This is a genomic window from Frigoribacterium sp. CFBP9029 (assembly GCF_034045305.1).
Classification (GTDB): Bacteria; Actinomycetota; Actinomycetes; order Actinomycetales; family Microbacteriaceae; genus Frigoribacterium.
The window spans coordinates 55,715-112,155 of sequence record NZ_JAXCWB010000003.1; the positions used below are offsets into that span (position 1 = coordinate 55,715).

The window sequence follows — 56,441 nt, forward strand, 5'->3', positions numbered from 1 at the left end:
GGGGTGCGCCAGGTACGCGCGGGCCTCTCCGATCGACCCGATCGCGTAGTGCTGCGCCGTCGCACTGCGACCCAGCCCCGCGATCTGCGGGAACACGAACCACATCCAGTGGCTCGCCTTGCGACCGCCGCGCAGCTCGGAGAGGGCGCGGTCGTAGGTGCCGTGCGCCTCCTGGGCGGTGACGAAGCGGGCGAGGTCGAACGGGTCGGTGGCGACGTCGGCGTCGCCTTCGCGGCTGTGCGGGTCGGAGTCGTGGGTGTCGCTCATCGCTCTGTTCTACGCGTCACCGGACCCGCTAGTCTGGTCGGCTGCCCACGGGGCGGCGCGCATCGACCGCACGCACCTGCGGCCGGAAGGCCCGACATGACCCCGACCGACCCGACCCCAGCCGCCGACCCGACCGACCCGACCGACCCGACCCCCGCCGCCGACCCGACCGACCCGATGCCCGCCGCCGACGCGACCCTCGTCGCACCGGTCGTCATCGAGCGCATCACCATCCCGCAGACGATCGACGCGCCCGACGCCGCCGACTTCGTCGAGACGGTCGCCGTCGAGAACGCGATCCGGGCCGACGCGATCGGCTCCGACGACCTGGCCTGGCTGCCCGACGAGCAGTTGCCGAACTGGCTCGACGCCTACAAGGACATGCGCTGGTACGTCGTCCGCGACGCCGGGCGCATCGTCGCGACCGGGTCGTACGAGAGCCGACTCGACGGCGACGGCGCCAGCACCGCCTACGTCGACGTGATGGTGCTCCCCTCGCACCGGCGCCGGGGGATCGGCTCGGCGCTGCTCGCCCACGTCGAGGAGGTCGCGCGCCGCGAGGGCCGGACCCAGGCGATCGCCTACGTGCGGTCGACCGGCGAGGCCGAGCCGCGCCTCCTGCCCCCCACCGGTGCCGGGTCGGTCGGCGCGGACGATGCGGCCGTGCAGCTGCTGCAGGGCGCCGGCTGGGTGCTCGGGCAGGTGGTGCGCTGCAGCCGCCTGGCGTTGCCGGTGGACGAGGAGGCGCTGGCCGGCATCCGAGACCGCGCCCGCGCCGCCGCCGGAGACGACTACCGACTGCACACCTGGGTCGGACGCTCACCCGAGCGGTGGCTCGACGACCTCGCCGCGCTCGAGACGCGGATGAGCACCGACGCCCCCTCGGGCGGGGTCGACGAGCCGGAGGACGTCTGGACTCCCGAGCGGTTCCGCGACGCGGAGGAGAAGGCGCTCGCCGGGCCGCGGACGCGTTTCACCGCCGTCGTCGAGCACGTGCCGACCGGGCGGCTGGCGGGGTTCAGTCAGCTCGAGGCGCCGGCCGAGCGGTCGCGACCGGCGTTCCAGCAGGACACCCTCGTGCTGCGCGAGCACCGCGGCCACCGACTCGGCTGGCTGCTGAAGATCGCGACGACCGACCTGCTCACCGCCGAACGACCTGGTCACCCCGGCGTCTTCACCTTCAACGCCGAGGAGAACCGCCCCATGCTCGACGTCAACGAGGCCGTCGGCTTCGTCCCCTTCGAGTACGAGGGGGTGTGGAGCAGGAGGCTCAGACCGTGAAGTCGGCGCTGATCGTCGCGGTGACTTCGATGTCGGCGGGGTGCAGGTCGTAGACCATCGAACCGCCGTCGTCGAGCATCGAGGCGGCCATCAGCGAACGGGACGAGCCGAAGCCGAGGTGACCCGCGCCTCCTGAGCCTCCTTCGCCCGGTCGCAGCCCCGGCTCGTAGACGGCCTGCAGCACGGGGCTGCCGAGGCCCAGCGCGTCGGCGTAGTCGGAGGCGCGCGCGACGGCGTCGGCGACCGCCGCGAGCCGGGCGTCCTGTTCGACCTCGGCGCGACGCGCGTGACCGAGCGACCACTCGATGCCGTCGATCGACACGCCCTCGACGTGCGCGAGCTCGCCGACCCAGTCGGCCAGCGCGGCGAAGTCCTGGAACCGCACCTCGATCGTCGACCGCGTGCGGTACCGGACCGAGGAGGCGCGGCTCCCGTCGGGCGACCCCGGCTCGGTCACGAGACCGACCGACACCGAGCGCGCCGTCCACCAGGTGGCCGCGCCCTGCCGGCGTAGCACCGTCGCCTGCTCGGTGACCCGGTTGTGCACCGCGATGCCCTCGTCGACGACGGCCGCGCGGTCGTCGCCCTCGATCTCGACCGCCAGCCGGAGCAGCCCCCGCTCGGCGTGATGACGGTGCGTGACGGTGCCCGAGACGACGATGTCGGCCATGTCTCCGCCGCCCTCTAGACGACCAGGTCGGTGCTGTCGGGCGCGTGCGTGCCCTCGGCGGTGACCGGGTTCGTCACCCTCGAGATGAACGCGTTCAGGTCGTCGAGCTCGTCTTGCGAGACGCCGTGGGCGAGCTCGGCGTAGACCTCGACGTCGGCGTCGGCGTGCTCGCCGAGCCACTCGACGGTGCGGGTCACGGCGTCGATCGGAATGACCTGGTCGGCGTCGCCGCGACCGTAGAAGACGGCGGGGCGCACCCGCGCGAGGGCGGCGTCGGCGTCGGCCGAGGCGGGGTCGGCGACCACGAAGCCGGCCAGCACGGCCGCGAATGTGAAGCGCTCGGGCGCGCGACGCAGCAGCTGCAGCGAGAGCGATCCGCCCTGTGAGAAGCCGAGCAGGCTGACGCTCGTGTACGACCCGGTCAGCGAGTCGAGCCAGTCGAGGACGGCGGTCGCCGCCTCGTCGACCGGCGCGGGGTCGGGCGAGCCCGGCAGAGCGAGCGGGTACCACGAGAAGCCGTCGCCGTGAGGCAGGGGCGCTCGCAGCGAGGCGATCGCGAAGGCCTGCGGCAGATAGGGGGCCAGCCCGATCAGATCGCCCTCGTGCGAACCGACCCCGTGCAGCAGCACCAGCAGCGGCCGGCCGTCGCGCTCGGACTCGTCGACGGACCACGTGACCACGGAGGGATCGATCTGCACCATGGCCAGAGCCTATCCAGCGCCACCGTCGTCGTGTTCGCCCGTAGCGTTTTCGTCACCCGACCGTCACACGGGGTTGGTAGACATGCCCCATGAGCTCCGTGCAGACCCCTGACCCCAATCCCGGCTGGCTCTCGGAGGAGGAGCTCTTCCAGATACGTCAGCGGCTGCCGATCCTGTACGTCGAGGCGGTGCCGGTGCGGGTCGACGGCATGGGCGTCGTCACCGAGGTGGGCGTGCTGCTGCGCGCCTCGTCGGAGGGCTCGATGTCGCGCATGCTCGTCTCGGGCCGCGTGATGTACGGCGAGAGCCTGCGCACGGCGCTCTTCCGCCACCTCGAGAAGGACCTCGGGCCGATGGCGTTCCCGCAGCTGCCGCTGTCGCCGGTGCCGTTCCAGGTGGCCGAGTACTTCCCGCTGCCGGGGTCGTCGGTCTACACCGACGCGCGTCAGCACGCCGTGTCGCTCGCCTACGTCGTGCCGGTCACGGGCACCTGCGACCCGCGCCAGGACGCCCTCGAGCTCACCTGGCTGACGCCGCACCAGGCGGCGAGCGACGATGTGGCCGCCGAGATGGAGGGCGGGCGCGGCGCTCTGCTGCGCAGCGCCCTCGCCTCCGTCGGCGCCCTGCAGTAGCCCGCCGCCGCGCCGCCGCGCCCCGCCGCTGCGCCGGCGCTCGTTCGCTGCGACACCTCGAAAGCCGCGCTACACCCGCATTGATCGGGGTGCAGCGCGGCTTTCGGGGTGCTGGGCCGGTCATCCACAGCCGAGGAGGCGCGGGTGGCGCGGTGCGGATCACATGCGTCATGCTCGACCCGTGCTCGAAACGCTGATCCGCCGTGACTCCGTCATCCGATCGGGCGGCGACAGCTCCACGATCGAGCGCGACGCCCGGCGAGGGCTTCTGCGGCGGGTCGCACCCGGCGCCTACGTGCCCACTCCGGTCTGGCAGGCGCTCACGGCCGCCGAGCGCCATGTCATCCGGGTGCACGCCGTCGTGCCGCGGTTCGGCGACGAGGTCGTCGTCTCGCACGAGTCGGCGCTGGCGCTCCGCGGTTTCCCGCTGCTGGGGGACTGGCCCGAGCGCGTGCACGTCATCGACCCCCGGCGTCATCGCGACAAGGTCGGCCCCTGGGCGCATCAGCACGCTGGGCCGGTCGGCGACGAGGTCGATGTCGTCGACGGTCTGCGCGTCGCGGTGCCTCGTCAGGCCGCCGTCGACGCGGTGAGGCGACACGATCTCGCGGGCGGCGCCGTGATCCTCGACCACGGTCTGCGCACCGGCGCCTTCTCGCGAGCGGAGCTCGAGGCGGTGGCGGCCCGGCGTCCCGGCGTTCCGGGCAGTCGACGCGCCGCGGCCGCGATCGCCTTCGCCGACGCTCGCGCCGACTCGCCGGGCGAGTCCCTGAGTCGCGCTGTCATCCACCTCGCGGGCCTCTCGAAGCCCGAGCTGCAGGTCCGATTCCCGCGGGGAGGATCGCTCGTGGGGATCGTCGACTTCTGGTGGCCCGAATGCGGAGTCATCGGCGAGTTCGACGGTGAGGTGAAGTACCGCGATGCGCGTCCGAGGCGCGGACGCACGCCCGAGCAGGTCGTCATCGACGAGAAGCGCCGAGAGGACGCCCTGCGCTCGTTGCCCGGCGTGAGGGCCGTCGTGAGGTGGAGCTGGGCCGACGCCCTCCGGAAGGACCCGCTCGTCGCTGCGCTCCGCCGCGCCGGCGTGCGCTGACGCGCTGCGCCGCGCGCGCCGCGCGCGCCGCGGCGCTGCAACGCGCAACACCCCGTTCTCGGCGCTACACCCCGATGAATGCGGGTGTTGCGCTGAAAACGGGGTGTCAGGCGGGTGGCGCCGTCAGGCGCGGGTCAGCGACCGCCGCGCTGGCCGCCGCCGGTGCGGGCCTTGCCGCCGACGAGGCCGCCGACCTTCAGCGAGCCGGGGCGTCCGCCCTCCGAGGAGGCGCGGCGTCCGCCGGAGCGCTGCCCGCCTTCGCGGGGGCCGCCCTGCGACGCCGCGAAGTCGGCCTGGTCGTTGCGGACGGCGTTGGTGCGGCTCTGGCCGCCGTCGCTCTGGGCGCGGCGTCCGGTCTGGCGGGTGCCACGGGTCTCGTCGCGGCCGGCGTCACGGCCGCCGTCGCGCACCGGGGTCACGGCGCCACGGCCGGACTCGGTCGAGTAGAAGGTCGAGGCGCCACCGCGGGGAGCGGCGTCGCGGCGCGCGCCGCCGTCGCGGCCGGCACCCTGGCGTCCGCCGTCACGCGAGCCACCCGAGCGGGCTGCGCCGTCGCGACCGCGACCGGTCTCGGAGCCGCGACCCGCGCCTCCTTGGCGTCCGTCGCGCGAGCCGCCGGCCGATGCCGCCGCGGGGCGACCCGAGCGGTCCTGGCGGGCGATGGGGTTGCCCTGCGAGTCCTGACGAGCGGCGCGCTTGCGCTGCGCGTTGGCGCCCTGCGAGCGACCGCCGCCACCCTGCTGCTGCTGCACGGCGACACGAGGGGCGGGCTTGACGTACGCGGCGACCTCGCCGACCAGCGCGGCGACCTCGGGCGAGGACGGCACGACGGCGGTGATGGTCGGGCGGATGTCGGCCTTCTTCATCAGCTGGGCGACGTCGCGCTTCTGGCTGGGGATGACGAGGGTGACGACGTCGCCCTCGGCGCCGGCGCGGGCGGTGCGGCCCGAGCGGTGCAGGTACGCCTTGTGCTCGGTGGGCGGGTCGACGTGGATGACGAGCTCGATGTCGTCGACGTGCACACCGCGGGCGGCGACGTCGGTGGCGACGAGCACGCGGGCGCTGCCGTCTTGGAAGGCGGCGAGGTTGCGGTCGCGCTGCGGCTGCGACAGGTTGCCGTGCAGGTCGACGGCGGGGATGCCGGCGTCGGTCAGCTTCTTGGCGAGCTTCTTGGCGTGGTGCTTGGTGCGCATGAAGAGGATGCGACGGCCCTTGCCGCCGGCCAGCGTCTGCACGAGGGCGTTCTTGCTGTCGAGGTCGGGGGTCTCGAACACGTGGTGGGTCATCTTGGCGACGGGCGAGTTGGCCTCGTCGACGGAGTGCAGCACCTCGTTGTGGAGGAACTGCTTGACCAGCTTGTCCACGCCGTTGTCGAGGGTCGCGCTGAAGAGCAGGCGCTGACCGTCGGTCGGGGTGGCCTTCAGGATGCGCGTGACACCGGGCAGGAACCCCAGGTCGGCCATGTGGTCGGCCTCGTCGAGCACGGTGATCTCGATGGCGTCGAGCTTGACGAAGCCCTGCTTCATGAGGTCTTCGAGGCGGCCGGGGCAGGCGATGATGATGTCGACGCCGGCCTTGAGGGCCTGCACCTGACGGTTCTGCGAGACGCCGCCGAAGATGGTGGTGGTGCGCATGCCGTAGGCCGCTGCGAGCGGGGCCAGGACGGCGTCGATCTGCGTGGCGAGCTCGCGGGTGGGGGCGAGCACCAGGCCGAGGGGGCGGCCGGCGCGACGCTGACCGCCGGCCAGCTTGCCGCCGAGGCGCGCGGCCATCGGGATGGAGAACGCGAGGGTCTTGCCCGAGCCGGTCTTGCCGCGGCCGAGCACGTCGCGCCCGGCGAGGGTGTCGGGCAGGGTGTCGACCTGGATCGGGAAGGCGGTGGTCTTGCCCTCTGCCGTGAGCGACTTGACGATCGGGGCGGGGACGCCGAGCGAGCTGAAGGTGACGGTGTCGGCCGTCTCGTCGACGGTCGAGCCGTCGGGGGTGGTGTTCTCGGTGTCGAGGGTGTTCGTTGACATGTGGTGCACCTTTCGGGGCATCGGTGTCGAGCCGGGCCAGGCTGCGTGACCACCGTGTCGGGCGACGACGTCGTGCTGACGTGTTCGCGCGAGGGCGGGGCAGTGCCGGGAGAACGGCTGTCGTAGCCGGGCTCGAGATGTGGCGACGGTGCAGGTGTGCACGATCGTTTCGCCGCAGAGTGAGCTTCGCGCGCCTGCTGGTCTGCCTGGGTGTGTGCCAGGACGGGAGAGGCGGGGAGGGGCGTGCTACGACGCAGGGAGCCGGTCAGGCCGACTCGCAAGTGACCCCAGCCTAGCGGAGGTGCACGGAAAGCGCGACGGGGGTGCCGAGGAGGCGCGGGTCCTCTACGGACGGCAGCGCGCCCCGAAGGTGGCTTCGGCGAGCATCGATGCTGCGAGCAGGCAGACGGGCATCAGGGCGAACATGGTCCATTGGGTGTGACCGAAGCGATGCGGTGCCGCAGACCTTCGACGCGACCCTGTTCGGGGCCCGAGTTGAGCCCATACGGGGGCGATGGTGAGAAGTGCTGTCGATGTCACGGCCAGGGTGATCGTCGTCTGCAGGATCATGGTCGCCATCTGCTGGGAGCCCCAGAGTCCTAGTATCCAGATGGCCGAGACGAGAAACCAGGCAGGCAGTGCGGTGAATACGAATCCCAGCATTGCACCGGCGCGGACGCCTCTTGTGACGGAGGCTGCCTTCTGGCTCTGATCACGTCGGGATACGAAACGTCCGCTCCCTATCAGAATGAAACCTGTCAGGGTCGTCGCCAGACCGATCCTGATCAATTGCACAGGCCGGACGCCTCCACATACTGTCTCAAGAGCCCAGATCGACAGTACGAGGCTCTGCGCCCCGATGAGTGCGAATGTGATGAGTGCAGAGCAGAGGGTGAGCAGCCTGGTGATCAGAATCGGACTCATGAGCTGCCTAGAAATAGATCGACGAGCCTTGTCGAAGCGGCATCGACGAACTCGTCGATCTCGCCAAGGAGTTCGGCGTCGCCGGGATCTCGAGGATCGGGGATCAGGGCTTGCTGCCCGGGGAATCTCTTGTCGCGTAGGAATACAAAAGCGGGTACCTGGGCATCCGGTCCCCACGTAGAGCGATCTAGAACCCGTCGAATTGCCCGCTTTAAGAAATCTTTAGAAGCCCCGAATCGTTGCTCGTAGAAAAGCTGCAAGTCGTGGTCTAAATGCCGAAGTTCATCGCGGCGCAACTCGCGCATGACGTCTGAAAGAGGGCGATTTGGATCCCTGCCTATGCGTTTCGCGACAAGAAAAGCATCGGTATCGGCCAGGAGGTCGCTTCGTGTGAAGTATCCGTCGGGCCCGCCGATCTTCCTGCGTGGGAATGCCGTCAGCCCGCCAGTGACTGGGCCTTTGCGTCGCTGTTCGACATACTCGCCCCAGCAGGTTGCGAGGTCGAGAGCCCATCCACCCAGATCGCCTATTTCTGTTGTGACGCCTGATTCAGGTACGCCCCAGGTCATGTATGAGCGTACAGAAGCCGCGAAGTGAGCAAGGTCGACGCCAGGCTTGGTGGGAGTGCCAACACTGTTAGCGTCACGCTCGTAGTCGCCGCGGGCTAGCCGCAGAGCATCACGGTATGGATTCGACACGCCGCCAAGTAGATTCTCCGGTAATGGGGTGTAAATCTTCCAAATTGCAGAATCTTGCCAATATTGTGGCCGTTGAAAACGATGTAAAATGAAATCAGAATATGTCTTGCCCGACCAGTCTTCGTGGCCATGGCTTTCAGCAAGGTGACTGTGCTCTGTGAAATTCCAAGCGAATTGTTCGTCATAAAGAGTCGACGACCCATTCATGGTGTATGGGACAGGCAGAACCTGCTCGCGACCCACAGGGTCGGCTCGACTGGATGCGATGTCCTTGTCCAACTCGAGGCTCGTCGCGCCGGAGGTGAGCTTGTACTCGAGCACCTGGTCATATGCCCAGTTCTTGGGCAGGGGGAACCCGAGGTTTCCGCTGTATCCGGTCGACATCCCACTGACGAAGGAGCTCGCGGCGAGACCGGCCTCGGAGACCTGTGAGCAGACGTTTCGTGTGCCGTAGATGCCGACTTTGTATTGGACGAGGCGAGACGAGGCGACTCCGCGGGCGATGCCACGGAAATAGGGGATTATCAGGGCCGGGATCTCAGTGGCCGTGGCGTCGTAGTCGACGGCGAAGAAGATGGTCGTGCCGGCCGTGAATCCGAGGTTGCGGGCCCGTTTGACGGCAGCAACCGCTTGCCCGTAACCGGCTGCCTCAGTGAAGTATCCGGGCGCATTGTTCCATTCTTGGAAGATGGGGAAGACCTTCAGCCCCGCATCGAAGATGACGTCCAGTTCCCCGGGTGCGATCCGCTTCGCGGCCACCGACAGGTACCGCCCGACAGTGTTGTAGCCATGTGCCTTGAGAAGAGCGGCCGTGGCAGGCGTCAGAACCGTCGATGCATCGGCGGCCGTGCCAGGCCTGCTCGTGTCACCGGTGCTCACGAGAAGCGAGGCCCAAGTCCGGAAATCGCCGGCGCCGGTCGTGCTCAACTCGGCGAACGACTGGAACGACCGCACGACTGCAGCCGTGGAGTCGCCGAACGCGCCATCGAAAGGAGCTTCGTAGCCGTTGAGCGTCAGCGCTGACTGGAAGAGACGCACGAAGGATCGCGTCGTGTCTCGAGAGCCCGACGAGACGAGCCCCTTGCTTTTGATCCCGGCTTGGGTTCCCGGTCCGAAGTTCCCGTTCGCCACGCCGTCCTCCATGTCGACTTCGTACTGAAGAGCAAGCATCAGTCCACGCTGCACGTCTCGAGAGAAGATGCCATCACAGGGAACGATGAAGAAGTCCCGACGTGAGTGATAACGCGAATTCATCCACTTCTGGATGTCGCGGATGGCCGCGGTTCCTCTCCCGACGCGCTTGTACGCATCCATCGTGAGGAGACTCTTGAAGGCTTTGGGAGGCAGGGATGCCGTGGGCGGCAGTCCCATGTCCGCCTTCATCTCGATGATCCCCGTAGCGACGTCCGACGAGAACGATCCGAAAGTCGCACCCCCTTTGTAGCCCTTGCACCAGAGGCCGCATTGCGCAAGTGCCGTGATCGCCCGGTGTGACGCGGCGTTCGTCGTCGTCAGAGAGCCGACCTTGGAGGTCAAGGTCGACATCGTCGTCGGACCGAACGAGTCCGATTTCGCCGAGATGCCCAACTCGTGCTGGAGAGCGCGGGTCAGCGCGAACATCGTCGACCAGCCGGTCTGGCCGTCGAGGGTGAGCCGCGTAAACCACGAATGGTGTCCGTAGGTATCGTTCAGGTGCTTTTGGGCTCGTTCGACTTCGAGGTCTCTGAACATGGATGGTTCGCTTTCAGATCGTGCCGGTGGCGGCGTCGGGGGCGAGTGGATTTCCCGATGAGGAGATGTCGACGGCCGAGTCGCTCGTCGTGGTGCGGCGCCGCTCGGCTGCATTCTCCGGAGATCGGAGGGTGACGGTCGCCATGTGCAGTGAGTCGACACGGGGTTCGGTTCGCCCGCGACGTACGGGGTCGACGAAGACCAGCATCAGCGTCGACTGAGCGGCTACTTCGTCGGGCGTCGTGACGTCGAACAGGTACGCGCCGCCGTCGCGGCGGAGAGAGGTTCCGAATCGGGCGAGCTCGGCGGGCTCGTCGTCGATCATCACCGACGTGAGCACGGGCGGAGAAGTGATCGCACCGTCGAGCGTCACAGTGACGACGGCCCGCTCGGGAATCGCCTGCGGGCCTATGCTCCGACATCGGATCACCGTCGGTACGCGGTACTGGCGTGTCGCTCCTGCTTGGCTGACGGCCACGTCGGCCCACCCGGCGGAGACCTCAGCGCCCCAGGCGCGCGAGAGAGGTGTCGAGGAGATCGTGCCCCAGGTCTCTCGGACCACGGCGTCGCCCGCGGAGGAGACGGTCACGGTCGTGTCCGTGACGGGTGCCAAGTCCTCCGCCGGATATCTGTCGGCAGGTGCGAGAGGGATGGAGACCTCAGCGTCATCCTGCCCCATTGCCGCTGCGTCGATCTGGAACGTCAGAACGGATCTCGACGGAGAGATGACGGTCGGTGCGGGGGTCTCGATGTAGAGCGTTCCGTCGTCGTTGATCAGTGTGACGCCGTCCGAGACGTCATAGAGGCGCGGGTCGAACTCGAGACTCAGAGACAGTGACTCCGCGTCGATGTTCGAGAGCACGATGCTGCGAGCGCACCGGATCGTGTCTTCGGAGGTGAAGCCGGCCGCGAAGACGCCGATCGTCCGGAAGTCTTCCGATGTGATTCTGAGGCCCGGTGGTGTGCTTTCGTCGTCCTTCGAGGATGCTCGGGCGGGTGCTCCAGTGGACGCGTCACCTGCTGCGCCCACGACGAACGGCATCGCCGCACCCAGTGTGGCCACGCCGAGCAGTTGGCGTCGCGAGACATGTGCAATGAACATGCTGGACAGTATGACTAACGTGCGATAGGAATACCACCATGATTATCTCTCGATCCCAGGACCTTCCCCAGAACGCGCAGAGCGACGACGACGCGACCCTCCAGCGCGCCGAGTCCAGTCGATCCAGGCACCGCTCCCGCCGAGGTGCTGCCGTCCTCTCCTTGACGGCCCTGGTGGGCGCCCTGGGCATCGCGCCCGTCGCGGAGGCGCACGGCGCCCCACCCCAGGCGAGGCATTACTCGTCGGTCGTGTACGAGAAGACCTGCGGCCCGAATCGGACCGTCAAGGCCCACGTCGAGTCCTATGCGCACTACACCGAGATCACGTATTGGCGACTGCCCGGCGTAACGGGAAAACGAACCGTCGCGGGCACGATCGGGGGCCACACGAACAAGAACGTGAACACGGGGTACCAGTCGGCTCGGGTGCTCGTCGTCGCGACCTCCGGCACGGTCTACGCCGCTACGGCCCTGTCGTGCGTCGCGACGGGGGGCGCTCGAACGGCCCCCGCGTCGTGATGAGCCGCACACGTGCCCGACGACTGCTGACGGTTCTCATAGCTCTCGCTTCCGTTGCGACGGTCAGCGCCTGCGGCATGGACGTCGTCACGGAAGACGCCGCGGACCCTGCTCCGGCGACGTGGATCACCGATTCACCCGAAGCCGAGTCGGTCTCCGCCGCCTGGGTGGCTGGAGGGGGCCGCGACGATGATCCACTCGATCTCATCTCGCTCCATGTGCGGCGAGAGACCGTCGTGTTGATCGTCGCCGCCGACAGCCTCGAGGACTCGCGTCAGGCCGATGCTCTGTGCAACGACCTCTACGCGGCGGCCCTCGACTCCGGCGCCACCGTGCACGGAGCCGTCATCGCGGATGAGGCCAACATCCGGCTGTCCTACCGCGATGACGCGGCAGGCGACGACGAGTGCCTCGGCGCTCGACCACGATGAGAGGACCCAGAGGTCGCCGGTCCTCCGTGATGACGATCGATGGCCCTGAGTCGGCCTCGGAAGTGCCTGGGAAGCGGCGCGACTCCGCCTGGCACGCGACGCGTCAGCGCACCGTCCCGTAGCGCTCGCCGACGGGGATCTCCACGGCGACCGTGTTGCCCGGCTGGGCGAGGGGGCAGGCCCAGGCGGGGTCGTAGGCGCAGCTCGGGTTGTAGGCGAAGTTGAAGTCGAGCACGATCGTGCCGGGCTCGGTGCCCGCGCCTAGGTCGGCGCCCTTGACCGAGTCGATCAGGTACCGACCGCCTCCGTACGTCCCTCCCGGCTTGCCGGCCAGCGCATCCTTCACCGGCACGAACAGTCCGCCGCCGTACTGCACGAGCTTCCACACGTCGAGCCGCCCGACGCCGGGCACATCCGCCACGCCCACCAGGTCGAACTGCACATCGCCGTCGGTGCCCGTCTCGACGACCATGCGTCGCGTCTCGACCGGCTCGACCGCCACCTCGAACCGCCAGGCCGGGTCGTACGGAGTGGTCGGCAGCCCCGTGAAACCGGGACGGTCCTCGGGCAGGAGCGGCGTCGACGGGTGCGTCGTGAACAGCTCGTCGCGGGTGCGTCGCCAGAGGTCGTGCGCCTCCGTCAGATCCGCCGATTCGCGCACATCGCGGTAGAGGCGGTGGATCGTCCGACGCCACGACGCGATGTCGAGCGCCGACCGGGCCGCGCTAGGGGCCGAGGCCCCGGGCCCTTCACTCCCTGCCGCGGCCACAGGGGTCGCGGAGTCGGATGCTTCAGAAGACGAGGAGGCGCGGGTCGGGTCGGTCACGTCATCCACCGTACGCAGCGCCTCCGACACTGCTCGCGCCTCCTTCTCAGGTCCGCGATGCTCCGGCGCCCGCCCGTCGAGCGCCTTCTAGGCGTGCTTCGGGTGCGTCGGCGCCCCGCGCCAGGTCGGTGCGAGCGCCTTCATGCGCAGTGCCCGCCACTGCCAGGTCGCCCAGAGCCCGGGCCAGAGCAGCAGGCCGAGGGCGCCGGCGTGGAATTCCATGCGGTCGCGCAGCAGCGTCCCGTCCGGGCCGTCGGGCGAGACCGCCATCCGGTGGTTGATGCGCATCCGGGCGAACTGGCCGCTCGTGCCCGTACCGGTGTCGCGCTGGATCCACGCCCCGTCGCGCTCGTGCCAGTCGAGGTCGACGTGCGTGCTGCCGAGGGGCAGGACGCCGAGGATGCTCGCCGAGACGGGATGCGCCTCCTCGGTCCAGCGCTCGGGGAAGCCCTCGGGCGCATCCGAGCGGTACTTCACCAGGGGCGTCGTCACGGCGACCATCACGCGGGGGTCGCGGAGGGCGTCGGTCGCGACGTCGACGGGGCAGGCGAGGCGGATCTTGAGCTGCACGTGCATGCGTCGATCCAACTCCTGCGGGCTGTGGAGGGGGCCGTCTGTGGAGGGGGCCGCCTGCGGAGGGGGTGTCGCGGGCGTGGGGGCCGTGGGTGGGCTCGCCTGTGGAGGGGACTCGCCGGTGGAGGGGCCGAGGAGGCGCGGGTCGCGGCGGTCCGTCATCGCGCGTCATGCTCGGCCACCGCCCCGCTCGTCCGACCTACTGTGGAGGGATGAACGCGCACGGCCAGCAGAAGTACCAGGTCAGGCTCGACCACGGCATCGCCGGAGCCGGCCGCATCGCACCCGGCGCCCACCTCGTCGTGGTCGTCGACGCCCTCGACGGGCACGGGCTGCTCTCGACCGACGAGACGGTCGCCGCCGTGCTCGATGCCGTCGCCGAGGGGTCCGAAGGGGCTGACCGGAGCGAGGGCGCCGATGACACCGAGCGCGGCGACGGGCCCGTGCACGCCGAGACCGTCGAGGTGCTGCTCGTGACGACCCCCGCCGACGCCGACGGCGTCGCCCGCCGCGTGCTCGAGCGGCAGGCCGACCGGGGCGACCGCGCCGTCGTCGCGATCGTCGCCGCCGGCGCCGTCGAGCCCGACGGCTTCCGCCCCGCGGTCGAGGACCAGCTCGCCGCCGGAGCCGTCGTCGACGCGCTCGCCGCGGTCGGCATCGACTCGTCGTCGCCCGAGGCGGCGGTCGCCTGCGCCGCCGCGGTGTCGCTCCGGCGGGCGACGTCGCACCTGCTCACGTCTTCGGCCTCGGCGGGAGAGCTCGTCGCGACCGGCCGGGCCGACCTCGTGTCGGCGACCCGCGCCTTCTGAGCGGACCCGCGCCTCCTGCACTCCGCCTCCTGCCCCGGTGCCGACTGTCGGGGGCGCGGCGTAGCCTGTGCCGCATCGCGACCACCCGTCGCCCGAATCGCTGGAGGAACCATGAAGGCAGTGCTCACCGACGGAACCGTCGTCGCCGAGGCCCCGAAAGACGAGCTCGTCTCGATCGAGGGCAACTGGTACTTCCCGCCGTCGAGCGTCGACGAGAGCCTGCTCGAGAGGAGCCCCACCCAGTACCACTGCCCGTGGAAGGGCGACACCCAGTACTTCAGCGTCCGATCGGGCGACACCCTGCTGAAGGACCGCGCCTGGAGCTACCCCACCCCCATCCCGTCGTCGTTCGACCGCGTCGGCTCGGACTACTCGGGCTACGTCGCCTTCTACAACGACGTGCAGATCGTCGACTGACCCGAGGAGGCGCGGGTCGGGCCCGTCAGGCCGCACTCGTCGCCACGACGCCAGGTCGCCACGCGCCACGACGCCACGACGCCAGGAGATGGACACGACGCCAGCTTTATACGCGGCGTCGTGTTCACTTTCTGGCGTATTAGGGGGAGCGGCGCGGGGGTGCTGGCGTCTTAGGGGGAGCGGCGCGGGGGTGCTGGCGTCTTAGGGGGAGCGGCGCGGCGGTGCTGGCGACTTAGGGGGAGCGGTGCGGGGGTGCTGGCGGCGCGCGGTGCAGGCGGCGCAGCGGGTGCAGCGCGAGGCGGCCGAGCGGGCGGGCGCTGCGGCGGGGGTCAGTGGGCGGCGGTGCGCTGGCGGTGCGCTCGCACCTTCGCGCGGTTGCCGCAGCGCTGCATCGAGCACCAGCGGCGGCTGCCGGCACGCGACTCGTCGTAGAAGACCAGCCCGCACGCCTCGTTCGAGCAGCGCCGCATCCGCGAGTCCGGCCCGCCGCCGAACCCGACCGTCGTGAACAGCGCGACCGCATCGCGGGCGACCGACGCCATGGCCTGCCCCAGCCGGAGCCGCCCCGCACCGGCCTGACGCCGACCACCCTCGAGCGACGGCGGCACATCGGGCAGCGCGGCGAAGAGGTTGAGCGTGTCGACGTCCTGCGGATCGGTCGAGGTGCCGTCCGCTGCGGCCACGGCGAGCCGGGCGATCGCGTCGCGCAGACCCCGGGCGTCGGCGAGCTCGCGATCGCCCGCGGCACCGGCGACACCGTCGAAGCGCTCGCCGATCCAGTCGTCGAGGTCGGGCGGCAGCAGCAGGCCGTCCCACGGGGTCGACCCGTCGGCGGGCAGCGCGAGCCCGGACTCGGGGCCGAAGCGCGAGCCGGCGCGGAACCCTCCGAGGTAGGCGAAGTCGAGCCCGAGCGAGCCCGAGTCGAAGAACCAGCGGGTGTCGGTGTCTGATCTGAGCCACTGTCCGGTCTGCACCGAACCACTCTAACCGGTTACGCGCCTCCTCGGCTCCCGCGCTGCCGCTCTGCCCTCGCCCCCCGCCCCCTCGCCCCCCGCCCCCGCCGTCGATGAGTCACAACACGCCGCGGTGCGACGGCGGCCCGCGGCGTGTCGTGACTCATGGGTTGAGCGGGTTCTGCCTGCCCCACCCCGAGGAGTCGCAACACGCCGCGCTACCCGCCCGGCCCGCGGCGTGTTGTGACTCATCGACGGGCAGGGGCAGGGGCAGGGGCAGGGGCAGGAGGCGCGGGTCAGGGCTCGCGCTTCGTCCAGGTGATGAGGTGGTCGGGGTCGTACCTGCGCGAGCAGCGCCCGCACGACAGCGGGCGCTTCGGCTCGCGGTACCGGAAGTGCTCGTGCCCCTCCGAGCAGAGGCCCACCCACGGAGCGAGATCCGACGCGATCGCCCCGTCGTGCAGACGGCTGCCGATGTAGCCGAGATCGGTCGCGACGGACTTCCAGCGCGGTCCGTGCCCCGCCTTCGACCCGGCGAGGGCGTGCGCCACCTCGTGCAGCAGCACCTGGTGGATCTCGTCGTCGTCGTACCGACCGGCCAGGTGCTTCGACACCGTGATGCGCTTCTGCGTGTAGTTGCACAGCCCGGCGCGGGTCTTGGCGTTGTCGAAGCCGAAGCTCCAGACGGCGGGGTCGAGATGCAGGGCGATCAGCGCGTCGGCCCAGCGCCTCACCCGATCGAGATCGGCCATGAGCGGATCAGGAGGCGCGGGTCACCGGGGCGGGAACGGCCAGGTCGACGGCTGGTCGTCCTTGGGCAGGGCGTCGACGACTCCGGTGACACCGGTCGCGCCCGGTCGGGTCGTCTCGGCGTCCTCGTCGTCGGGTCGGCCAAAGGTCGCACCACGGTCCGACCGAGGGGACGAGTCGCGGAACCGGTCGCCCTCGCGGTGACCGGCGGCGTTCGCGGCGAGGCTCGAGATCTTGCCCCACAGGCTCGTGTCGGCTCGCACCGGGCGGTCGCTCTCGGGGGCGGGCGGCACCTCGTCGCGCCGGGCGTGGCGGGCCGCACGTTCGTCGGAGTCGTCGGTGCGCGTCGCGGCGGCCCGCGCGGCGGCCGCGGGGTCGACGAGCGACTCGGACGGCAGACCGCCGGTGGGGTTCGTGTCGCCGGGGCGGGGAGCGTCGTGACCGGCGTCGAAGACCTCGGCCGCGCCTCCGGAAGCGGGGTCGTCGAGCTCTTCGGCCGACTGGCCGTCGGTCTGCGCGAGGTAAGCCCGGAGGATGTCGTCGATGGCGTTCTGGAGATCCACCGCGCGATCGCGCGGGGCGCCGCTCGCCGCGTAGGCGGTCAGCGCGTGGGCGAGACTCGCCCGCGCCTCATCGTGGCGGGCGAGCTCGAGCAGCGTGTAGCCCTCGAGCTCGGCGGCCGCGGCCTCGAGCTCGCGCCACTCTTCGGTCGACGCCGTGATGAGACTCGTGTGCAGGTCGTTGAGCGCACGCTCGAGCTTGCCCTGCTCACGGAAGATGTGCGCCCGACGGATCCGCGCAGCCGTCGAGTCTGCCCGATCGCCGGTGAAGTGCGCGAGACGGAAGGCCTCTTCGGCGATCGCCAGGGCCTCGTCGAGACGACCGAGCAGCCTCAGCAGATCGGCGCGCTCGCCGAGGGCCGAGGTGCTGCGGCTCTGCCCGAGCGCACCGAGGCGGGCCTCGGCGGCGGGCACGTCGACCGCCGTGCGGAGGCTGATCGGCTCGAAACCGCCGGCCCCGCCCAGCCTCGAGCCGGCAGGCGCGGCGAGGCCCGGGGGCACGCTCTGGGGGCGGGCGCTGCCGGGTGCGGATCCGAGGTGTGGGTCGTGCTCGCTCATCGTGTACGAGGGTAACCGCCCGCCCCGCGAACGGACCGCACGGCGCGCAGGCTCACCCGCTTGCCGCCCCGATTCGCGAGGCGCCCGCCGTCGCAGTGGTGGACGAGGTGCCTCGAAGCGGTGGCGCGGGGCGGCGCTGCGCGGCGCCGGGCTGGTGGACGAGGTGCCTCGAAGCGGTGGCGCGGGGTGGGCGGGGCGGCGCGGCGCCGGGCTGGCGAACGAGGTGCCTCGAAGCGGGGCATCGGGGCCGCGGGGGCAACCTTTCGGGGCACTTCGACGCGCGGGGAGCGCGGGAGGCGCGGGTGCGGGTGCGGGCGCGGCGGCGGCGAACGAGGTGCCGCAAAGCGGTGGGTCGGGGGCGCAGGAGCGACGTTTTGGGGCACTTCGACGCGCGGCGGGCGCGGGCGCGGGGGCGGTGGCGAACGAGGTGCCCCGAAGCGGGGGGTCGGGGGCGGGGGAGCAACGTTTTGGGGCACTTCGACGGGGTGGCGCACGCGGAGCGGGCGCGGGGCGCGGGGCGCGCGGGGCGCGCGCGGGGCGAGGCGCGGGTCAGGGCGCGCGGGTCAGCGGCACCGAGACGATGCGGTCGTCGTCCGCGCCGGGCGAGCCTCGGCCGTCGGTGTTGCTCGTCACGAGCCAGAGGGTGCCGTCGGGCCCGGGCAGCACGTCGCGGATGCGGCCGAGCGACCGGTCGCCGGTGAACCGCTCGGTGGGCGTCGCCGCCGAGGTCGCCGGCACCTGGATCTCGAACAGCCGCTCGCCGCCGAGCCCCGCCAGGAACAGCGTCGAGCCCACGGCCGTGAGACCGCTCGGGCTCGCGTCGTCGGTCGACCACTGCAGCACCGGGTTGAGGAAGTCGCCGTCATCGCCCCGGCCCTCCACCTCGGGCCAACCGTAGTTCGAGCCCGGCGACAGCGAGTTCAGCTCGTCGTAGGTGTTCTGACCGAATTCGGCGGCCCACGGCGACCCGAAGGCGTCCCACGCGATGCCCTGCGGGTTGCGGTGCCCCAGCGTGTAGACGGGCGAGCCCGGCATCGGGTTGTCGGACGGCACGGCGCCGGTCGGCGAGAGGCGCAGCACCTTGCCGCCGAGCGAGTCGGGGTCTTGCGCGGCGGTCGGGTCGGAGGCGTCGCCGGTCGTGGCGTAGAGCATGCCGTCGGGGCCGAAGGCCAGGCGCCCGCCGTCGTGGTTCGACGCCTTGGGGATGCCGGTCAGCACCTCCTCGACGCCGCCCAGCCCGTACGAGCCGGCCGTGCCCGTGATGGGCGCGCGCACGATGCGGTTGTCGTCGGCGGTGGTCAGGTAGGCGTAGAGGTACGACGGGGCCCCGCCGAGCACCGCGAGACCGAGCAGCCCGCCCTCGCCCTCGTGCACGACGCCCTCGATCCGCGCCACGTCGCGCAGCTCGCCCGAGGCGGTGAGCTCGACCACGCGGCCGCTGTCGCGGAGGCTGACGAGCGCCGAGCCGCTGTCGAGTCGGACGACCGACCAGGGCGCCTCGAGTCCGGTGGCGACGTCGGTCGTCTCGGCGTCGTCGGCGATCGTGACCCCGTCGGTGCTCGTCGTGGCGGCCACCGGCGAGGGCCCGACGTCGGCCGGTCCGCTCGAACGCGCCGACGACGACGAGGCGTCGGAGAGCGCGGGCCCGGCGGTGGGCACCTCGCTCGTGCAGCCGGCGACGAGCAGGAGACCCGCGGTGAGCGCGAGACCCGTGGCGAGCAGCCGCGGGCGGACGGCGCGGTGCCCCCGGGGGGTGGTCTTCCGCGCCTCGTGCATCACCCCATGAGACAGCATGGCGAGCACCCCGGAGGGCCCGAGCGCTCCATCGTTAACGGACCGTGACGCGGGTGTCCGCACTCTGGAGGACACCGATGGGCGGCCTCGTCAGCGGGGGCCGAGCTCCGCCCGGAGCGGCCAGTCCTGACCCTCGAGGATCAGCTGAGCACCCGCCCCGGTCACCCGGTTGACGACGACGGGCGCCAGCAGGTTCACCGTCATCCCCGAGGAGGCGGGGGTCGCCACGACGAGGAGCATCGCGTCGTCCGCGTCGGTCAGCTCGAGCAGCGCCGTCTGCTCGTCGGTGATGACCGGCGAGTAGTCGGTCAGGTGCACCGACGCGTCGAGCACGAACAGCCGCACGTCGGCGGCGTCGACGGCGTCGTCGACGGCGGCGTCGACGGCGCGCAGGGCGAAGAGTCCGACGGCGCCCTCGATCTCGTCGAGCACGAAGTCGACCTTCGGCTCGAGGCCGAACGGCGGGGCGACGAAGCGCACCGGGGTCCGCGTGATGCCGCTCATCGGAGGAAGTCCATCAGCGAGGTCTGGACGACCCGGGCGGTGACGGCGAGCGCCGCCTGGTAGCTGTTCTCCTGGAGCTTGAGTTCGAGCACGGCCTGCCCGAGGTCGAGGTCCTCGATGCCGGATCGCTGGGCCTCGAGTCCGACCTTGGTGTCCATCAGGGTGTCCTTGGCTCTCAATAGCTGAGCGTGGCTCGCTCCGACCGACGACTGTACGCCGCGGAGGTCGCCGACGCGAGTGTCGATGTCGGCGAGGTGGGCGCTGACGTTGACCCCGCCGCGGAGGTCGGTCACGATGTCGTCGATCAGGCGGAACACCGAGTCGTCGCCGGTGCCGAAGGCCGTCCGGCCGTCGGCGTCGACGCGGACGGTGGTCTCGGGGCCGACGCGACGCACGACGGTGCCGCTCTCGGACCCGGTGTGGGTGTAGTCGTCCGTCCAGGCGACGCCGGCGTCGGAGGTCCCGGCGAAGACGCTGCGGCCGTTGTAGCTGGTGTTGGCCGTGCCGAGCAGGTCCTTCTTCAGGCCCTCGAGCTCGATCGCGATCGCCTCGAGCGCGGCGGGCCCCGTGGCGCCCGTGTTGGCGCCCTGGATGGTGAGCTGCCGGACCTTCGCCATGATCGAGTCGGCCGCCGAGAGGGCGCCGTCGGCGGTCGACAGCCAGCCGTCGCCGTCGTCGGCGTTGCGCGACTGCTGGGCGGCGGCCGCCTGCAGGTTCTTCACGCGCATGGCCTCGGCGGCGCCGGTCGGGTCGTCGGAGGGCCTGCCGATCCTCTGCAGGCTCGACGCGCGATCCTGGCTCTCGGCGACGCGGGTCTTGCTCGACATCAGGTGCTGCTGCGCTCGCAGGCTGTTCATCTGGTCGGTGACGCGGCTGATCATCGTCCGTTACCTCCCGACCCGGCCCATGCCGTTGATGAGGGTGTCGAGCATCTCGTCGATGGCGGTCATGACGCGGGCGGCCCCCTGGTAGGCGTGCTGGTACGAGAGCAGGTTGACGTTCTCCTCGTCGAGGCTGACGCCTGCGCCCGAGAGCTGACGGTTCTTGGCCGAGCTCGCCGCGAGGTCGGTGAGCGCGGCCTGCTGCGACTCGCTCTTCGCGGTCGCGCCGATCGTCGCGACGACGGCCGACCAGGTGCGGTCGGGCGAGCCGGCTCCGACGCCGATCTGGGCGATGGCGAGGGCGACCGTGTTGTCGTGCGCGCCTCCTTCGCCGTCGCCCGAGGCGATCGTGCCGGGCCCCGTCGGCAGCACCGTGAGGCTGCGGGCGGGCGAGCCGCCGGGCGTGAGAGCGAAGAAGTCGTGACCGTCCGTGCCGTCGGCGGTGAAGCCCGCCCGGTGCACGGCGTTGACCTGCGTCGCGAGCTGGGTGGCGAGGGCGTCGTACGAGGCGGCGGCCTCCGCCAGCGTGCCGCCGACGCCGCCCGCGGCGGGCTGCAGCAGCGAGACCGTGCCGGCGAGGCTTCCGCCGGTGAGCGGGATCGACCGGCCGGGGCGGTCGGCCCACTCGACGGCCACACCGGCCGTCGCCGTCGCCATGCTGTAGCCGCCGGTGACGGTGACCGTGCGGGCCGAGGTGCCGCTGACCAGGGCGTCGCCGCCGATCAGCACCTCGACCGTGCCGTCGCCGACGTCGCGGACGGTCCCGCCGGCGATCGTCGCGATGCGCTCCGTGAGCAGCGATCGGGCGTCGATCAGCTCGTTCGAGCCGACCCCGAGCTGCGTGTTCGTGCGGATGCGGGCGTTGAGGCCGGCGACCTGCGAGGCGGCGGAGTTGAGCTCGGCGGCGAGTCCGTCGCTCTGCGTGCGCAACCCGCCCCACTGCTCGTCGACGGCGCGGTGCCCGGCCGAGAGCGCGGCGGCCAGCGAGGTGGCCTGACCGATCAGCACGGCGGCGGGCCCGGCGTCGCCGGGGTTGTTGGCGACGTCGCCCCAGGCCGACCAGAACGCGTTGAGCTGACTCGAGATGCCGTTCGTCGAGGGCTCGCCGAGCGACGCCTCGAGGGTGGCGATCGCGGAGGCGCGGGTCGACTGGTACCCGGCGGTCGCGGCCGCGCTCCGCACCTGCCCGTCGACGACCTGGTTGCCGAGTCGGGCGATGGCGTCGATCGAGACGCCCTGGCCGGCGACGACGCCGGCGCTGAAGATGCCGGCGCGGGCCGGCGACTCGATCGACGAGGTCGTGATGCGCTGACGGGTGTAGCCGTCGGTGTTGACGTTGGCGATGTTCTGACCGGTCACGTCGAGACCCGTGCGGGCCGCGACGAGACCGGTGTAGGCCGTGTTCAGACCGCCGAAGGTGCTGCCCATGCTCAGAGGCTCCCGTCGAAGAGGTGCCCACCGGAAGCGGTGGTGCCGCCCGGGGTGCCGACCCGGCGTCCGGCGGCGGTGGCGGCGGTCGAGCCGGTCGCGTCGTAGATGGCGCCCGCCGCGGCGGTCGCGTCGTCGGTCGTCGCGGCCAGAGTCTCCTGGGTGGCGCGGGCCGCGGCGCGGAGGAACCGCTCGTTCTCGTCGCGCAGCTGCGCGATGCGGGCGGTGAGGTCGGTCATCGCCCGGAGGTGGGCGGTGAAGATCTCGCCCCAGGGGCCTGCGGGAGCCGCGGCGATGATGTCACGGAGGGGCGCCTCCTCGTCCGTCCCCCATTGCTGGGCGACGGAGGAGACCTCGACGCTGCGCTCCAGCCCGGTGGTCCGCAGCCGGTCGAGCACCTGCTCGACCTCGCGCGTGGCGTGGTCGATCCAGCGGGTGCGACCGGCGGTCAGGAGCAGCTGCTCCTCCTCCAGCTTGAAGGTGAGCAGCTCGAGCAGCTCGCGTTCACGCCAGAGCAGCGCGGACAGTTCGTTCGCGCCCATGGGGTCTCCTCGGTCGGGTGTCGATGATCTCGGCGGGGGAGCGGTGACGTCCCCTACGAGGAGGACTATCGACGCCACCCCCGCCGCCGTTAGCGAGGCGCGCCAGACGGTCGCCGGATCCGATCGCATAGCGGGTGGCCGGGGTCGACCGGAAGTCGCTTCGGCACCCCACTGCGGGGGAGGGGGTACGGGTGCTGTCCTCCACAGACGCGACACCCGTTCCCCCTGACTGGGGTCACACAGGCGCCCCGCAGGCTGAGTGGACGCCGATAGCGTTGCCGGTGCAGGGAGGGTCGTCGACCAGCCCGACCGGTCACCCCGAAGACCGATCACGCACCCGCACGACCCCCGCACGACCCCGACACCCCGAAGCACGAACCCCCGTCTCGACGCGTCCGACACGCGTCTCGACCGCACCAGTCGCTTACCCGCAGCTCAGACCGTGCGTCTCGACATCAGCCCTGATCAGAGGGCTGTCCGTCGCGCCCGCGATCCACACCTGTCCTGACGGACCCTCTTGCTGGGAGCAAGCGATGAACCGCACCGAACGCAACGCCCTGGTGGTCGAGAACCTGCCGCTCGTCGGCTACCTCGTCTCCGAGGTCTGCGCCCGCGCCACGCACCTGTCGCGCGACGACCTCGCCGGCGTCGGCGCGATCGCGCTCGTGCAGGCGGCGGACGCCTTCGACCCGACCCTCGGGATCCCGTTCGGCGCCTACGCCCGCACCCGCATCGTCGGGGCCTTCGCCGACGACATGCGCTCGGGCGACTGGGCCAGCCGCGGCACCCGCAAGCGCATCAAGGAGACCCTGGCCACGCAGGAGGCGCTGACCGCGTCGCTGGGGAGGCGCCCGTCGGTCGACGAGCTCGCCTCGGCCCTCGGGGTCGACCGTCAGGCGGCGCAGTCCGCGTTGAGCGACGCCGGCCGCACGGTCTCGACCCTCGACGACACCATCGCCGACCACCTCTCGAGCGACCTGCCGCTGCCGGGCGACGACCTGCTCGTCGACGAGCGCAGCCGCTACCTGCGGGCCGCCGTCGAGGCCCTGCCCGAGCGCATGCGCCTGATCGTCGAGGGCGTCTACTTCGGCGACCGCACCGTCACCGAGATCGCCGACGAGCTCGGCATCACCCACAGCGCCGTCTCGCAGCAGCGCACCGAGGCCGTCCGTCTGCTGCGCGACGGACTCGCCGCGCACTACGCCGACGACCCCGACGCCGGGTTCGAGCCCGTGTCGAAGACCGCGCCCGCCCGGCGCAGCGCCTACCTGTCGCGCGTCGCGACGAACGCGGCCGTCGGCATCGCCCGGGCCCTGCGCGACCCCGAGCCCCAGGGCTTCAGCACGGCGGTCTGAACCGCCCCGAGAACTTTCGACGTCGCACTAACGCGCGTCGTGAGCCGGTCGACAGTAGCCGGTGTCAGCCCACGGATGGGCCGACGAACAACACCCAGTCACGGAGGAGAACACCATGGGTATGCAGATCAACACCAACCTCGCGGCCAACAACACCTACCGCAACCTCAACAGCACGCAGAACGACCTGTCGAAGAGCCTCGAGAAGCTCTCCAGCGGTCTTCGCATCAACCGTGCCGCTGACGACGCGGCGGGTCTCGCGATCTCCGAGGGCCTGCGCTCGCAGGTCGGCGGACTCACGGTGGCCGCACGCAACGCCCAGGACGGCATCTCGGTCGTGCAGACCGCAGAAGGCGGACTGACGGAGGTCCACTCGATCCTCCAGCGCGTCCGCGACCTCGCTGTTCAGGCCGGCAACGACTCGAACAACGCGGACGCCCGCACGGCCATCCAGACCGAGGTCACGGCCCTCGGCGAGGAGCTGACCCGCATCGGCAACTCGACCAACTTCAACGGCATCGACCTGCTGAACAGCACCGGCACCCTGACGTTCCAGGTCGGCGCCGGTTCGGTCGCGGAGAACGACCAGATCTCGGTCAGCCTGACCGACATCACGGCCGTCGCCACGACCGTCGCCGGTCTGACCTTCGACTCGGCCGCCAACGCCCTGACCTCGATCGAGGCGCTCGACGAGCAGATCACCGCTGTGTCGTCGGCTCGTTCCGAGCTCGGTGCCGTGCAGAACCGCTTCGAGCACTCGATCGCGTCGACCAACGTCGCGAAGGAGAACCTCACGGCGGCTCAGTCGCGCATCCGCGACGTCGACATGGCCGAGGAGATGGTCAAGTACACGCGCTCCAACGTGCTCAGCCAGGCCGGCACCGCGATGCTGGCCCAGGCGAACCAGAGCACGCAGAGCGTCCTGTCGCTGCTCCGCTAGTAGGACCGGGGCCCGGCTCCGTGCTCCCAGCACGGGGCTGACGTCTCGACCCGCCTCGCTCGGAGACCGGGTGGCGAGGGGTCGCAGCTGATCCTGCGACCTCCTGCCACCCGGTCTCGACACGGTCACCGCGCCTCCTGCAGTCCCCGATCCGCCCCACCACCCCCTCGAGAGGAGCACCGCATGGCCTCGTTCGGCATCGACGGCCTCGTCAGCGGGCTGGACACGACGACGCTCATCAACTCGTTGATGCAGTCCGAGGCCGTGCCCCAGACGATCCTCAAGAACAAGGCCACCACCGGGCAGACGCTCGTCGCGGCCCTGCAGGGGCTCAACACGAAGATCGCCGAGCTGGCGACGCTCGCCGCCGCGACCGCCAAGACCGGCTCGCTCTCGCTCTTCACGCCGACCAGCAGCTCGACCGCTGTGACCGCGAAGACCTCCGCCGGCGCCGTCTCGGGCTCGGTCGACCTCGTCGTCGGCGCCGTCGCGTCGTCCAAGACCGCGGTGACCGCGGCCATGACGGCCTGGCCCGACTCGCCCGCGACCCTCACCTTCGTCTCGGCGTCGGGAGCGGTGACGGAGGTGACCGCCGCCTCCTCGTCGCTCGACGACGTCGTCAAGGCCGTCAACGCGTCGGCCGCCGGCGTCTCGGCCGTGAAGGTCGCCTCGGGCACGGACGCCTCGGGCGCCGTGCAGTACCGACTGCAGCTCTCGAGCGAGAAGACCGGGGCCGAGGGCGGCTTCGAGGTGCACCGCGGCAGCGCCGCCGACGTCGCGGCGGGCACGGCGACCGACCTGATGACCGAACCCGGCGCGGCCGCGATCTCGCAGGCGCGCGACGCCTCGATCACGCTGTGGGCGGGGACGGCGGCCGAGCAGGTCGTCACCAGCAGCAGCAACACGTTCGCGGATGTGATCCCCGGCGTCTCGGTGACGGTGTCGGCCGTGACCACCGAGCCCGTGCACCTCTCGATCGCCCGTGACGCGACCGCCGCCACGAAGGTCGCCACCGACCTCGTCGCCGGGGTCAACGCCGCCCTGACGATCATCGCCGGCAAGAGCGCCGCGTCGACCTCGACCAGCGCGGCGGGCGTCACGACGGTCACCGCCGGTGTCTTCGGCGGCGACTCGACCACGCGGGGCATCACGCAGCGCCTGACCGATGCCGTCCTCAGCCCCGTCGACGGACAGTCGCCCAGCGCGATCGGCATCTCGATCGACGCGAAGACCGGGCAGTTCGCGGTCGACGCCGAGAAGTTCGCCGCCGCCCTCGCCGCCGACCCCGAGAGGGTGCAGGCGACGCTGAGCGCCATCGCCGAGCGCGTCGCGGCGACGTCGACGGCCGTGTCGGACAAGTTCGACGGATCGCTCACGAAGGTCATCACCGGTCAGCAGTCGGTCGTCCGCGACCTGAACGACCGGGTCGGCATCTGGGACGACCGCCTCGCCGCGCGACGCGAGAACCTGCAGAAGACCTACTCCGCCCTCGAGGTCGCCCTCAGCGCCCTCACCGCCCAGCAGAGCTACATCACCAGCCAGCTCGCGGGCCTGTCGGCGAGCAGCAGCTGATGGACGCCACCTCGTTCGCGGCCTTCGCCGCCGCCTCGTCCGCCCCGACCGCCGTCGTGCAGAAGCAGCGCGCCCGGTACACGGCCGAGGCCGTGCAGTCGGCGACGCCCGTGCAGCTCGTCACGATGCTCTACGACCGCCTGCTGCTCGACCTGTCGCGCGCCGAGGTCGCCCAGACGGCCGCCGACTGGGCCGCGGCCTCGGAGCAGCTGCTGCACGCCCAGGCGATCGTCGCCGAGCTGTCGTCGTCGCTCAGGATCGACGTGTGGGACGGCGGCGAGGGCCTGCTCGCCCTCTACACGTACTCGTCGACCGCCCTGGTCAACGCCAACATCCATCGCGACGTGGCCGTGACCCGCGAGGTGATCGCGCTGCTCGAACCGCTGCGCCAGACGTGGCACGAGGCAGCCGCGTCGCTGCAGGCCGAGGAGCGCGCGTCGGGCGCCGGGATGTCGGGTTCGGGTGTCGGCTGAGTCTGCTGTGCCGGCTGCGTCTGCTGTGGGGGCTGAGTCTGCTGGCGGGGTGCCGGTCGGCGGGGTGCCGTCCGAGTCTGCTGGCGGGGTGCCGGCTGGCGGGATGGGAGATCACCCGCGGTGGTCGGCCGTGCTCGACGACCTCGAGCGCTGGCTGGACGACGCCGAGCGGACGCTGTCGACGATCGGGCCGGAGCCCTCGCGCGGGGTCGAGCCGGCCGGAGCCGCGTCGAGCCCGCCCGCGCCCCCGCTGCCCTGGGCGCCGCCCACGGGGCTGGGGCCGATGCCGGCCGCTCTGTCGGACCGCGCCTCCTCGGTGCTCTCTCGCCAGTCGGCGCTCGTCGCCCGACTCGTGGAGGCGCGTTCCGCGGTGCAGCAGCAGCTCGGCGCCGTCCGCCGGGTCGAGGCCTCGCACGAGCCCGGTCGGCCCGTGTACCTCGACGCCCTCGGCTGACGCCTCGCCGCACGGCGTGCGAGGGGCCGGCGTCCATGCCGCCACGTTCTCGACACGCCGCCACGCGATCCGGTGGCGGGGTGCGGAGTCGGTGGCGGCGTGCGCGGGGCAGGAGGCGCGGGTCAGCCCCAGGGGATGACGCCGACCACGATCGCCACGGCCAGCATCACGAGCGACACGATCGCCGCACGCCACAGCACCTTCTTGTGGTGGTCGCCGAGGTTCACGTTCGCGAGGCTGACGAGCAGCAGGATCGCCGGCACGAGCGGGCTCTGCAGGTGCACCGGCTGACCGACCACCGACGCCCGAGCCATCTCGACCGGGTCGATGCCGAACGCCGCGCCGCTCTGCGCCAGCACGGGCAGGATGCCGAAGTAGAAGGCGTCGTTGCTCATGAAGAAGGTGAGCGGCAGGCTCAGCACTCCGGTGATCACCGCGAGGTACGGGCCCATCGAGGTGGGGATCACGTCGACCAGCCACTGCGCCATCGCGTCGACCATGCCGGTGCCGTTCAGCACGCCGATCAGCACGCCGGCGGCGAAGACCATCGAGACGACTCCGACGATGCTCGGCGCGTGCGCCACGATCTCGGCCGACTGCTCCTTCACGCGGGGGAAGTTCACCAGCAGCGCGATCGCCGTGCCGACCATGAAGACGTAGGCGAGCGGGAACAGGTCGGCCACCAGCAGCACCATCACGGCGACGGTCAGCACGAGGTTGAACCAGATCATCTTCGGGCGGAGCGTCGGGCGGTCGGGGTCGAGCATCGTGTCGGCCAGGGTCGCGCCGCCGGGGGTGCCGTTCTCGTTGCCGCCGTAGGCCGCCGCGCCCGCACCGGCGCCAACGCCAGCGCCGGCGGGGTTGTCGACCGCGCGCTCGCCGGGTGCGTCGGCGCGGCTGCCGTCGGCCCGTCCGCCCCGCACTCCGAGGGCGACCGTCGGGCTGGTGAACATCGAGACGCCGACCCCGGGGATGCCGGTGCCGCCGCCGCGCGAGGCGGTCGCGAGCTCCTGCGAGAGCGGCGACATCGCAGCCGCCGCGGCCCCGAGGCGCGAGTCGCCGATCTCGAGTGTGCCGAGGCGGCGGCGCTCGCGCAGCCCCATCAGCCATGCGAAGACGAAGACCAGCACGAGGCCGGCGATCAGCGACGGCACGAGGGGCACGAAGATGTCGCTCGGCTGCACGCCGAGGGCCGCCGCCGCACGGACGGTCGGGCCGCCCCACGGCACGATGTTCAGAGTCCCGTTGGCGAGACCGGCGACGCAGGTCAGCACCACGGGGCTCATGCCGAGCTTGAGATAGATGGGCAGCATGGCCGCGGTCGTCACGATGAACGTGGTCGAGCCGTCGCCGTCGAGCGAGACCGCCCCGGCGAGCAGCGCCGTGCCGAGCACGACCTTCGCGGGGTCGTTGCCGGTCACCCGCAGGATGAGCCGCACCAGCGGATCGAACAGCCCGACGTCGATCATCAGACCGAAGTACATGATCGCGAACATCAGCAGTGCGGCCGTCGGGGCCAGATCGCCGATCGCCTCGATGACCATGTCGCCGATGCCGAGACCCGCGCCGGCGAAGAGCCCGAAGATGGTCGGCACCATGATCAGGGCCAGCATCGGCGACAGCTTCTTGGTCATGATCAGCGCCATGAAGGTCAGCACCATGAGGTAACCGAGTACGACGAGCATCCGAACTCCTTCGTCCGTGAGCGGCACCGTGGGGGAGCCGAGCGTGTCCGGGCACGCTAGCCGCGCCTCCTCGGTCGCGTCGCGCTTCTGCGCATTCGCCGACTATCGCGCGTTGGTCGTGTTCTGCGCGTTCTGCTCACGCGCGCGGGAGTGCGTAGCGGGGGTGGGGCGGGTTCGTGTCATCGGGGGCGGGTCAGCGCTGACCCGCCGCCGATGACGGGAACCCGCCGAACCCGAGCGCCGCAACGCGAGCAGCGTGGGCAGGGATCGCAGGAGGCGCGGGTCGCCCCGACCGCGCCCGGTACCCTGGCCGACGTGACCGACGACAGCTCACGCCCGCGCTCGCGGCCCGGCGCCCGCCTCCGCCTCCGCCCCCGCCGGTTCGCCACCGAGGTGCTGCTGCTGCAGCTCGCCGTCGTCACCGCCATCGTCGTGCTCACCAGCGCCGTGTTCGCTGCGATCGCCGTGCAGCGCCTGGCCCGCGAGGCCGAGTCGACGGCGCTCGCCGTGGCGCAGAGCGTCGCCTCCGACACCGATGTGCGGGCCGAGGTCGCGGCCCTCAGCGTCGACGGCACGCCGATCGACGAGGGCGCCCTCGCCGCGGGCGACCTGCAGCGCACGGCGGTCGCGGCCCAGCTGCGCACCGGAGCGCTCTTCGTCGTCATCACCGACGACCGCGGCGTCCGTCTGGCGCACCCCGACCCGACGCGCATCGGCGAGCGGGTCAGCACGAGCCCGGACGCGGCGCTCCGCGGGGAGGAGGTCGTCTCGTGGGAGCGCGGCACGCTCGGCGAGTCGGCCCGCGCCAAGGTGCCGATCGTGGCGCCCACCGCGGACGACCCGCGATCCGGTGCAGGAGGCGCGGGCTCGGCAGGCGGATCGGCCGACGTCCCGGGCGGGGCCGGCGCTCCGACCGGGTCAGGCGACGCCGGGTCCGCGCGCGTCGCCGACGCCGCCGACGTGGTGGGCGAGGTCAGCGTCGGCTACGCCCCCGCGCGCGTCTACGAGACGCTCGCGCGCGACAGCCTGCCCGTGATCGGCGTCGCCCTGCTCGCCCTGGCGATCGGCGTCGTCGCCTCCGTGCTCATCCGTCGGCGCCTCGACCGGCTGACCCTGGGGCTCCAGCCCGAGGAGCTCGCCGCCCTCGTGCAGAACCAGCAGGCCGTGCTCGGCGGTGTCGCCGAGGGAGTGCTCGCGGTCTCGCGCGACGGGGTGGTGACGGTCTGCAATGATCTGGCACCGCGCCTCCTCGGCCTGGCGCCCGGCCCGGTGGTGGGACGACGCGTCGACTCGCTGGAGCTGCCGGGCATGCTCGTCGAGATGCTGGTCGGCACGTCGCCGGACGGCCGAGGAGGCGCGGGCCGGGCCCCGCAGACCGGCCCCGGCCCCGGCCCCGCCGACACCACGCTGGTCGTCGGGCCGCACGTGCTGCTCGTCGACGTGCGCGCGGTCTCGCACGACGGCGTCGACCTCGGACGCGTGGCGGTGCTGCGCGACCGGACCGACGTCGAGGCGCTGACCCGCCGCCTCGACGCGGTGGGCGCGATGACCACCGCGCTGCGCGCCCAGCGGCACGAGTTCGCCAACCGGCTGCACGCCGTGTCCGGGCTGCTCGAGCTCGGTCGCACCGAGCAGGCGCGGGGCTACCTCGCCGACGTGCTCGACCACGGTCCGCTGCGCTACCCGGTCGCCCACGCGGATCGGCTGACCGAGCCGTATCTGCAGGCGTTCCTCGGGGCGAAGGGGGTCGAGGCCGCCGAGCGCGGGGTGCTGCTGAAGCTCGGCCCCGAGACGCTCGTGTCGGGCACGGTCGTCGAGGCCGGCGACGTCACCACGGTGCTCGGCAACCTCGTCGACAACGCCGTGCGCGCCGCGGTCGCCGGCGACGTCAGCCCCGCGTGGATCGAGGTCGAGGTGCTCGACGACGGCACCGACCTGCACCTGTCGGTGATGGACTCGGGCCGCGGCGTCGCCGACGCGGACGCGCTGTTCGAGCGGGCGGCGGGCGGCTCGGACGCCGGTGGCGGGGCAGCGTCGCTCCCGCCCGACGGTGCGGTCGACCCGGACGACCCCTCGCGCGTGCACGGGCTCGGCTTCGGTCTGCCGCTCTCGCGCGACATCGCCCGGCGGCGCGGCGGCGACGTCTGGCTCGGCTCGCCCGGCGGCGACGGCCACGGTGCCGTGTTCTGCGCGCGTCTGGCCGACGCCGTCCAGCCGCCCGCGCCTCCTGAGAGGATCGACCCGTGACCACCCCCGACCTGACCGTGCTCGTCGTCGACGACGACTTCTACGTGGCCGAGCTGCACCGGCGGCAGGTCGACGAGGTGCCGGGGTTCCGCGCGCTGGCGCCCGTCGGCACGGTCGCCGAGATGCGCCGCGTGCTCGCCGAGACCCCCGTCGACCTGCTGCTGCTCGACGTGCACCTGCCCGACGGGAGCGGCCTCGACCTGCTGCGCGAGGTCGACGTCGACGCGTTCGTGCTCAGCGCGGCCTCCGACGGGGAGACCGTGCGGCGCGCGCTGCGGCGCGGGGTCGTCGGCTATCTGATCAAGCCGTTCGGCTCGGGTGTGCTCGCCGACCGGCTCCGGGCCTATCAGCGCTATCGCAACGTGCTCGACGACCGGGGGAGCGTCGACCAGGAGGCCCTCGAGCGCGCACTCCGCATCCTGCACTCGGGCGACGCGGCGAAGGCGGCGTCGCCGTCGCGGTCGGCGACGGAGCAGTCGGTGCTCGAGCAGTTCGCGGTGCCGGGTGCGGGTGCTGGTGGGGGTGCTGCGGGTGCCGGTGTCGGTGCGGGTGCCGGTGCGGGTTCCGGTGCCGGTGCGGGTGCGGGCGCCGGTGGGGGCTCGGACGGAGAGCTCTCCGCCGCCGACGTCGCTGCTCGGGTCGGTGTGTCGAGGGCGACCGCGCAGCGGTACCTCGCCGCGCTCGCCGCCGACGGCCTCGTCACGATGAGGCTGAGCTACGGAGCGACCGGCCGCCCCGAGCACCGCTACTCCCGCGCCTGACGCGCGCCGCGCCTCCTCCCGCCCCCCGGCTCGTCGAGGTGACGCAAACGGGGCGGTCGTGGCCTCCCAAGGCCCCGTTCGCGTCACCTCGATGCTGCTGCTGCGCGTCTGACGGGCGCCGCGCCTCCTCGGCTCGCCTCCCCCCCGCTCGTCGAAGTGACGCAAACGGGGTGGTCGCGGCCTCGGAGGGGCCCGCTTGCGTCACTTCGATGCTGCTGCTGCGCGTCTGAGGTGCGCCGCGCCTCCCCGGCTCGCCCCCCCGCTCGTCGAGGTGACGCAAAGGGGGCGGTCGCGAGCTCGGAGGGGCCCGTTCGCGTCACTTCGACGCACCCCCCAGTACGGGGTGGGGGCTTACGGCGCGGCTCCCGACGTCGATAGAGCGACGTGAGCACGGATCGCTCGCCCACCCGGCCACGGATCGGCCCCCGCCCGACGCACGCAGCAGCACGCACGCAGCACGCAACACGCAGCAGCACGCAGCACGCACGCAGCAGCAGCAGCACGCACAGGGCACCTCGAACCTCCCCGGGACGGCCATGCCACTCGAATCCGTGACGCAAGCGGCGCTGCAGAGCGCCCTCGACGGTCTGTCGCTGCGCCAGAAGTCGATCGCGAACAACATCGCCAACGTGAACACGCCCGGCTACCAGGCCAAGCGCGTGCAGTTCGAGGAGGCGCTGGGCCGGTCGGTCGCGGAGGGCGGCGGGGCGGTCCAGGCGACCACGGCCCGCTCCCTCGAGCCGACGCGCACCGACGGCAGCAACGTGAACCTCGACACCGAGACGCTGTCGAACGTCGACACCGTGCTGCGGTACCAGTTCGCGACGCAGGCGATGAACTCCGAGCTGACGGCCGTGCGCGCCGCGTTCAGGACGAGCTGATGACCGCCTTCGACGCGATCGGCATCGCGAGCACCGGCCTGACCGTGCACCGCAAGTGGCTCGACGCCGTCTCGGACAACATCGCCAACGCGAACACGGTCAAGTCGATGGACGACACCGCGTTCCAGGCCCGCTACATCGAGGTGCAGGAGGGCGACGGCACCTCGGGCGTCTTCGTCAGAGCCGACCGCTACGGCAGCGAGGCCGGGCGCGTCACGTACTCGCCCGACCACCCGCTCGCCGACGCCGAGGGCTACGTGCGCATGCCCGACATCGACCTCGGCGCCCAGATGGGCGACCTGATCATGGCGCAGCGCGGCTACCAGGCCAACGCCGCTGTCGTCGACCGTGCCAAGACGGCCTACGAGGCCGCACTCCAGATCGGACGTGGCTGATGCCCCTCTCGGCGATCCAGGCTCTCGGAGCCGTCCAACCGTCCGGCTACGCCGACGCCGCCTCGCTGCTGCAGGGGGCCGGTGGCGCGTCGGGTGCCGCGGGCGCGCTCGACGCGACCGGACGAGGAGGCGCGACCAGCGCCTCCGGGGCGACCTTCGGCGCGTCGATGGCCGGTGCCGTCGAGGGCCTCCAGCAGATGCAGGGCGAGGCCAAGACCCTCGCCGTGAAGGCCGTGACCGGCGATCTGACCGACATCCACGATGCGACCATCGCGGCGACCCGCGCCCAGGTCACCCTCGAGCTCGTCAGCGCCGTCCGCAACAAGGGCGTCGACGCCTTCAACGAGATCATGAGGATGCAGGCCTGATGCCCACCGCCGTCAAGAACTCGCTCGACCGGATGCGCGCGACCCTCGCGGGCTTCTCGATCGCGCAGAAGACCATCGCGGTCATCCTGCTCGCCGCCCTCGTGCTCGGCGTCGTCGCGCTGTCCGCGTGGCTGTCGAAGCCGACCTACACGCCGCTGTTCAGCGGCGTCGACCCGGCCGACGCGAGCGCCATCGTCGAGCAGCTGCAGGCCGACGGGGTGCCGTACGAGCTGACCGCCGGCGGCAACACGATCCTCGTGCCCGAGGAGCACGTCTACCAGGAGCGCCTCACCGCCGCGGCCGCCGGTCTGCCCTCGACCGCCGGCACCGGCGGCTACACGCTGCTCGACACGATGGGTGTCACGTCGTCGGAGTTCCAGCAGGACGTCACCTACAAGCGCGCCATCGAGGGCGAGCTCGCCAACACCATCAAGGCGATGGAGGGCGTGAAGAACGCGACCGTGCAGCTCGCCATCCCCGAGGAGACCGTGTTCGTCGCCGAGCAGCGCGACCCCACGGCGTCGGTGTTCGTCGAGACGCAGGCGGGGGTCTCGCTCACCACGAAGCAGGTGCAGGCGATCGTCAACCTGACCAGCGCCTCCGTCGAGGGCATGACCCCGACCGGCGTGGCCGTCACCGACTCGACCGGCGCGGTGCTCTCCGAGGTCGGCACCGGGGCGACGGGAGGAGGCGCGGGCGAGGCCGGCGAGTACGAGACGAAGGTGCAGACGGCCGTGCAGACCATGCTCGACAAGGTCGTCGGCGTCGGCAACTCGTCGGTCGTGGTCGCGGCTCAGCTCGACCAGAACTCGGGCACGCGCGTCACCGAGTCGTTCACCGAGCCCGAGAGCGGACCCCTCGCGCTGAACGAGTCGAGCACCACCGAGCAGTACGGCCCGGACGGCGCCGGCACCGGCACCACCGGGGTGCTCGGCCCCGACAACATCGCCGTGCCCGCGGGCGGCGACGGCGAGGCCGCGACGGCCGACGGCGCCGCGGGCGACGGGTACGTCAACGAGTCGGCGACGAAGAACAACGCGGTCGACAAGGTCACCGAGACGATGAGCGTGCCGTCGGGCACGGTGGCCCGCCAGACGGTGTCCGTCGCGCTGAACGCGACGGCCGCGCAGGGCGTCAACATGCAGAGCATCCGCGACCTGGTCGACAGCGCGGCCGGGATCGACGGCGCCCGCGGCGACACCGTCGACGTGGCCATGGTCGACTTCGACACCTCGGCCGCCGCCGCCGCGCAGGAGGCGCTCGCCGCCGCCGACGCCGCCGCCGCGACGGAGGCGATGTGGTCGACGATCCGCACCGCGAGCATCGTCGGGTTCGTCGCGCTCGCGGCCATCGTCGCGCTCATCGTCTTCGCCCGTCGGAGCCGCCGTCAGGCCCGGGAGGACGTCGACCTCGGCGAGCTCGCGTCCGCGAACGCAGCCCAGACCTGGGATGCGACCATGCGTCTCGACCTGGACGCCGCCTCCGGACGCTCCATGCTCGGCGCAGACGACACGGCGACGCAGATGCTGCCCACGGTCGACGCCCCCGAGCCGTCGCCCGAGGTGCTGTCGGCCGAGCGCCGCCGCGCCGAGGTGGACGCGCTCGCCGAACGCGACCCGGCCAAGACGGCCGAGCTGCTGCGCGGCCTGATGGACCAGCGGAGCGGACTGTGACCGACCTCGTCGTGCCCTTCGCCGCCACCCCGCAGGCGCCGACCGCCCTGACGGGGCCGCAGAAGGTCGCCGTCATCCTGATGCAGATGGACCAGAGCCGCGCCGCGACCGTCATGCAGCAGTTCAGCGAGGACGAGGCGGCGGAGATCACGACGGAGATCGTGCGGATGCGCCGGGTCGACGCCGCCGTCGCCGAGTCGACCGTGGCCGAGTTCCACGAGCTGAGCGTGTCGGGTCAGCACCAGCCGCGCGGCGGACACGACGTCGCGATCGGTCTGCTCGAGGCATCGTTCGGGTCGGAGCGCGCGGCCGGCGTCATGGAGCGGCTCGCGTCGAACATGGCCCGCAAGACGTTCGAGTTCCTCGACGAGGCCGACCCCGGTCAGGTCGTCGCTCTGCTCGACGGCGAACTGCCGCAGACCATCGCCCTCGTGCTCGCCCATGTGCGTCCGCCCCAGGCGTCGGCCGTGCTCGCGGGGCTCGACCTCGACGTCCGAGCCGACGTCGCGCAGGCGATCGCCACCATGGGCACCGCCACGCCCGAGGCCGTCGGGATCGTCGCGGCGACGCTCAAGATCCGGGCCGGGGCCGTCGTGGCTCCGCGCGACCAGATCGAGGTCGTCGGCGGCATCCAGCCCCTCGTCGAGATCATCAACCGCAGCGACAGCGCGACCGAGCGGGCGCTGCTCGACGGTCTCGACGCCCGCGACCCCGAGCTGGCCGAGGAGGTCAGGTCGCGGATGCTCACCTTCGAGGACATCGTTCGGCTCGAGACGCGTGACATCCAGCAGGTGCTGCGCGGCATCGACGCGGCCGTGCTCGCCCTGGCGATGAAGGGCGCGCCGTCGGCCGTGACCGAGGTCATCCGCGGCAACGTGTCGGCCCGCAACGCCGAGCTGCTCGACGACGAGCTGGCCTCGCTCGGACCGGTGCGCCGGTCGCAGGTCGAGGAGGCGCGGGCCGAGGTCGTCCGCGCCATCCGCGAACTCGAGGCGCTCGGCTCGATCACCGTGCACCGCGCCGACGACGACGCCCTGGTCGAGTAGCCCGGCCGCGCGCTCTCGGCTGGGGTGGTGCGTGTGCAAATCGCGACTGTTTGGGCGCTGAGACGGCTTTTTGGGGAGTGGAGCGGCGTTCCGCCGCGGTTTTGTCGGGTTCGGTACGCCGGAGGCTGGTCGGAGCGGTCGCGATTTGCACACGAGGGGTAGGCGGCGGTCGCGATTCGCGCACACGCACCAGCACCCCCTCCGCAGCCCCCACCGCGGCCCCCCTTCGGGGCAGCTCCTAACGCCGGCCCGCTCCCGGTCGAGAGTCGCAGCTGAGCACGGATCGCTCACCTCACCCCGGCCACGGATCGGCCGTCGTCCTCGAACGCCGAACGGCCCGTGATGCTCGATCCCGTGATGAACCCCCCGGCCTCCGCGCCGGGCTCCGTCGCGCGTGTCGTGTATCCGACCATCGCCGGTCCGGGGTCCGACCGCGCCGCCGCCCGCGACGCCGACGACGTGCGCGCCGAGGCCCGGGGCCACGCCGCCGGGTACGCCGCGGGTCTCCGCGCCGCCGAGCTCGAACTCGCCGCCCGCCGTGCCGCCCTCGAGGCCGAGCACGCCGAGCTGCACGAGCGGCTCATGGCGCACGGCATCGCCGCGGCGGACATCCTGGTCACGGCTGCGAGGGCGCTGGACGCCCGCGTGGTCCAATCGGTCTCCGACGCCGAGGAGGTGCTGGTCGCCACCGCATTCGACCTCGCGGAGGCGGTGGTCGGCTACGAACTCCGCGCCTCCGAGCCCTCGGCGGACGAGCCCTCGGTGGACGAGCCCGCGACCCCCGGCGACCCCGACCCCCGGGCCGGACGCACCGCCCGGGCCGCCGTCGCGCGCGCCCTCGTCGGAGCGGACGGGAGCGTCGTGACCACCCTCCGGCTGCACCCTCTCGATCTGGCGCTCCTCGACGAGTCGACCCGCGCCTCCTCGGCTCCGGGGGTCGTCTTCGCCGCGGATCCGTCGCTCGGGCGGGGCGACGCCGAAGCCGATCTGCCGGCCGGGCTGATCGACGCCCGTCTCGACACGGCGCTCGCCCGCGCGCGACAGGCTCTGCTGGGCGCGCCCGCGACCGTCACGGCGTCGACGACCGGAGCGGCCTCGTGACCGCGCCGACCGCCCTGGCGCCCGCCCCCGTCGCCCGCGTCGCCCCCGCACCCGCCCGAGTCGCCCAGACTCGCGTCGCCCCCGCACCCGCCCGAGTCGCCCAGACCCGCATCGCCGCCGCCCGCGCCGCCGCCCGCCCGCAGCGCGTCGGCCGGGTCAGCACCGCCGTCGGTCTCGGCATCACGATCGTCGGTCTCGACGCCGCGGTCGGCGACGTCGTCAGCGTCGGCGACGCGACCGACGGTTCGAACCTCGCCGAGGTCGTCGCGACGACGCCCGACGGCGTCCGCTGCATGCCGCTCGGCAGGCTCGCCGGGATCACCTCGGGCACTCCGGCGCGCTCGACCGGGCGCCCGCTGCTCGTCCCGACCGGTGCGGGGCTGTTCGGCCGCGTGCTCGACGGCCTCGGTCGTCCGATCGACGGCAGGGGTCCGCTGGTCGGCCCGGGCGGCGGCCCCGTCGATCTCGTGCCGCTCGACCACGCGACGCCCTCCGCGATGCACCGGGCGCGCATCGACACGCCGCTGCAGCTCGGCGTCCGCGTGCTCGACACGCTGACGACCGTGGGTCGCGGTCAGCGCGTGGGGCTGTTCGCCGGGTCGGGCGTCGGCAAGTCGTCGCTGCTGTCGATGATCGCGCGCGGCTCCGACGCGGAGGTCAGCGTGATCGCCCTCGTCGGCGAGCGCGGCAGGGAGGTGCGCGAGTTCCTCGAGGACGACCTCGGCCCCGAGGGTCTCGCCCGCTCTATCGTCGTCGTCTCGACCAGCGACGAGCCCGCCCTCATGCGTCTGCGCGCGGCCTTCGTCGCGACGCGCATCGCCGAGTCGTTCCGTGACTCGGGCTCCGACGTGATGCTGATGATGGACTCGCTGACGCGCGTCGCGATGGCGCAGCGCGAGATCGGCCTGTCGGTGGGCGAGCCCCCGGCGACGCGCGGCTACCCGCCGTCGACGTTCTCGGTGCTCGCCGGGCTGCTCGAGCGAGCCGGCACCGATCGGGTCGGCTCGGTGACGGGCATGTACACGGTGCTGGTCGACGGCGACGACCACAACGAGCCGATCGCCGACGCGGCCCGCAGCATCCTCGACGGTCACGTCGTGCTCGACCGGAAGCTGGCCGTGACCGGGCACTTCCCGTCGGTCGACGCGCTCGGCTCGGTGTCGCGCGTGGCGTCGAAGGTGACGAGTCCGCCGCAGCGCGCCGCCGCGACGGTGCTGCGCAAGGTGATGGCCGCGCGTCGGGCGGCCCAGGATCTGCTCGACGTCGGCGCCTATCAGCGCGGGGCGAACCCGCTGGTCGATGCGGCCGTCGACAACCAGGCGGCCATCGACGCGTTCCTGCAGCAGGGCATGGACGAGCGGTCGACGTCGGCCGACTCGTGGAACCGCCTCGCGCAGCTGACCTCCCGGCTCGGGGGTGCCTGATGGCGCGCGTCTTCTCGCTGATCGGGCTGCTCCGACTGCGGCATGCCCAGCAGGGTCAGGCGGCGGCGACGTTGGCCGATGCGAACGAGCGGCTGCGCGAGGCGTCCGACCGTCGCATGGCGGCGCGTCGCACCCTCGATGACGGCCCGGTCGAGGTCTCCGACGCCGCGATGCTCAGTGCGATCGCGGCCTCGCGGGCGTCGACGCGGGGGATGCTCTCCGAGCTCGACGCCGTCGCCGAGCGTCGTCGTGCTGAGGCCGACGAGGCGCAGCGGGCCTTCAACGAGGCGCGCCGTGCCGCCCTGGCGCTCGAGAAGCTCGAGGCGCAGCACGCCGCGACGACCGCCGCCGACGATCTCCGGGCCGAGCAGACCGTGCTCGACGAGATCGCATCGCAGAGCCGAGGAGGCGCGACATGAGTCCCGTGAGCGAGGTCCTGTCCCGGATCGACGACATCAGATCGCAGCTGGAGCAGGTCCGTGCGGGCCGTGCGGGTCTGATCGACGCGACCGGCGCCTCCGGGTCGTCGGCCGATCGGGCCGCGTCGGCGTCGGCGTTCGCGTCGGCGCTGTCGGCGACCGGTTCGACGCTCGGCTCCGCGGGGTCGGCTGCGGCGGCTGCGGCCGCCCTCGGTCTGACCGGTGCGGGTGCGGCGGGTCCGTCGGCGACGGGTGCCGGGACGGCTGGGGCGGCTGGCGCGACCACCGCCTCCGTCGACGCCGTGAAGGGAGCCGTAGCGTCGGGCAGCGGGGCCTCCGGGGCCGATGTGGTCTCGGGTGCCGAGAAGTACCTCGGGGTGCCGTACGTCTTCGGGGGAGAGGACCGCAGCGGGATGGACTGCTCGGGCCTCGTGCAGACCGTGTTCAAGGAGCTCGGTGTCGCGATGCCGCGCGTCGTGCCCGACCAGGCGCGGATGGGTGCCGAGGTCGGCTCGCTCGCCGAGGCGCGGCCGGGCGACCTGCTCGTGGCGAAGGGCGAGGGGCACATCGTGATCTACGTCGGGGACGGCAAGGTGCTGCACGCGCCTCGCCCCGGCAAGGACGTCCAGATCGTGAACAACTGGTACAGCGACGCCGACCTGTCGACGATCCGTCGCGTGGTCCCGGCGACCGGGTCGGCGGGTGCGGTGTCGGCCGGAGCTGCGGGGCTCGGTGCGGCGGGGTTCGGTGCGCCGGTGTTCGCCGGTACCGACATGACGACCGCGGCGCTGCAGCAGCTCATGCGGGCTGGGGGTGCCTCGTGAGCGGTCTGCGCACCCTGCCGTTCGTGGCGGCACCCGTCGATGGTGCGGCGTCGAGTCGTGCGCGCGCCGGAGTCTCCGCCGCGGGCCGGGCGACCGCCGTCGTGTTCGAAGCGGCGATGCTCTCGGCCGGTGCTGCGGATGCCGCCGAAGCTGCAGGTGCCTCGTCATCCGACGCGCCCTCCGCCGGAACGACCCGAGGAGGCGCGACCCCCGACCGCCCGGACGTCGCCAGTCCCCGCCGCCCGGACGGCGCGACCCCCGACGCCCCGGCTCCAGACCTCGCCGTGCCTACCCCGCCGATCCCACCGACCGTCGTCCCCGCCCCCGCCGCCGCCCCCGCCGCGGTCTTGCCCGCTGCCCTCGTGTCTGCGCCGTCCGTGCCGGAAGCATCGTCGACTTCGGCTATTACGTATGCAGGCGTAACGCCTCCGCCCGCGGGCGCCGCACCCACCGCGGTTTCGGCAGCTGCCCTCGTGTCTGCGCCGCCCGCGCCGGGAGCATCATCGACATCAACATCGGCCAGTACGCAGGCAGGCGTAGTAGCTGATCTCACCGACACCTCGGCTCCCGGAGCGCCCGCCGCGGCCCCGGCAGCTGCCCTCGTGTCCGCGTCGCCCGCTCCGGGAACATCCTCGATGTCGGCTATTACGCAAGCAGGCGTAACAGCGGATCTCGCCGGCACCCTTGCCCCGGGAGCGCTCGCCGCGGTCGCCACCGCTCCGACTGCCTCCGTCGCCGCGCCTCCTCTCGCCGGGGCCGCTACGCATGCAGGCGTAATAGCCGACGCGAGCGCACCTTCGGCCCCGGCCCCGGCCCCGACCTCGGTCTCGTCGACCACCGACCCCGTCGCGGGCCCTGCAGCACTCGGGGCGTCGACCTCGCCTGCCGCCGCACCCGCGACGCCGCCTGCCACCGCACCCGCGACGCCGTCCGCCGCCGCACCCGCGACGCCGCCCGGCGCCGCACCGATGACGACGCCCGCCCCCGCCGACGCATCTCCCTCCCCGTCGCTCGGCGCACCCGTGTCGCTCAAGGCGGCTGCGGACTCGTCGGAAGTCGCACCTCCTGCCTCCTCCACGCCTTCGCCCGCGGCCGCGACCGCGACCGGGTCCGCGCAGGCCGCCGCCCTGCCTCCGGCGCTCCCCTCCGCGATGCCCGCGCCGGCGACGCCCGGGCCCGGCACGGCGACCGCTCCGGCGCAGACCCCCGCCGCCCCGCAGACCCCCGCCCCGCTCGGCCAGCAGCTCGCCCGCCCCCTGTTCTCGCTCGCCTCGGCAGGCCGCGGCACCCACACGGTGACGGTGACCGTCGCCCCCGAGGCGCTCGGCCCCGTCACGGTGCGAGCCCACGTGTCGTCCGCCGGGATGCAGGTCGAGATGTTCGCCGGCTCCGACGCGGCGCGCGACGCCGTGCGGGCGATCATCCCCGATCTCCGACGCGACATGGGAGGCGCGGGTCTTCAGGTCGGCATCGACCTGTCGAGCCAGAACCAGCCCTCCGACGCGCGCACCCAGAGCACCGGGGCGCAGCCCGGCCAGTCCGGCCAATCGGGCCAGCCCGGCGACCCCGGCCAGCCCGGTCGATCGGGCACCCCCGGCCAGCCCGGCGACACATCCACCCCCGGCACCCGCCGCCCCGCGGTCGACGCCCTCGACCCGACCGACGCCCTCGACCCGACCGCCGCGGTCGACCCGACCCGCACCTCCCTCCCTTCGACGTCCCTCGACGTCCTGGCCTGAACGGACTCCGCCATGCCCTCGATCGACCAGATCAGCGGAAGCGTCGACGCCGCGAGCGCCGCCGCGGCCCTCGCGAACTCGAACGCCGCGTCGCGCACCCCGAAGCAGAGCATGGACAGCGAGATGTTCATGCAGCTGCTCGTCTCGCAGCTCAAGAACCAGGATCCGTCGTCGCCGATGGACACGAACGCCATGATCGGCCAGACGACCCAGCTCGCGATGATGGAGCAGATCACCAACCAGACCACGACGGCGACCGAGGGTTTCTCGCTGCAGATGCGCATCGCCGCGTCGAACCTCGTCGGTCGCGAGGTCAGCTACACGGGCGCCGACGGCAAGCCCGTCACCGGCACGGCGACCAGCGTCTCGTTCGCCGACGCCGTCCCCCGGGTCACGGTCGCCGGGAAGGAGGTCGCGTTGGATCTCATCTCCGGCATCTCCGCGACGACCTCGCCCTGACCCGCCTCACGCCCTGACCCGCTTCACGCCCTCGGCCCGCCTCACGCGCTCGGCCCCCCTCACGCTCTCGACCCCCTCTTCTCCTCTCGAAAGGCAGCACTCATGCTCCGCTCGCTGTACTCCGGCATCTCCGGCCTCCGCTCGCACCAGACCATGCTCGACGTCACGGGCAACAACATCGCCAACGTCAACACCTCGGGCTTCAAGGCGTCGACCACGCAGTTCCAGGACACGCTGTCGCAGATGACCCAGGGCGCCGGCGGCCCGCAGACCGGCGTCGGCGGCACCAACCCGGCGCAGGTCGGTCTCGGCGTGCAGGTCGCGGGCATCTCGACGAACTTCGCGCAGGGCTCGGCGCAGGCCACCGGCAAGGCCACCGACCTGATGATCTCGGGTGACGGCTTCTTCGTCACGCGGCTCGGCAACGACACCGTCTACACGCGCGCCGGGTCGTTCGACTTCGACGCCCAGGGGCGTCTGACCTCGGCCGACGGCAAGCTCGTCCAGGGCTACTCGGCCACGAACGGCGTCGTGAACGAAGGAGGCGCGGTGGGCGACATCACGCTGCCCCTGAACGGCGCCGCACCCGCCGTCCAGACGACGACGGCGACCCTCGGCGGCAACCTGCCCTCGGACACCGCGATCGGCGGCGTCGTCCGTCGCGACACGAAGGTCTACGACGCGGCCGGCAACGAGAGCACCCTCTCGCTGACCTTCACGCGCACCGCGCAGGGCTGGGCCGTCGAGGGCCAGAACGGCACGGCTCGGGGCACGGCGACGCTCGGTTTCACGGCGACCGGCGGCTCGACCGGCAACACGGCGCTCACCGTCGGCGGCGTCTCCGTCGCCCTCGGCGGCATCACCGGCTTCGCCACGCTCAACACCGTCGGCGTCACCGACCAGAACGGCCGGGAGGCCGGCACGCTGCAGGGCTTCTCGCTCTCGAAGGACGGCACGCTCGTCGGCCAGTTCAGCAACGGCGAGTCGCTGGCCGTCGGTCGCATCGCGCTCGCCACGTTCGCCAACGCCGGCGGTCTCGAGAAGGCCGGCGGGTCGGGCTACCGCGCGACGGCGAACTCGGGCGACGCTCGCATCGGCGCTCCCGGCTCGCCCGGAGTCGGCTCGCTCGCCAGCGGCACGCTCGAGATGAGCAACGTCGACCTGTCGCAGGAGTTCACCAACCTGATCGTCGCGCAGCGCGGCTTCCAGGCGAACGCCCGCATCATCACCACCTCCGACGAGGTGCTGCAGGAGCTGACGAACCTCAAGCGCTGACGCCTCAGCCGGTGCCGGCCCCGCCACGGGTGCCGGCGCCGGCACCAGGCCGACCGCCTCGGCGACTCGACATTCGCTCCGCGGCCAGCCCGCGCCTCCTCGGGCCCCGTCGCGGACCCCAGTTCTGGTCACAACGGGGCGGGCGGCCTCATCGGGGGGTGCCGTGTCCTCATTTCCGAGGACACGCTGAGGGCATGGCCCCCGACCCGACCCGCCCGTCGACGAGCGACGCCGACCGCACGGATCCGCCGCTCGACACAGCCGGCACAGCCGATACAGCCGACGCAGCCGACGCAGCCGACGCAGCCGAGACAGTCGACACCGTCGACACCGAGACGGTCCGCTTCGACCGCGACCTCGTGCGGTCGGGCTCGGGGCAGCGGTACATCGCCGAAGACTGGATGCCCGTGCACCGGCGTCGAGACGGCAGCGTGCTGGTCGCCACGGCGCGGCGTCCGACCCCCGACCGGCAGGCGGATCTCGAGGCCGAGCTCGGCGCCCCCGTGGAGTTCCGGGTGGCCTCGACCTGGGGCATCAAGGACGCGACGCTGCGGGTCTTCGACGACATCGTCGCCGACAGCGCGGCCAACGACCTGTACCGGGCGAACCCGGCGCTCTCGGCCCGCGTGGTGTTCTCGCGCGGTCAGAAGATCGGCGGGGCGGTGCTCGGGGTAGTGATGCTCGCGGCGGCCGTGCTCGCTCCGGCCGTCGTGGCCAGCACGCTGATCGCGATCGTCAGCGTGGTGTTCCTCCTCGGCACCGGCTTCAAGTTCGTCGTCGCGATGCGGGGCGCCCGGTTCGACGTGGTCGAGCGGATCACCGACGCCGAGGTCGCCGCGCTCGACGACGCCGACCTGCCGCGGTACACCGTGCTCGTGCCGGTGTTCCGTGAGGCGAACATCGTGGCGCAGCTGATCGACAACCTCGGCGGGCTCGACTACCCGCTCGAGAAGCTCGAGGTGCTCATCCTCATCGAGGAGGAGGACGACGCCACCCGCGACGCGATCGCCGCCGCCGACCCGCCGGCGCACTTCCACGTCGTCACCGTGCCGAAGGGGCACCCGCAGACGAAGCCGCGCGCCTGCAACGTCGGTCTCTATCTCGCGTCGGGCGAGTTCCTCGTGATCTACGACGCGGAGGACACCCCCGACCCGGATCAGTTGAAGAAGGCCGTCATCGCCTTCGAGCGCGGCGGCGAGCGCACCGTCTGCGTCCAGGCGGCGCTCAGCTACTTCAACGCCACCGAGAACGCGCTGACCCGCATGTTCACGCTCGAGTACAGCTACTGGTTCGACTACATGCTGGCCGGGCTCGACCACGCCGACCTGCCCATCCCGCTCGGCGGCACGTCGAACCACTTCCGCACCGAGGCTCTCGTCGGGCTCGGCGGCTGGGATCCGTACAACGTCACCGAAGACGCCGACCTGGGGATCCGCGCGAGCGCCCTGGGCTACCGCGTGGGCGTCATCAACTCGACGACGATGGAGGAGGCCAACACCTCCATCCCGAACTTCGTGCGTCAGCGCAGCCGGTGGATCAAGGGCTACATGCAGACCACGCTCGTGCACGCGCGCCGGCCGCTGCGGCTGATCCGTCAGATCGGGCTCGTCCGCTTCGCGTCGTTCGCGCTGCTGATCGGCGGCACCCCGGCGACGTTCCTGGGCGTGCTGCCCTCGTACGTCGGCACCGTCGTCGCGCTGCTGCTGCCGTCGGACTGGCTGGCGGCGGTGTTCCCCGCCTGGGTGCTCTGGATCTGCCTGTTCAACTTCGTCATCGGCAACGGGATCATGGTCTACCTCTCGATGATGGGCCCCTACAAGCGGGGCACCTTCCACCTGATCCACTGGGCGCTGCTCAACCCCGTCTACTGGATCCTCCACTCCGTCGCGTCGTACAAGGCGCTGGCCCAGCTGCTGACCCGACCGCACTACTGGGAGAAGACCGAGCATGGCCTCACCACGCACTCGTCCTGAGGTCGACGAGCACGGCACGGGACCCGCAGGAGGCGCGGCGACGGCAGACGGGGTCGCTCCGGTCGCCGAGGCGGTCGCGACCGCCGCCCCGACCCGCGCCTCCTCGGTGGACCTCGGGCTGACGCTGCCGCCGCTGCGGCGACCCGCCGCGGTGCAGCGACCCGCCCCGCAGCAGCGACCTGAGCCGCAGCAGCGATCCGTCCCGCTGCAGCGACCGGTCCCGGTGCAGCGACCCGCGCCTCCTGCGGCATCGGTCGGGCGACCGCGCGGCACGGCCCGCGCCCTCGCGTTGCGCGAGCTCGTCCAGGAGCGCCGCCTCGCGTCGGTGCTCGCCGGCATGACGCACTCGGCGTTCCCACGCACCCTCGCCGGGCGCACCGCGATGCGGCTGCTGCTGGCGGCGCCCTTCGTGATCGTCGCGGTGCTGCTCGAGGTCGGGGGAGTGTCCGAATCCGTGTCGGCGAACGTCCTGCTCGTGGCCCGGACCGCGACCGTCGACTGGACGGGGTCGGGGGCCGCCTGGCTGGGCGACACGTTCCCGCCCATCACGGGTGTGGTCGCGGCGATCACCCCGGGAGGCGCGTTCGGCCTGTCGATCGTGGGAGCCCTCTGCGCCGGCGTCGTCGTGCACGCCATGATCGAGCTGATGGTGCAGCGGGGCTTCCACGCGTCGACCGTCACGGCGCTGACGCTCGCCCTCGTCGCGAACCCGCTGTTCTTCTTCCTGGCGACCGAGAACCTGCCGGCGTTCCTCGGCATCGCGTTCTTCGGGCTCGCGATGACCGACGTCGTCCGGTTCGTGACGTACCGCAACACGCAGTCCGGGTTCCGGGCCGGCATCCTGCTGATGCTCGCGACACTCACCGACCCCAACGGGCTGCTCTACGCGACGGCCGCGGTGCTGACGGTGCCGTTCCTGACGCACGGGCGGCATCAGGTCGGCGTGCACCGGGCGCATGCGCTGGTGCTGGTGTTCCCGACGCTGTCGGCGCTCGCCGCCCTGATGTTCGTGCAGTGGAGCTTCGGCGGCGACCCCCTCGGGGCGTTCCGCAGCGTGCTCGACTACGACGCCTCGCGCTGGCCGATCTTCTGGTCGCTGTTCACGACGCCGTTCGGCCTGCTGCTGCTCGCACCCGTGGCCAGCGCATGGTTGATGACCACCGTGGTGCGGCGCCTCGCGGGAGGTGTGGTCGGGACGCTCCTGCTGGCGGCGGTGCTGCTCGGATTCGTGATCGGCACGGTCCCGATGAACTCGGCGGGCAACACCTTCGTGCTCGTGACCCTGGCCGCGATCGCCCTCGTGCCGCCGTCGACCACGGTGCCGCGGATCGCCTTGGCCAACGTGATGGCGCTGCTCCAGCTGACGATCGCCATCGCCGCGGCCCTGCAGCGCGACGTGGTCGTGCAGTGGATGGACACCGTGCTGAGGTCGCTCGGCCTGACGTGACCGGGGTGATGCGCTCGGACTGATGCGCTCGGGGCGATGAGGCCGGCCGGTCGAGCTCGGCGGCTCACGTGCGGCCCAGGTACCGCCCCTGCTTGTGGTTGAGGGCGAGCACGAGGTTCAGCACGACCGCGCCGAGAGCCGAGAGCAGCACGACCCAGGGCGACGCGACGATCAGCGACAGGGCGACGATGACGACGTCGACGGCCATCTGGACGTATCCGGCCCGCCAGCCGAGTCGCTCCTGCAGCACGAGGGCGAGGATGTTGATGCCGCCGAGGCTCGCGCCGTGGCGGAAGAGGATGAGCAGGCCGACGCCGACGATCAGGTTGCCGCCGAGGGTGCCGTAGACCGGGTTGAGGCTGTCGATCCGGAAGGCGAGGGGGTGCAGGTACGAGAACGCCGAGACGAGGGCGACGGTCAGGGTCGTGCGGAGGGTGAAGGCGAGGCCCTTCTTCCACAGGGCGAGGGCGAAGAACGGGATGTTGACGGCGAAGAACAGCACGCCGAACGAGATGTGGGTGGCGTAGCTGAGCAGCAGGGCCAGCCCGGCGGTGCCGCCGGACACCGATCCGCTCTCCTTGAGCAGATACAGCCCGAACGAGGCGAGGAACACCCCGGTCACGACGCCCATCACGTTCTCGACGAGGGTGTGCCGGTTGGCGTCGACGGTCGCGATGGTCTCGGTGAGGGCCGGGTCGTCGACGAGCGGGGTCGCCGTGTCGGGAGACAGCGCGGCGTCCAGCCCTGTCGAGTCGGGCGTCGAGTAGACGGGCGAGCCGGTCGAGTCGGTCGAGTCGGACGGGCCGTTCGTGGCAGCCCGGTCGGTCGAGCCGGTCGAGGGGGAGGCGGTGGTGGGGGAGGAGGGCCGGGCGACAGGGGTGGCGTCGCGCGTGCCGTCGTTCGCGGGGGTATCGGTCACCGGAGCATCCTGCCAGCCCGGTGTTACGCGCTCGTGTCGCCGGCACCCACCCCGCGCATCGAAGTGACCTATCCGGGGCCCTCCCACCTCGCGAAGGCCCCGAACGAGTCACTTCGATCCCGCGCCGGCGGGCGGGCCTCGTCCGCCGTCAGCCATGGTCTTGACTAAACCCTCGATCTCGGTGACCGTGAGGTCGCGTCGCCCCCGCTGCAGGGCTTCTGCGTCCACTTCGCGCTCCGGGGCCGCCTTCTCATAGGCCGCGACGCGAGCCGCGTCTCGTTCGTCACCCAGTCCGAGGGGCAGGTGGCCGATATCTGACAGAATCCCGGAGGCGCCCCACGGCGCTCGCAAGGAAGGAACCCCCATCGAAGCCACCATCAAGTCGCAGGTCGACCAGGTCTGGAACGCCTTCTGGTCGGGCGGCATCGCGAACCCGCTGAATGCGATCGAGCAGATGACCTACCTGCTCTTCATCCGTCGGCTCGACGAGGTGCACACCCGCGAGGAGAACCGGTCCAACGCGACGGGCAAGCCGATGCGGACCAGGGTCTTCCCGGAGGGCAGCGACTACACGGCTCGTCGGCCGCGGCCTTATGACGACTTGCGTTGGTCGCGCTTCAAGAACTTCACGGCGGCCGAGATGTTCGACGTCGTCGAGCAGAACGTCTTCCCGTTCATTCGTCGCCTCGGTGATGAGGGCTCGTCATTCGCGGCGAACATGGCGGATGCGCGGTTCGGCATCCCGACGCCCGCACTGCTGTCGAAGGTGGTCGACCTGCTCGACCACATCCCGATGGAGGCGCGCGACACCAAGGGCGACATCTACGAGTACATGCTGAGCAAGCTCGCGACCTCCGGTCAGAACGGGCAGTTCCGCACCTCGCGGCACATCATCCAGCTGATGGTCGACATGATCGCGCCGGGCCCCACAGACACGATCATCGACCCGGCAGCGGGCACCGCGGGGTTCCTCGTCGCGGCGGCGGAGTATCTCGGCGAACAACATCCCGAGATCTACAACGACTCAACAGCGATGGCGCACTTCAATCACTCGGCCTTCACGGGCTTCGACTCCGATGCGTCGATGTCGCGCATCGGGAGCATGAACATGCTGCTGCACGGGGTCGAGAACCCGGTCATCGAGCGGCGTGACAGCCTCGCCCAGGGGCATTCGGACGTGGAGAAGCGCTACTCGGTCGTCCTCGCCAACCCGCCCTTCGCAGGCAGCCTCGACTACGAGTCCACCGCCACCGATTTGCTGTCGATGGTGAAGACGAAGAAGACGGAGCTTTTGTTCCTGGCACTGATGCTGCGTCTGCTGAAGAACGGCGGACGAGCGGCCGTCATCGTGCCTGATGGAGTCTTGTTCGGATCGTCGAAGGCACACAAGGACATCCGCAAGATGCTCGTCGAAGACCACAAGCTCGACGCCGTGGTGAAGCTGCCGAGCGGTACCTTCAAGCCCTACACCGGGGTGTCGACGGCGATCCTGTTCTTCACGAAGACGAGCTCGGGTGGTACAGAAAACGTCTGGTTCTACGACGTCCGCGCAGACGGCTTCACGCTCGACGACAAGCGCACTCCGATCGAGGCGAACGACCTGCCCGACGCGCTCGCGCGCTGGAAGACGATCGGCGACTCGAACTCGCCAGAGCGCGAGCGCCGCCGCACGGCGCAGTCCTTCTTCGTGCCCCACGACGAGATCGTCGCCGAGGGATACGACCTCAGCATCAATCGCTATCGCGAGGTCGAGCATGAGGAGGCGGTGCACCGGTCCCCGGAAGAGATCCTCGCCGATCTCGAAATACTCGAGCGTGAAATCGCCGACGGACTTGCATCTCTCCGGGACCACTCATGACAACTCGGAGTTTGGGAGACATCCTCGCGCCCGCAAAAGTACGTCGACTCGGTCCTGGGCGCAGCCTCCCGGTTCTCTCCATGACCATGAGGCGTGGTCTTGTCGACCAGGAAGACAAGTTCGTTAAGTCCGTGTCCAGCGATGACAAGCGGGACTACAAGGTCGTTGATCGAGGTCAACTCGTCGTCGGATTCCCCATCGACGAGGCAGTCCTTGCATTCCAGCGCTTGTACGACGAGGGGATCGTGAGCCCGGCTTACGGGGTGTGGGACCTCACAGCGACTGACGTGCACCGCGGATACCTGGAGCGGTACCTTCGTGGGCCTCGAGCCGTCGAGTTCTACAGAGCCAAGCTCAGAGGGTCGACCGCGCGAAGGCGCAGTCTCCCCGCGTCGGTGTTTCTGTCGATGCCAGTGCCGGTTCCAGAAGAGTCCGAGCAACGCCGCATCGCCGCCATCCTCGACCAGGTCGACGAGCTCCGAGCCAAGCGCCGCCGCACCCTCGCCCTCCTCGATGAACTGCGCACCGGGCTCCTTGAGCCGCTGCAGGGCCGAGGACGAGTGGGACTCAGGGAGCACATCGAATTCCTCACCAGCGGCTCGCGTGGCTGGGCCAAGTACTACTCGAGCGGAGGGACACCTTTTCTGCGCATCCAGGATGTGGGTAAGGACAGGCTCGCTACATCGGACCTTGTGCGCGTCAATGCTCCTCCCTCTATGGAAGCTGAAAGAACACGCGTCAAAGCGGGCGACGTTCTGCTGAGCATTACCGCTGATCTGGGTCGGACCGCCGTAGTCACCCCCGAGTTGGCTGGTGCCAACGTCAGCCAGCATCTCGCACTTTTGCGACTCAAGGGCGTGTCGCCGCGCTACGTGTCTGCATACCTATCGTCATCCAGTGGGGTTCAGCAGCTCATGAAGATGAATCGAGGTGCAACCAAGCAGGGGCTGAATTTCGATGATGTCCGTTCTATCCGCATTCCTCGTCTTGAGGATGATGAACAGGGCGCGCTTGTCCGTCAGCTTGAAGCCATCGATGAAAGCGTGGCTCGAGCAGAATCGCACCTAGACCACCTCGACGAGCTCTTCGCGTCCCTCCAGCACCGCGCCTTCACCGGCCAGCTCTGAACCGTGGGCGACGGGGCCAGCCCTACCGCGCCTCCTACCCACGGCTCAGCAGCGAGTTGACGTAGCGGTTCAGGCTCACTCCCTGTCGTGCCGCCGCGATGGTCAGCCAGCGATGCATGTCGGGCGTGGTCCGCAGGCGGAACTCTCCACTGAAGCGGCGTTCACCGAACGAGGCCGGCACAGGTTCGCCGCTGGCGACGAGGTCGTCGACGACGTCGCCGACGAGTGCCCGGAGGCCCGCCAGCGCCGCGTCCTGGTCGGCGTCGAGCCACGACAGCGACGGGAACTCCGCCACGGTGGCCGCGTACTCCTGGTCGTCTGCCGACCAGGCGACGGCATAGGTGTAGTGCCGCACATCGGGGGTGCTGAGCACGGGATTCATCGCTCCTCCATCTTGTCGATCGCCGCCAGGACCTGCTTGACCTGGTACGGCTTCGCCTTGCCGTGATCGTTCTGGATGTTCACTCGAGGGTCGCCCTGCCACGGCATGCGGTAGACCGAGTGACTCCCGCCTCGACGGCGTGGTTCGCCGAAGCGGTCGTCGCAGACCTTCTCGAGGTCAGCGAAACGGACGTTCGCGGGGTTCCTCCTCATGCTGGCGATCAGCGACTCGACGGAACCCACCCCATAATGGTGCCACTATCGACACCACATCACAATGCGGCGCTCCTGGTGGGGTCTTGGTGCGGCGACAAGGCCGCCGCTAGGCTGACGCCACACGCACCAGGGGGCGCCAGTGACGGCCATGAGCAATTTCGACTTCGTCCGTGTGGGCTGGCCCGAACTCGCCGAGCAGGCCCACCGCGCCGAGCACTACGTCGTGGGCGACCCGCGCACGGCGCTGTTCTACGCCCGTCGCGCTCTCGAGGCGGCAGTCGAGTGGGCGTTCCGCGCCGATGCCTCCCTGGGCCCGGTCTATCGCGACGACCTCGCGGCGAGGCTGCACGACCCGTCGTTCATGCACCTCGCCGGCCCGGCGGTCCTCGACAAGATGCACGTCATCCGGCAGCGAGGCAACGCTGCCGTGCACCGTGACGCTCCCGTCACCGTCCGCGAGAGCGAGGCGACCGTCCGCGAGCTCTTCCATGTCTACGTCTGGTTCGCCTCGACCTTCGCACTGGCCGCGGAAGCCCGCCCTCTCGCTGGGCTCCGCTTTGATCCCTCGGTCATTCCGCGACCCCGACCGGGTGCCGCCCAGAAGACGCGGGCCGAGACGGAAGAGCTCGCTGAGCGTCTCCGCGTCGCCGACGGCGAGCTCGCCCGTGCCGAAGAGACGAACGCGACCCTCTCGGCGGAGCTAGAGCTGCTCAGGGCCCAAGTCGCGGCGGCTAAGCAGGCCAATGCCGCTCATCCCGTGCCGCACGACTTCCAGGAGGCGCAGACCCGCGTCGACCTCATCGACCCGTTGGTGCGCGAGGCGGGATGGCTGCTCGATCAGGCCCGAGACCGCGAGTATCCGGTCACGGGTCTGCCCGACCAGGACGGGGGCGACACGGCGACGGGACGCGCTGACTACGTGCTCTGGGGTTCCGACGGAAAACCGCTCGCAGTCGTCGAGGCCAAGCGGGCCAGCTCTGACGCCCTCGTGGGCCAGCAGCAGGGGCGCTTCTACGCCGACGCTCTTGAGCGCCAGTTCGGTCAGAGGCCGGTCATCTACGTGACCAATGGCTTCGACACCTGGCTGTGGGACGACCTCGCCTACCCTCAGCGTCGCGTGCAGGGCTTCGCCACCCAGGACGAACTGCAGTGGCTGGTTCAGCGCCGTCACCTCCAATCGCCCCTGACACCCCCGGTCATCGACTCCGCCATCGTGGACCGCCAGTATCAGCAACGAGCGGTCACCCGTGTGACCGAGGCCTTCGACGCCCACCAGCGGCGTGCCCTGCTCGTCATGGCGACGGGCACGGGCAAGACCCGTACGGTCGTCGCCCTCGCGGACTCTCTGATGAGGGCCAACCGCGTCAAGCGAGTGCTGTTCCTGGCTGACCGAGTCGCCCTGGTGCGGCAGGCGGGCCGCCGCTTCGTGGAGTTCCTGTCAGACGAGACGGTCGTGAACCTCGTCGAGACGAAAGACACGTCCGGCCGCGTCTACGTGTCGACGTATCAGACGATGATGGGCCTGCTCGATCAGCGTGATGCCGACGGCGTGCTGAGGTTCGGGCCCAATCACTTCGACCTCATCGTCGTCGACGAGGCTCACCGCTCGATCTACCAGAAGTACCGGTTCCTCTTCGACTGGTTCGACTCTCTCGTGGTGGGCCTCACTGCGACGCCGAAAGACGACGTCGACCACGACACCTATGAGCTCTTCGGCCTCGAGTCCGGCGTGCCCACCGACTCCTACGACCTCGAACGAGCGATCGACGACGGCTACCTCGTGCCGCCGGTCGGACGCGTCGTGGCCACTCGGTTCACGCGCCAGGGCATCCGCTACGACGATCTCAGTGATGACGAGAAGGAGCGCTGGGAGGAAGAGGACTGGGGTGAGGAGATCCCCGACGCGGTCGATCCCTCAGCCGTGAACGACTGGCTCTTCAACCGCGACACCGTCGACGGCGTCCTGAAAGTGCTGATGGCCGAAGGCCGTACCGTCGAGGGCGGCGACACAATCGGCAAGACGATCGTCTTCGCCCGCAACCAAGCACACGCCCGCTTCATCGAAGAGCGCTTCAACGCGAGCTACCCGCACTTCAACGGCCTGCTGGCCCAGGTCGTGACCTACCAGACCCCGAACGCGGGGCGCTTCATCGACGACTTCTCGGACCCCGACCGGATGCCTCAGATCGCGATCTCGGTCGACATGCTCGACACCGGCATCGACGTGCCGGATGTCGTCAACCTGGTCTTCTTCAAGCCCGTCGCATCGAAGACCAAGTACTGGCAGATGGTCGGACGCGGGACGCGCCTTCGTCCTGAGCTGTACGGGCCGAGCGGTCAGAACGAGGACGGAACCTCGGACCGCGCCGGCGACAAGAAGGATTTCATCATCTTCGACGTCGGCGCCAACATCGCCTACTTCAACGCCGACGTCGCTGAGGCCCCCAGCAGCACGACCCGCTCGTTGCGCTCGCGCCTCTTCCTCGCGCGTCTGCGCCTCCTGCAGGGCCTCGATCATCAGGAGGCTCGGAGTGACGGCGAAGTCCAGCTCCGTTCCGACCTCGCCGCCCTGTTGCACGGACGGGTGACGGGTATGACGGCAGCCAATGTGCTCGTGCGGCCCCACCGCCGCCTCGTCGAGCGGTTCGTCCAAGGGCGTGAATGGGCTTCCCTGGATGACGACGCGGTCGCGGCCGTCGTCGAACTCGCCGACCTCCCGTCAGAGGCGGATGCCGCTGACGTAGACGAGGATGCAAAACGCTTCGACCTCCTCGCCCTCAGAGCTCAGCTGGGAGTCCTCGTAGGTGCGCCCGGGTTCGAGAGCGCCCGGGCCCGCATCGTGTCGATCGCCAGAGCCTTGTCCGGCCAGCGCAACATCCCCGCCGTGGGAGCTCAAGGCGACTTGCTCGACCAGATCGTGTCGTCCGAGTGGTGGGATGGCGTCACGGTGCCGCAGCTCGAGAAGATGCGTCGCGCTCTGCGCGGCCTCATCCAGCTCGCTCCGCGCGCGGAGCAGCGCGTGGTCTACACCGACCTGGACGATGAGGTCGATGTCCTCGACGACATCGAGATCGTGCTCGGCGCCGGCTCGGTCGTCGATCGGGTGCGCTTCCGCGAGAAGACCCTGGCGTTCCTCCGGGCGCATGAGAATCACCTCGTGCTGGCCAAACTGCGCAAGGGAACGCCGTTGACCGAGCAGGACGTCACGAGCCTGGAGACGCTGCTCCTCGACAGCGGCGAGGTCGATCCGGAGCACCTGGCTCTCGCGATCGAAGAGGCGCAGGGGCTCGGCCACTTCATCCGATCCGTCGTCGGGATGGACCGGGCGGCGGTCAGTGATGCGCTCAGCGCTTTCGTGGCCGGGACCCGTTTCACCGGCAACCAGCTCGCCTTCCTGAACATGATCGTCGACCGCCTCACCGAGCACGGCCGGGTGAGCAGGGCGCTCCTCTACGAGCCACCCTTCACCTCCTACGCCCCGACCGGGCCCGACGATCTCTTCGAGACCTCCGTGGTGCGTGATCTCTTCCGGGTGCTCGACCGCATCGACGCCTCTGCCGAGGTCGGCTGACCCCCCCCCGTGCATCGAGGTGACCCATCCGGGGCCCTCCCACCTCGCGAAGGCCCCGAACGGGTCACTTCGATGCGAGCACGCTCACGCGGCGGTCGCCAGCACCAGGGGCACCACCACGATCGCCGTCGCGACGAGCACGAGGAGTCCAGTGACACCGGGCCGGCGGAGCGTGAACGTCACGGTGCCCGGCCTCTCCGCTTCGGCCTGAGGCCCCGTCATGGTCCGCCGCAGCGGAGTCGCATCCGCACCGACCCGTCGCGCCACGTCGGCCAGCGCTTCGGGTGCGAAGTACGCCTCGGTCAGGCCGACCAGGCTGCCGGACGAGTCGCGCACGCCGACGTACTCGAGCTCTTCGAAGCCCTGCTTCAGGCGGCAGTGGATGCCGCGCTGCGTTCCGTCGAGCAGCACCGTGCTCTCGCGCCCGAGGCGGCGGTAGGTCAGGCGGTCGGCCGTCACGGTCACCGTGGCGGTGCGGACGAAGACGATGAGGGTGGGGGCGACGATCGCGACGCCGACGGCGAGCACGATCAGCGTGCTGGGCCCCACGCGAGCCGTGACGAGCACGAGGAGGAGGGCGAGCGGGATCAGCGTCCGCTTCGCCCGGCGCCCGAACGACGACCATGCGGGTCGGTGGACGACGGGCTCCGAGCCGAGGGCGAGGCGGGATGCTGGTGAGGGGGAGGGGCGGAGGGGATCCAAGGGCGTCGCTTTCGTCGGGCGGCGCTGTCGCCGCGTGGCCAGCCGTAACGATAGCGAACGTCAGCCTATCGACCGATATCCGCAACCCTCCCTGTGGAAAGCCCCCGCGCCTCCTCGGCCACCGCATCGAGACGACTCATCCGGGGGCCCCGCGCCCCGCGAAGGCCCCGAACGGGTCACCTCGATGCCGCCACCACGCCGCACCTAACGGCCACCGACCCCCGGCCGATAGTGACCCGTAGCCACCCAGGACGGGAGGCCACCCCGCCCCCACGGATGGAGGCGGGAGAACACAGACCTAGGACGGGCCGATGATCGTCGTCACGCGACTCAACGACAGCAGATTCGCTGTCAATCCAGACCTCATCGAGCGCATCCACGAGACGCCCGACACCACGCTGATCATGGTCGACGGGGCGAAGTACATCGTGACCGAGCCGATGTCCGAGGTCATCGAGATGATCGCCCGCTACCGGGCCCGCATCGTCGCGATCG

Annotated in this window: 54 protein-coding genes (2 of these 54 running past the window's edge); 32 read left to right on the plus strand and 22 right to left on the minus strand. The window is 71.2% G+C overall.

Annotated elements, in window-relative coordinates; genetic code table 11:
• Window positions 1-267: the 5' portion of a DUF1810 domain-containing protein gene (locus SOM11_RS05035; protein ID WP_320477393.1), read on the minus strand. 213 nt of this gene lie to the left of the window's left edge; the window shows 267 of its 480 coding nt (coding positions 1-267); it begins with the start codon at window positions 265-267; its stop codon lies beyond the left edge, outside the window.
• 96 nt (window positions 268-363) lie between these two features.
• Between SOM11_RS05035 and SOM11_RS05040 the strand changes: the two genes are divergently transcribed.
• On the plus strand, window positions 364-1,548 hold the full coding sequence (locus tag SOM11_RS05040) for a GNAT family N-acetyltransferase (RefSeq protein ID WP_320477394.1): 1,185 nt from the start codon (window positions 364-366) through the stop codon (window positions 1,546-1,548).
• Here SOM11_RS05040 and SOM11_RS05045 read toward each other — a convergent pair.
• Window positions 1,538-2,218, minus strand: coding sequence for an SIMPL domain-containing protein (locus SOM11_RS05045; RefSeq protein WP_320477395.1), 681 nt, complete (start codon window positions 2,216-2,218; stop codon window positions 1,538-1,540). The genes SOM11_RS05040 and SOM11_RS05045 overlap by 11 nt on opposite strands.
• Window positions 2,219-2,232: 14 nt before the next feature.
• Complete coding sequence (locus SOM11_RS05050; protein ID WP_192060975.1) at window positions 2,233-2,919, minus strand: alpha/beta hydrolase; 687 nt, start codon at window positions 2,917-2,919, stop codon at window positions 2,233-2,235.
• Between the two features lie 89 nt (window positions 2,920-3,008).
• On the opposite strand from SOM11_RS05050, the gene SOM11_RS05055 reads away from it, so the two are divergent.
• Both SOM11_RS05055 and SOM11_RS05060 read left to right on the plus strand, forming a co-directional pair.
• Window positions 3,009-3,551 carry an NUDIX hydrolase family protein gene (locus SOM11_RS05055; RefSeq protein WP_192060976.1) on the plus strand — a complete coding sequence of 181 codons (543 nt, stop codon included), beginning with the start codon at window positions 3,009-3,011 and terminating at the stop codon, window positions 3,549-3,551.
• Window positions 3,552-3,732: 181 nt separating this feature from the next.
• A complete protein-coding gene (locus SOM11_RS05060; RefSeq protein ID WP_320477396.1) occupies window positions 3,733-4,644 on the plus strand; it encodes a hypothetical protein in 912 nt (303 codons plus the stop codon).
• 134 nt (window positions 4,645-4,778) lie between these two features.
• Here SOM11_RS05060 and SOM11_RS05065 read toward each other — a convergent pair whose 3' ends face one another.
• The 3 genes from SOM11_RS05065 to SOM11_RS05075 all read right to left on the minus strand — a co-directional run bounded on the left by SOM11_RS05065 (window position 4,779) and on the right by SOM11_RS05075 (window position 11,117).
• A complete protein-coding gene (locus tag SOM11_RS05065) occupies window positions 4,779-6,662 on the minus strand; it encodes a DEAD/DEAH box helicase (protein ID WP_320477397.1) in 1,884 nt (627 codons plus the stop codon).
• A 920-nt stretch (window positions 6,663-7,582) separates the two neighbouring features.
• Complete coding sequence (locus SOM11_RS05070) at window positions 7,583-10,015, minus strand: glycoside hydrolase domain-containing protein (protein ID WP_320477398.1); 2,433 nt, start codon at window positions 10,013-10,015, stop codon at window positions 7,583-7,585.
• 13 nt (window positions 10,016-10,028) lie between these two features.
• Window positions 10,029-11,117, minus strand: coding sequence for a hypothetical protein (locus SOM11_RS05075; RefSeq protein ID WP_320477399.1), 1,089 nt, complete (start codon window positions 11,115-11,117; stop codon window positions 10,029-10,031).
• Between the two features lie 38 nt (window positions 11,118-11,155).
• On the opposite strand from SOM11_RS05075, the gene SOM11_RS05080 reads away from it, so the two are divergent.
• Both SOM11_RS05080 and SOM11_RS05085 read left to right on the plus strand, forming a co-directional pair.
• Window positions 11,156-11,635: a hypothetical protein gene (locus SOM11_RS05080; protein WP_320477400.1), complete on the plus strand. Its 480-nt coding sequence runs from the start codon at window positions 11,156-11,158 to the stop codon at window positions 11,633-11,635.
• A 77-nt stretch (window positions 11,636-11,712) separates the two neighbouring features.
• Window positions 11,713-12,066 (plus strand): hypothetical protein, encoded by a 354-nt coding sequence (locus SOM11_RS05085; RefSeq protein WP_320477401.1) that lies wholly within the window; start codon window positions 11,713-11,715, stop codon window positions 12,064-12,066.
• A 103-nt stretch (window positions 12,067-12,169) separates the two neighbouring features.
• Here the strand turns inward: SOM11_RS05085 and SOM11_RS05090 are convergent, their stop codons facing one another.
• Window positions 12,170-12,835 carry a DUF1684 domain-containing protein gene (locus SOM11_RS05090; protein WP_320477558.1) on the minus strand — a complete coding sequence of 222 codons (666 nt, stop codon included), beginning with the start codon at window positions 12,833-12,835 and terminating at the stop codon, window positions 12,170-12,172.
• A gap of 144 nt (window positions 12,836-12,979) precedes the next feature.
• Window positions 12,980-13,468: a hypothetical protein gene (locus SOM11_RS05095; protein WP_192060980.1), complete on the minus strand. Its 489-nt coding sequence runs from the start codon at window positions 13,466-13,468 to the stop codon at window positions 12,980-12,982.
• Between the two features lie 209 nt (window positions 13,469-13,677).
• Between SOM11_RS05095 and SOM11_RS05100 the strand changes: the two genes are divergently transcribed.
• Complete coding sequence (locus SOM11_RS05100) at window positions 13,678-14,274, plus strand: hypothetical protein (RefSeq protein WP_320477402.1); 597 nt, start codon at window positions 13,678-13,680, stop codon at window positions 14,272-14,274.
• A 111-nt stretch (window positions 14,275-14,385) separates the two neighbouring features.
• Window positions 14,386-14,691 carry a DUF427 domain-containing protein gene (locus SOM11_RS05105; protein ID WP_320477403.1) on the plus strand — a complete coding sequence of 102 codons (306 nt, stop codon included), beginning with the start codon at window positions 14,386-14,388 and terminating at the stop codon, window positions 14,689-14,691.
• A 329-nt stretch (window positions 14,692-15,020) separates the two neighbouring features.
• Here SOM11_RS05105 and SOM11_RS05110 read toward each other — a convergent pair whose 3' ends face one another.
• From SOM11_RS05110 to SOM11_RS05145, 8 genes are all read right to left on the minus strand, one after another.
• Entirely contained in the window at window positions 15,021-15,665 is a 645-nt protein-coding gene (locus SOM11_RS05110; protein WP_320477404.1) for a CGNR zinc finger domain-containing protein, read from the minus strand.
• Window positions 15,666-15,940: 275 nt separating this feature from the next.
• Entirely contained in the window at window positions 15,941-16,396 is a 456-nt protein-coding gene (locus SOM11_RS05115; RefSeq protein ID WP_320477405.1) for a SprT-like domain-containing protein, read from the minus strand.
• Between the two features lie 21 nt (window positions 16,397-16,417).
• Window positions 16,418-17,512 (minus strand): hypothetical protein, encoded by a 1,095-nt coding sequence (locus tag SOM11_RS05120; protein WP_320477406.1) that lies wholly within the window; start codon window positions 17,510-17,512, stop codon window positions 16,418-16,420.
• A gap of 549 nt (window positions 17,513-18,061) precedes the next feature.
• A complete protein-coding gene (locus tag SOM11_RS05125) occupies window positions 18,062-19,306 on the minus strand; it encodes a PQQ-dependent sugar dehydrogenase (RefSeq protein WP_320477407.1) in 1,245 nt (414 codons plus the stop codon).
• 90 nt (window positions 19,307-19,396) lie between these two features.
• Window positions 19,397-19,810: a flagellar assembly protein FliW gene (locus SOM11_RS05130; RefSeq protein ID WP_320477408.1), complete on the minus strand. Its 414-nt coding sequence runs from the start codon at window positions 19,808-19,810 to the stop codon at window positions 19,397-19,399.
• Window positions 19,807-20,691 carry a flagellin gene (locus SOM11_RS05135; protein WP_320477409.1) on the minus strand — a complete coding sequence of 295 codons (885 nt, stop codon included), beginning with the start codon at window positions 20,689-20,691 and terminating at the stop codon, window positions 19,807-19,809. Before SOM11_RS05135 ends, SOM11_RS05130 begins: the two co-directional genes overlap by 4 nt.
• Before the next feature lie 6 nt (window positions 20,692-20,697).
• Window positions 20,698-22,119, minus strand: a complete 1,422-nt coding sequence (gene flgK / locus SOM11_RS05140; RefSeq protein WP_320477410.1) for a flagellar hook-associated protein FlgK — start codon at window positions 22,117-22,119, stop codon at window positions 20,698-20,700.
• Window positions 22,120-22,121: 2 nt separating this feature from the next.
• Entirely contained in the window at window positions 22,122-22,661 is a 540-nt protein-coding gene (locus tag SOM11_RS05145) for a flagellar protein FlgN (RefSeq protein WP_320477411.1), read from the minus strand.
• Window positions 22,662-23,194: 533 nt separating this feature from the next.
• On the opposite strand from SOM11_RS05145, the gene SOM11_RS05150 reads away from it, so the two are divergent.
• The 5 genes from SOM11_RS05150 to SOM11_RS05170 all read left to right on the plus strand — a co-directional run bounded on the left by SOM11_RS05150 (window position 23,195) and on the right by SOM11_RS05170 (window position 27,455).
• Window positions 23,195-24,016, plus strand: a complete 822-nt coding sequence (locus SOM11_RS05150; RefSeq protein ID WP_320477412.1) for a sigma-70 family RNA polymerase sigma factor — start codon at window positions 23,195-23,197, stop codon at window positions 24,014-24,016.
• Window positions 24,017-24,131: 115 nt separating this feature from the next.
• Window positions 24,132-24,956 (plus strand): flagellin, encoded by an 825-nt coding sequence (locus SOM11_RS05155; protein ID WP_279293246.1) that lies wholly within the window; start codon window positions 24,132-24,134, stop codon window positions 24,954-24,956.
• Window positions 24,957-25,139: 183 nt separating this feature from the next.
• The gene (gene fliD, locus SOM11_RS05160) at window positions 25,140-26,528 is read left to right on the plus strand and encodes a flagellar filament capping protein FliD (RefSeq protein ID WP_320477413.1); all 1,389 of its coding nucleotides are present in this window, start codon (window positions 25,140-25,142) and stop codon (window positions 26,526-26,528) included.
• Entirely contained in the window at window positions 26,528-27,001 is a 474-nt protein-coding gene (gene fliS, locus SOM11_RS05165) for a flagellar export chaperone FliS (RefSeq protein WP_320477414.1), read from the plus strand. Before fliD ends, fliS begins: the two co-directional genes overlap by 1 nt.
• Window positions 27,002-27,104: 103 nt before the next feature.
• Window positions 27,105-27,455, plus strand: coding sequence for a hypothetical protein (locus SOM11_RS05170; protein WP_320477415.1), 351 nt, complete (start codon window positions 27,105-27,107; stop codon window positions 27,453-27,455).
• A gap of 122 nt (window positions 27,456-27,577) precedes the next feature.
• On the opposite strand, the gene SOM11_RS05175 is transcribed toward SOM11_RS05170, so the two are convergent.
• On the minus strand, window positions 27,578-29,140 hold the full coding sequence (locus SOM11_RS05175; protein ID WP_320477416.1) for a CitMHS family transporter: 1,563 nt from the start codon (window positions 29,138-29,140) through the stop codon (window positions 27,578-27,580).
• Window positions 29,141-29,455: 315 nt separating this feature from the next.
• Between SOM11_RS05175 and SOM11_RS05180 the strand changes: the two genes are divergently transcribed.
• The 16 genes from SOM11_RS05180 to SOM11_RS05255 all read left to right on the plus strand — a co-directional run bounded on the left by SOM11_RS05180 (window position 29,456) and on the right by SOM11_RS05255 (window position 47,172).
• Window positions 29,456-31,387: a sensor histidine kinase gene (locus SOM11_RS05180; protein ID WP_320477417.1), complete on the plus strand. Its 1,932-nt coding sequence runs from the start codon at window positions 29,456-29,458 to the stop codon at window positions 31,385-31,387.
• Entirely contained in the window at window positions 31,384-32,148 is a 765-nt protein-coding gene (locus SOM11_RS05185) for a response regulator (RefSeq protein WP_320477418.1), read from the plus strand. Before SOM11_RS05180 ends, SOM11_RS05185 begins: the two co-directional genes overlap by 4 nt.
• A 536-nt stretch (window positions 32,149-32,684) precedes the next feature.
• Window positions 32,685-33,029: a flagellar basal body rod protein FlgB gene (locus SOM11_RS05190; RefSeq protein WP_192060997.1), complete on the plus strand. Its 345-nt coding sequence runs from the start codon at window positions 32,685-32,687 to the stop codon at window positions 33,027-33,029.
• The gene (locus tag SOM11_RS05195; RefSeq protein WP_192060998.1) at window positions 33,029-33,424 is read left to right on the plus strand and encodes a flagellar basal body rod protein FlgC; all 396 of its coding nucleotides are present in this window, start codon (window positions 33,029-33,031) and stop codon (window positions 33,422-33,424) included. Before SOM11_RS05190 ends, SOM11_RS05195 begins: the two co-directional genes overlap by 1 nt.
• A complete protein-coding gene (gene fliE, locus SOM11_RS05200) occupies window positions 33,424-33,792 on the plus strand; it encodes a flagellar hook-basal body complex protein FliE (protein WP_192060999.1) in 369 nt (122 codons plus the stop codon). The genes SOM11_RS05195 and fliE overlap by 1 nt, the downstream gene beginning before the upstream one ends.
• Window positions 33,792-35,465: a flagellar basal-body MS-ring/collar protein FliF gene (fliF, locus tag SOM11_RS05205; RefSeq protein ID WP_320477419.1), complete on the plus strand. Its 1,674-nt coding sequence runs from the start codon at window positions 33,792-33,794 to the stop codon at window positions 35,463-35,465. Before fliE ends, fliF begins: the two co-directional genes overlap by 1 nt.
• Window positions 35,462-36,511 carry a flagellar motor switch protein FliG gene (fliG, locus tag SOM11_RS05210; protein WP_320477420.1) on the plus strand — a complete coding sequence of 350 codons (1,050 nt, stop codon included), beginning with the start codon at window positions 35,462-35,464 and terminating at the stop codon, window positions 36,509-36,511. The genes fliF and fliG overlap by 4 nt, the downstream gene beginning before the upstream one ends.
• A gap of 354 nt (window positions 36,512-36,865) precedes the next feature.
• Window positions 36,866-37,612, plus strand: a complete 747-nt coding sequence (locus SOM11_RS05215) for a hypothetical protein (protein WP_320477421.1) — start codon at window positions 36,866-36,868, stop codon at window positions 37,610-37,612.
• Between the two features lie 110 nt (window positions 37,613-37,722).
• Window positions 37,723-39,036 (plus strand): FliI/YscN family ATPase, encoded by a 1,314-nt coding sequence (locus SOM11_RS05220; protein WP_320477559.1) that lies wholly within the window; start codon window positions 37,723-37,725, stop codon window positions 39,034-39,036.
• Complete coding sequence (locus SOM11_RS05225; protein WP_192061002.1) at window positions 39,036-39,455, plus strand: hypothetical protein; 420 nt, start codon at window positions 39,036-39,038, stop codon at window positions 39,453-39,455. The genes SOM11_RS05220 and SOM11_RS05225 overlap by 1 nt, the downstream gene beginning before the upstream one ends.
• Window positions 39,452-40,279: a C40 family peptidase gene (locus tag SOM11_RS05230; RefSeq protein WP_320477422.1), complete on the plus strand. Its 828-nt coding sequence runs from the start codon at window positions 39,452-39,454 to the stop codon at window positions 40,277-40,279. The genes SOM11_RS05225 and SOM11_RS05230 overlap by 4 nt, the downstream gene beginning before the upstream one ends.
• Window positions 40,280-41,247: 968 nt before the next feature.
• A complete protein-coding gene (locus tag SOM11_RS05235) occupies window positions 41,248-42,018 on the plus strand; it encodes a flagellar hook-length control protein FliK (RefSeq protein WP_320477423.1) in 771 nt (256 codons plus the stop codon).
• A gap of 12 nt (window positions 42,019-42,030) precedes the next feature.
• Entirely contained in the window at window positions 42,031-42,477 is a 447-nt protein-coding gene (locus tag SOM11_RS05240) for a flagellar hook assembly protein FlgD (protein ID WP_243215751.1), read from the plus strand.
• 102 nt (window positions 42,478-42,579) lie between these two features.
• A complete protein-coding gene (locus SOM11_RS05245; protein WP_320477424.1) occupies window positions 42,580-43,752 on the plus strand; it encodes a flagellar hook protein FlgE in 1,173 nt (390 codons plus the stop codon).
• A gap of 194 nt (window positions 43,753-43,946) precedes the next feature.
• Window positions 43,947-45,725, plus strand: a complete 1,779-nt coding sequence (locus SOM11_RS05250; RefSeq protein ID WP_320477425.1) for a glycosyltransferase family 2 protein — start codon at window positions 43,947-43,949, stop codon at window positions 45,723-45,725.
• Complete coding sequence (locus SOM11_RS05255) at window positions 45,700-47,172, plus strand: hypothetical protein (protein WP_320477426.1); 1,473 nt, start codon at window positions 45,700-45,702, stop codon at window positions 47,170-47,172. The genes SOM11_RS05250 and SOM11_RS05255 overlap by 26 nt, the downstream gene beginning before the upstream one ends.
• A gap of 64 nt (window positions 47,173-47,236) precedes the next feature.
• Here the strand turns inward: SOM11_RS05255 and SOM11_RS05260 are convergent, their stop codons facing one another.
• Entirely contained in the window at window positions 47,237-48,091 is an 855-nt protein-coding gene (locus SOM11_RS05260; RefSeq protein WP_320477427.1) for a YitT family protein, read from the minus strand.
• Window positions 48,092-48,199: 108 nt separating this feature from the next.
• The gene (locus SOM11_RS05265) at window positions 48,200-48,517 is read right to left on the minus strand and encodes a hypothetical protein (RefSeq protein ID WP_320477428.1); all 318 of its coding nucleotides are present in this window, start codon (window positions 48,515-48,517) and stop codon (window positions 48,200-48,202) included.
• Here SOM11_RS05265 and SOM11_RS05270 point away from each other — a divergent pair.
• Both SOM11_RS05270 and SOM11_RS05275 read left to right on the plus strand, forming a co-directional pair.
• The gene (locus SOM11_RS05270; RefSeq protein WP_320477560.1) at window positions 48,468-49,949 is read left to right on the plus strand and encodes a class I SAM-dependent DNA methyltransferase; all 1,482 of its coding nucleotides are present in this window, start codon (window positions 48,468-48,470) and stop codon (window positions 49,947-49,949) included. The genes SOM11_RS05265 and SOM11_RS05270 overlap by 50 nt on opposite strands.
• A 131-nt stretch (window positions 49,950-50,080) precedes the next feature.
• Window positions 50,081-51,076 carry a hypothetical protein gene (locus SOM11_RS05275; RefSeq protein WP_320477429.1) on the plus strand — a complete coding sequence of 332 codons (996 nt, stop codon included), beginning with the start codon at window positions 50,081-50,083 and terminating at the stop codon, window positions 51,074-51,076.
• Window positions 51,077-51,110: 34 nt separating this feature from the next.
• Here SOM11_RS05275 and SOM11_RS05280 read toward each other — a convergent pair whose 3' ends face one another.
• A complete protein-coding gene (locus SOM11_RS05280; RefSeq protein ID WP_320477430.1) occupies window positions 51,111-51,458 on the minus strand; it encodes a type II toxin-antitoxin system HicB family antitoxin in 348 nt (115 codons plus the stop codon).
• The gene (locus SOM11_RS05285; RefSeq protein WP_320477431.1) at window positions 51,455-51,700 is read right to left on the minus strand and encodes a toxin HicA; all 246 of its coding nucleotides are present in this window, start codon (window positions 51,698-51,700) and stop codon (window positions 51,455-51,457) included. Before SOM11_RS05285 ends, SOM11_RS05280 begins: the two co-directional genes overlap by 4 nt.
• Window positions 51,701-51,821: 121 nt before the next feature.
• Between SOM11_RS05285 and SOM11_RS05290 the strand changes: the two genes are divergently transcribed.
• Window positions 51,822-55,244: a DEAD/DEAH box helicase family protein gene (locus tag SOM11_RS05290; RefSeq protein WP_320477432.1), complete on the plus strand. Its 3,423-nt coding sequence runs from the start codon at window positions 51,822-51,824 to the stop codon at window positions 55,242-55,244.
• Window positions 55,245-55,328: 84 nt separating this feature from the next.
• Here the strand turns inward: SOM11_RS05290 and SOM11_RS05295 are convergent, their stop codons facing one another.
• Window positions 55,329-55,946: a hypothetical protein gene (locus tag SOM11_RS05295; RefSeq protein WP_320477433.1), complete on the minus strand. Its 618-nt coding sequence runs from the start codon at window positions 55,944-55,946 to the stop codon at window positions 55,329-55,331.
• Window positions 55,947-56,257: 311 nt separating this feature from the next.
• On the opposite strand from SOM11_RS05295, the gene SOM11_RS05300 reads away from it, so the two are divergent.
• On the plus strand, window positions 56,258-56,441 hold the 5' portion of the coding sequence (locus SOM11_RS05300; protein WP_192061010.1) for a flagellar FlbD family protein. It continues 173 nt past the right edge of the window; the window shows 184 of its 357 coding nt (coding positions 1-184); its start codon is at window positions 56,258-56,260; its stop codon lies beyond the right edge, outside the window.

Bases quoted from the DNA above. Each gene is read 5' to 3' on its own strand.
- SOM11_RS05040 (WP_320477394.1), top strand. From the start codon at position 364: ATGACCCCGACCGACCCGACCCCAGCCGCCGACCCGACCGACCCGACC.
- SOM11_RS05045 (WP_320477395.1), bottom strand. From the start codon at position 2,218: ATGGCCGACATCGTCGTCTCGGGCACCGTCACGCACCGTCATCACGCC.
- SOM11_RS05050 (WP_192060975.1), bottom strand. From the start codon at position 2,919: ATGGTGCAGATCGATCCCTCCGTGGTCACGTGGTCCGTCGACGAGTCC.
- SOM11_RS05055 (WP_192060976.1), top strand. From the start codon at position 3,009: ATGAGCTCCGTGCAGACCCCTGACCCCAATCCCGGCTGGCTCTCGGAG.
- SOM11_RS05065 (WP_320477397.1), bottom strand. From the start codon at position 6,662: ATGTCAACGAACACCCTCGACACCGAGAACACCACCCCCGACGGCTCG.
- SOM11_RS05070 (WP_320477398.1), bottom strand. From the start codon at position 10,015: ATGTTCAGAGACCTCGAAGTCGAACGAGCCCAAAAGCACCTGAACGAT.
- SOM11_RS05075 (WP_320477399.1), bottom strand. From the start codon at position 11,117: ATGTTCATTGCACATGTCTCGCGACGCCAACTGCTCGGCGTGGCCACA.
- SOM11_RS05080 (WP_320477400.1), top strand. From the start codon at position 11,156: ATGATTATCTCTCGATCCCAGGACCTTCCCCAGAACGCGCAGAGCGAC.
- SOM11_RS05085 (WP_320477401.1), top strand. From the start codon at position 11,713: ATGGACGTCGTCACGGAAGACGCCGCGGACCCTGCTCCGGCGACGTGG.
- SOM11_RS05095 (WP_192060980.1), bottom strand. From the start codon at position 13,468: ATGCACGTGCAGCTCAAGATCCGCCTCGCCTGCCCCGTCGACGTCGCG.
- SOM11_RS05100 (WP_320477402.1), top strand. From the start codon at position 13,678: ATGAACGCGCACGGCCAGCAGAAGTACCAGGTCAGGCTCGACCACGGC.
- SOM11_RS05105 (WP_320477403.1), top strand. From the start codon at position 14,386: ATGAAGGCAGTGCTCACCGACGGAACCGTCGTCGCCGAGGCCCCGAAA.
- SOM11_RS05115 (WP_320477405.1), bottom strand. From the start codon at position 16,396: ATGGCCGATCTCGATCGGGTGAGGCGCTGGGCCGACGCGCTGATCGCC.
- SOM11_RS05120 (WP_320477406.1), bottom strand. From the start codon at position 17,512: ATGAGCGAGCACGACCCACACCTCGGATCCGCACCCGGCAGCGCCCGC.
- SOM11_RS05125 (WP_320477407.1), bottom strand. From the start codon at position 19,306: ATGCTGTCTCATGGGGTGATGCACGAGGCGCGGAAGACCACCCCCCGG.
- SOM11_RS05130 (WP_320477408.1), bottom strand. From the start codon at position 19,810: ATGAGCGGCATCACGCGGACCCCGGTGCGCTTCGTCGCCCCGCCGTTC.
- SOM11_RS05135 (WP_320477409.1), bottom strand. From the start codon at position 20,691: ATGATCAGCCGCGTCACCGACCAGATGAACAGCCTGCGAGCGCAGCAG.
- flgK (WP_320477410.1), bottom strand. From the start codon at position 22,119: ATGGGCAGCACCTTCGGCGGTCTGAACACGGCCTACACCGGTCTCGTC.
- SOM11_RS05145 (WP_320477411.1), bottom strand. From the start codon at position 22,661: ATGGGCGCGAACGAACTGTCCGCGCTGCTCTGGCGTGAACGCGAGCTG.
- SOM11_RS05150 (WP_320477412.1), top strand. From the start codon at position 23,195: ATGAACCGCACCGAACGCAACGCCCTGGTGGTCGAGAACCTGCCGCTC.
- SOM11_RS05155 (WP_279293246.1), top strand. From the start codon at position 24,132: ATGGGTATGCAGATCAACACCAACCTCGCGGCCAACAACACCTACCGC.
- fliD (WP_320477413.1), top strand. From the start codon at position 25,140: ATGGCCTCGTTCGGCATCGACGGCCTCGTCAGCGGGCTGGACACGACG.
- fliS (WP_320477414.1), top strand. From the start codon at position 26,528: ATGGACGCCACCTCGTTCGCGGCCTTCGCCGCCGCCTCGTCCGCCCCG.
- SOM11_RS05170 (WP_320477415.1), top strand. From the start codon at position 27,105: ATGGGAGATCACCCGCGGTGGTCGGCCGTGCTCGACGACCTCGAGCGC.
- SOM11_RS05175 (WP_320477416.1), bottom strand. From the start codon at position 29,140: ATGCTCGTCGTACTCGGTTACCTCATGGTGCTGACCTTCATGGCGCTG.
- SOM11_RS05190 (WP_192060997.1), top strand. From the start codon at position 32,685: ATGCCACTCGAATCCGTGACGCAAGCGGCGCTGCAGAGCGCCCTCGAC.
- SOM11_RS05195 (WP_192060998.1), top strand. From the start codon at position 33,029: ATGACCGCCTTCGACGCGATCGGCATCGCGAGCACCGGCCTGACCGTG.
- fliE (WP_192060999.1), top strand. From the start codon at position 33,424: ATGCCCCTCTCGGCGATCCAGGCTCTCGGAGCCGTCCAACCGTCCGGC.
- fliF (WP_320477419.1), top strand. From the start codon at position 33,792: ATGCCCACCGCCGTCAAGAACTCGCTCGACCGGATGCGCGCGACCCTC.
- SOM11_RS05225 (WP_192061002.1), top strand. From the start codon at position 39,036: ATGGCGCGCGTCTTCTCGCTGATCGGGCTGCTCCGACTGCGGCATGCC.
- SOM11_RS05230 (WP_320477422.1), top strand. From the start codon at position 39,452: ATGAGTCCCGTGAGCGAGGTCCTGTCCCGGATCGACGACATCAGATCG.
- SOM11_RS05235 (WP_320477423.1), top strand. From the start codon at position 41,248: ATGACGACGCCCGCCCCCGCCGACGCATCTCCCTCCCCGTCGCTCGGC.
- SOM11_RS05240 (WP_243215751.1), top strand. From the start codon at position 42,031: ATGCCCTCGATCGACCAGATCAGCGGAAGCGTCGACGCCGCGAGCGCC.
- SOM11_RS05245 (WP_320477424.1), top strand. From the start codon at position 42,580: ATGCTCCGCTCGCTGTACTCCGGCATCTCCGGCCTCCGCTCGCACCAG.
- SOM11_RS05250 (WP_320477425.1), top strand. From the start codon at position 43,947: ATGGCCCCCGACCCGACCCGCCCGTCGACGAGCGACGCCGACCGCACG.
- SOM11_RS05255 (WP_320477426.1), top strand. From the start codon at position 45,700: ATGGCCTCACCACGCACTCGTCCTGAGGTCGACGAGCACGGCACGGGA.
- SOM11_RS05265 (WP_320477428.1), bottom strand. From the start codon at position 48,517: ATGCCGCCCGACCAGAAGGCGTTCCAGACCTGGTCGACCTGCGACTTG.
- SOM11_RS05280 (WP_320477430.1), bottom strand. From the start codon at position 51,458: ATGAATCCCGTGCTCAGCACCCCCGATGTGCGGCACTACACCTATGCC.
- SOM11_RS05290 (WP_320477432.1), top strand. From the start codon at position 51,822: ATGAGCAATTTCGACTTCGTCCGTGTGGGCTGGCCCGAACTCGCCGAG.